Here is a 56,428-nt window from a genome sequence, read left to right as displayed (position 1 = left end):
AAACGGTTCGGCCGGGCTTTCGCGCATGCCCAGCAAAAACAGCGGGACACCATCCCCCATGTCTACCGGCAGCATGTAGTTGTTGAACTCGCGCGCCTGGCCGGCCGCATCGCGCAGCTTGTAGCTCACACTGGGGCCCACGTTGCGCAGGTTCTTCTTGTCTTTGGTCTTATTGGCCGCGCCCAGTTGGGCATCCATGGCCGACCGCAAATCTACGCCGCGCACATCCGTACCCGAAGACGCAGGATCACCCGCGAAATTCTCCACGTTGATGACGCGCAGCCCGGTGTATTCCACCGTCATGGCATCTGCGCCAGCGCCCTTGGCAAGTTGCGAGGCGCCACCCACGGTGCCCTCCAGCTCAAAGGGCTGCACCTGGCCAGTCAGGGACACCGCATGCAAGCGCAGACTCGAACCACCATCGTCAAAACTGGATTGGTAAATCTCCACACCCCGGTAGCTCGCAGGATGGTTCACCTCGACGCGCGCGGGGACTGTTTCTCCGGTCTCCTTGTCGTGGATCACGATGTCACTGGCAAACAGTTTGGGCATGCCCGTGGAGTAGTACTCCACGATGAACTTCTTGAGCTCCACCGCAAACGGAAGCTCCTGCAACAAGATGCCATCCGACTGGTTGACGATGGCTGTGCTGGACTGTGTACCTTCTGCTACCAGCAAATTGGCTCGGAATGTAGGGTTGCGTTCGCTGAGCCGATGCTCGGGTGCAACATCGGCAATCATGCCGCCACCCGTATACGGTGTCTTGCCCCCCAGCAGCATTTGGGCGCGAACAATCAAATCCCCATCCAGCAAGCCACCCAGACAAATCAACACAATGGCACTGTGGGCGGCGATATAGCCGACCTTGTTCACCACGCCCGCTTTGGCCGCCAGCATCCAACCTGGGCCACTGGGTGTGTCGCGCCGTTGCAGCTTTACGCGCCAGCCGCCGCTGACCAGCAGCTGCCCCATTCGCTGGGCCGCCGACTCAGCCGCTTCCTGCAATGTGGCCTGAGCACGGTGTCCAAACGCCTTGAGGCTCTGCTCGCGGATGTTTTCCTTGTAGGACTTCAGGTCGCTGATGATCTTGGGCGTATTGCGCATCACGCACAACGACGTGCTCAGCACCAAAAATCCCAGAATCAGCAAAAACCACCACGCGCTGTAGACGTTGTAGAGGCTCACCGCACCAAAAACTTCGGTCCAAAAAGGACCGAACTGGTTCACATAGTTGTTCAAGGGCTCGTGCTGCTTGAGCACGGTACCAATGATGGCGGCAATGCAAATCAGGGCAAACAGAGAAATGGCAAACCGCATGGACGAAAGTAACTCCACCGTGGCACGCCAGGTGCGCGAGCCAGATTGCAATTCAAAACCTTCGGTGGAGACAGTCATAGAGTCGGGAGCAATAACTCAAAAAAAAAGGCAGGCCATCGGTGGATGGTCCCGCCCAGTTAGGGTGAATTCACGCGCTTTGGTTCCGCAGAACCGGTGAACTCTTCCCCGGATTAGCGCAAGCCGGCCACGTAGTCGGCAACGGCCTTGATTTCGCGGTCATTCATCTTGGCCGCCACTTGGGTCATTTGCAGGCTGTTCTTACGCACGCCGTCACGGAACGCCGTCAGTTGGGCTACCGCGTAATCCGCATGCTGACCGCTCAGGCGGGGATATTGGGAAGGAATGCCAGCGCCGTTGGGGCTATGGCAGCCCGCACAGGCAGGCACCTGGCGGTCAGCAATGCCACCGCGGTAAATGCGTTCACCCAGGGACACCAGTTCCTTGTCTTTGGCAAAGCCCTGCTTGGCCTTCTTGGAGGTCACCCAGTAGGCGATGTTTTTCATGTCATCGTCGCTCAGCGCGGAGGCAAAGCCCTTCATGACCGCGTTGTTGCGCTTGTCGGACTTGAACTCTTGCAATTGCTTGATCAGGTACTCAGGGTGTTGTTGCGCCAGCTTGGGGTAAGCGGGCGTCCCAGAGTTGCCATCGGCACCGTGGCAAGCCGCGCATACCGCGCCAAAGCTTGCCTCGCCCTTTGCCAAGTCGGGTTTCACCACTTTGGCGACCTCGTGCTTGGCTTCTTCCGCGAAGGAAGAAACGGAAATGACGGCAACGGCGGCCGCGAAAAACATTTGGGCAATCAACTTCATAGGGATGTTGTGTCTGGTGAGCAAAACAGCGCCATTCTACAGTGCGGCGCTCGTTTCAAATTGAGCTAGCAATCGTGTCTTTAGCTCTGCGCTGTTGTTATCGGCTTCGATGCCAGCGATTGCTGCCCACCGCATTCCGTCTTCTCCCAGTTCAATTGCCATATGCGCCGCGATCGTGGGACTCAGTTTTCCCCGTTTGCGTGCTTGCGCAATTGCACTTGGGTCAAGGTGCATTTCTTCGCACCACCGTGCTGCGCGTTTGAAGGCAAGTGCTCTGTTGAGAAGTTCCATGGTGTTTGACATGACAGCTCCGTAGTGACGTGTTGTCAGTTTATGACGACTCATCAAAATATTTCTTGACGACTCATCATGAAATCGGCTTAATGCATTCCGTGACGAGTCGTCACAAATTAGGGAACACCAGTCGCCATGGTCCAAACGAAAACTGCCACTCCGGCCACGGAGTGCACGCACAACTTACGCTCCCCTCGTTCTGCTGAAAGCCTGCCGCTGGAAAGTTTGGCGACTGGCCACGGATGGGCGGAAGTGTCCGAGGGGAGCACCCCTCAGCGATCCGCACGAAAGTCAGGCAATCCGCCGTCGTGCGGAACCTTTCGCTCTCTTTCCACCGTTCTAGCCCAGGTTTCCACAAGCCCGGACTCTTTGATCCCGTCTCGTATCGCTGCCTTGATCACCAGGTATGTGACCCAAAGCCCAATCATCGACGAAAGCGTACCAACTGCTATCGCAAAGATGGTGGAACGCCAAAACCATTCGCTGAGAGTCCAGTCCACGCTTGTTCCTCCTGTTGTTTATCACGCGATGGTATCGGAGGGCCGAGCATGAACCAGGCCCTCCGCACCAAATCCGAGCCTTACACCCACGCCGATCACTGGCAGCGTGGCATTGCTGCGGCCCGCGAAGGCCGTATGGTGGAGCGCAAGCACGTACAGATCCGCAAGGGTCCCCTCCTTTACTGCGGCCAAATACTGGAAGCCTATACAGTGCCAGACGGCCCTGACTGCTGGACCGTTGAGACTTTTGCCCCGGAAAAGTACCGTTTTACCGTTCCGGTTGCACGTGTCTGGGAGTGCGGCGGGTCAGACTGCATCTGCAAGCCTGTTTTGCAGGGAACTGCGGCGGGCTGCGCAGCGGCCCCCGCAGGTGCCTGCAAAACAGGCAAAAAGGGGTGAGAGTGCAAGTAACACCTCACCAAACGGCCAATATTGGCCAAAACGACCAAAAAACCGGGCAACAAAAGGCCGCACGGTGGCAGGAAATGCACGGCAATATGCTGGGCAAATTCCAGGACTATGAGCGCGATGGCCGCCTATTCCGTTCCGGATCTTCTGACCTCAGTTCCGGCAAAACCACCTGGAACTTTGGTGACCTGGACCGGCGCGACCAGCGCGAAGAACCGTTCTTCGTGGACTGGCTGACGATCCGCCAAAGCCATGAGCATGAGCTGCCCGAAGTGAATTGCGGCGTCGTGTTCGGTGTGGACGCCAACGGCGAAGTGGAATGGCAGACCAAACGCGCCAGCAAGATCGAGGGCAGCTATGAAACCTCTGTCCAGGTGCGATGCGATGGCCACACCGTCATGTTCAGCGGCAACGTGTCCAAATTTGGACGCACTGACAACCTCTGGGGTTTCAGCTTTAACCAATGCCTGAACCGCATTAACAAGATCCTGCAGCGGCTCGGCTTGCCGCCATTTTCTGCAGGGCAAAAGTTCTATCGGCAAGTTAGACACGAAGACGGCCATTGCACTCTGCGCCCCGCGTGGACAGGTGCAACGATCAGCCGTATCGACCTGACTGCCAATTACGAAACGGGCTGCCTCAGTGATGCCCGGGCCTACCTTGCGTGGCTTTCAACACAGCAAGGAAACACGCGCCTAAAAGTCGGCGCGTCGTCAGACGGCGAGACCGTCCATTGGGGCGAAGGATCTCGCCGGATCTTTTCCAAGGTTTACATCAAGTCCACCGAGATGAAAAAACGCGGTGGCCCACAGGAACTAATCGACCACTGCGAGCAGGTCGGCCTGGTGCGTTTTGAAGTGACTTGCAAAGCAACGCAGCTCATAGCGATGGGCTGTAACCACCTCGGGGGTTTCGATATGAAACAAATGGAATTGCTCTTTGAAGAGCGTGCCGCAGTGCTGACACGCGCTGAGCACTCGCACGACGACCTGGAACACGTTCCAAACGCATTACGCCGCACCGCACGCGATTACCTCGCGGGTGACGATATGTCTAAACGCCTTAGCGATCGCACATTTCGCCGCCATCGCACGGGACTGCTGAGCTACGGAATAGACATTTCAGTCCGTCGAAACATCGCCATTTTTCAACCGCGCATTCGGGTAATTGAGTTGAAGCCCGCAAGCGTTCCCACCTGGTATCAGCTCGACGAAAGGTTAGTCGCATGAAAGTTCAAATCGTAGGTCACATGATCAAAGAAGGCGTGTCCACCAAGTCGGGCACACCCAAGCCCTACAGCATCGGAGAAATCCACGTCCTGGTGCCTTTTAGCGCCCGTGACACCAGCAGCCAAGGCTATGCCGGTGGCAAGCACAACGTAGAGCCAATGATCATCAAAAAGGTCGCGCATCTGCCGCTGCCCTTTGAAGCTGAATTGCATACGCAGGACGTTATGTTGTACGGCAAGCAGCAGACCGAAATTATCGACATTGTTCCGCTCAATGCGGCCATGGCCATTAAGAACGCGAACGCTTCAGGTGCCCGAGCCGCTGCGCCCGCCACCGTCTAAATGCGAGTGCTCCAGGTCGTAGCAATGGCGGCGCTGCTGTCCTCCTGCGCCTGGACCACTGCCGCCCATGACCGCGAGGAACGCCTCGCCCAGTTTCACCAATTCTGGTCTTGTGCCGGAGTAAAGGACTGTCAATGACAGACGTTCAATTGCTCATGGTTGTGGTAGCCGTCGCCTCCTGTTTTTTTGCCGGAGTGCTGGGCTACCAAAGGGGGTACGCGCAATGAGTGAAGCCGAATTCGCGGCCTACTTTGCGGGCGCTCTCATCACCTGCTATTTCGTCGGCTTTCAGTGGGGAAAGTACGCACGAATCATCAAGGATCTAGGCAACTCAGCCTGATACGTCCCGGCGTTCTCCGGGTTTCAAAAAGGAGTCTTCATCATGAACAAAAACATTCAACGCGGTCTGATCGCTGCTGGCGTTCTGTTTGCATCCGCAGCCTCGCAAGCTGCTGTGGACGCTGCCGTGTCTACAGCCATCAGTTCCGGTGTGACCAGCATCCTGGAAGTTGTGGCCATCGGTGGCGCCGCAATGTTGACCGTTGCCGGTGGCGGCGTGGTCTGGCAAGTCGCTTCCAAGTTCGTGAAGCGCCTTGGCGGCAAGGCCTAACCAGTCGGCTTTCTGATGGGTGGTGCACCGCCCATTGGTAAACCATCTGGATAGCTATGAATCGCCGCTCAATCCTTACCATCCTCGCTTACGGCTATCTGTTCACGATGGTCGTATTGCTCGCGCTATTTCCCGTAGCGTCCCGCGCCCAGGGCACTGCCACGATGACTACGTACGTCGGAACCGTGTACGGCGGTCAGCCTGCCATGGCGCCTCAAGCTACCGCGCAGGCTGCGTGTAACCTTATCGGCGTCTCGTACAACAATGCCAAGGCGGGCACTAACGTTGTCCCCGTCAGCGTCGTCCTGGTTGGTGTGTCTGCTTGCGACGTTACATACAACGGCGGCGTGTTTGCTGGGCGAAACACCATCACTGCCACGGCCAACGGCACGGCCTCCCTCCCATGCCCTGCGTCGGGCGAAACTAAGACGGTAAATTTCACTCTTGGTTTCACGGAAGATCCGCAGTTCAGCAAGTCGGGTTCGGTCAACACCTATGCCGACAAATTCACGTCACTTTTAACCGCAGGCAGCGCGTGTGTCAGCGGTGGCGGTAGTCAGTGTTCTGTCACCCTCACCAATGACCCTTCGAACCTCGGCAGCGCCTGGATCGCCAGCACCCCCAATGCCCAAGGCCTCTACCGTGTCAGCCAAGACTACAAAGTGTCGTACACCGGCGCCAGCTGCACCCCCAGTTCCAGCGAAAAGATGCTCACAGAGAGCACCGATGCCGCCGCCGCATGCAGTGGCACCTATGGAACAGTTAACGGCAAGGGCGTATGTGTGCCGTCCAGTGCAAGCAGCCGCAACGTGTTGCAGTCGCCAGTCGGTACTCCTACGCGCAGGGTAGGCAACCCCACCGCAGGCAGCTCCGGCGCACTGCCGTTAGCGTCTCGAACACCTGCTAGCGGGACGGGTAACAACGACGGCGGGCCCGCCTCATCGCTTGACGGCTCAAACGCACCGATCGGCTCACCGCTCCCGCTCACGCCAAGCAGTGGAACAACGGGCGGCACCAGCACCACGCCCGCAGCAACCAATGACGACGCGAAGACTTGCGGCCTGGCAGGCAGACCCGCCTGCAAGATCGACGAAACCGGCACGCCGACCACCGGTACCAATGACGGCCAGGCAGCGCTCACAGACGGCGCAAAGTCGCTCAACGACACCTTGGACGGCATCAAGAACGGAAACGGCAAAGACACGAGCTGGGGAGTGGTGCCCACGTGGCTACAGAACGTCGAGACCTGCCATCCCGTCGTGCTGATGACGCTGCCGGAGAGGCTCGGCAGCAAGCAAATCACGTTCGACATCTGCCCGTACATGGACAAGATCTACCTGCTGATGAACATGCTGTGGGTAGTGTGGACCTTCGGCGCAGTGATCAGCATGGTGTTCCGCGTCACCTCGGCCGGAGTGTCCTGATGCACACCGACCAACTCACCCAGGTGGAAGGCATGGAGTTTTTGGAGGGTTCCGAAGGAAACCGGAGAAAACGGAGGGCCTGCAACCCACCCACAATGCCAGACGGCCAAAGCATAGGCACGCGGGAAGGGGTCTATACGCGCCAATACGGCCCACGCGATGCCACGCCAATGCCACTACCTACCCCAAGGGGGAAAAACGTCCTGGAGGCCCCTGCGGGGGCAGGCGCACCACAAACACATGTCGCGGGTACATGCGTACCCCGTCCAACCACCCCCCCTCGCGCCATGAAAAACAACCTGTAGGTTCACCATGCCAATACTCGGAGCACTACTCACCAACCTCTTTGCCGGCGTGGTCGCCTGGCTGGCGCAGTACTTCACGCGCAAGGTAGCGTTTGGAGTGGCTGCGGTAGCAGCCATGTCCGCGCTCACCTTGGGCCTGTACACCGCGATGCGCCTCGCGCTCGCTGGCTTGTCCACCAGCAGCGCAGGCATGCCCGAGTTCTGGGTGCTGTGCCTAGGCCTCGGCGTCCCACCAGCCGCACCGTTCTGCGTGTCCACGTACGTCACGATGTGGACTGCCTGCACCGTGTACACCTGGCAGCGGGATCTGCTGCACCTCATCGTGAAAGCCTAAGCCATGGCCGTCTACATCGTCGTCGGCAAGCTCGGGGGTGGGAAGGGCAAATGGGTCATGGGCAAGATGCGCGAGGCACTTCTCGCGGGTCGCAAGGTCGTCACCAACTTCGATCTGTTCATGGAGCACCTGTTGCCCCTGGCCAACCGTCAAACGCCTATCCGTGTCCCAGACAAGCCCACGGCTCAGGATCTGGCCTCGGCTGGCCACGGCAACCCCGACAAGTACAACACCAAGAAAAACGGCGTCCTGGTCCTGGACGAACTCGGCTCCTGGCTCAACGCCCGCAGCTTCCAGGACAAGGACCGTGCCGCGCTGATCGACTGGCTGATTCACTCGCGCAAATACGGTTACGACTGCTACCTGTGCGTCCAGGATCTGGAAATGATCGACAAACAGGTGCGCAAGTCCTTGGCCCAATATGTGGTCAAGTGCATAGCAGCGGAGAACATCAGAATCCCCATGATCGGCAAATTTCTCGGCGAGTCTGGCCGTCTGCCGCGCTTCCACGTCGCCATGATCAGCATGCCCGACATTCCGAACCTCCAGGTGGACCGCGAATTCTTCCGCAATGACTACCTGCAAAACGGTTACGACACCTTCCAGGTATTCCGCGAGTGGCACCGCGATCCCGCCCAACCCACCTTCCACACCGAGCAATTCGGCGGACCATTCAGCTACCTTTCGGCCTGGCACATCAAAGGCCGCTTCGCAGATCCCACAGTGCGCAAAGGTCTGCTCGCTAACGTGTTTAAACCGCGCATCAAGCCACCACTCAAGCCCAAGCTGCCATTGGTGGAAAAAATGGCCAAACTGCCACCAGACAAAGCCTGGCACTACGCCCGCACCCTCACCATGCAAGGAGCCATCTGATGGGCCTATTCATCCTCTGGGTCGTGTTTGCCGTCCTCGTCTTCAAACTCGCTTCGGGCCTTTGGCCGGACTGACGTTCGCCACAACTACCAGGTAGACCCGAGCCGCTAAACCCTGCTTTTTCGGCGATTGGAAAACCACCAGGTGGGTACTCTGCACCCCCTAAAAACAGGGAGGATATTTTGAGAAAAGTAGGGTATGCGCGGGTGTCCACGGACGCCCAGGACACCGGCTTACAACTCGATGCTTTGCGCGCATCTGGTGTCATTGAGATATTTGAGGATTCAGGCTCCGGCGTCGGCCCGCGCCCACAGTTGCAGCGTGCCATTGCTTCGCTGCGAACAGGTGATTTGCTGGTAGTCTGGAAGCTCGACAGAGCCGCTAGAAGCCTGTCGGATCTCCTCCACATTCTGAGCCGTGTAAAAGCTGCTGGAGCCTCGATAAAGTCGCTGACAGAGCCGATTGATACGTCAAACCCAATCGGGGAATTCACCTTTCAGATCCTGGGCGCCGTAGCCCAGCTTGAACGCTCAATGATTCGTGAACGTGTTGTGGCTGGTCAGGCTGCGGCAAAGGCCAGGGGGAAGAGGTGGGGCACGCGTCCGTCGCTCACTCCGGACAGGGAAGAAGAGCTAGTGGCAGCGTTTGCTCAAGGTGGCTATACGCTGCCGTCCATTGCACGTGCGTTTGGCGTACATGAGTGCGTGGCTAAACGCGTGATTTCCCTTAGGTTCCCTCCGTCGTTGTTTAGTCGGCCAGGTAGGCCCAAAACCAGCGTCTAAGTACAATGCGGCTCTGGGTTTACCTTTCAAATCAATGACCAACACCTCAAACCCACCCGGCAATTCGCCCGCTCCATCGGTCGCCGACGCCCCGACCAAGTCCCCCGCCGTCGTGGCCATGGGTTGGTTGCACACAGCGCGCTTTCTGACCACCGCGCCCCAGTTGCACTTCTTGCCTGAACTGGATGTGCCGGAAATTGCCTTCGTGGGCCGCTCCAATGCGGGCAAGTCCACGTGCATCAACACGCTGACCCAGCAAAAACAGCTGGCTTTCGCCTCCAAAAAACCCGGCCGTACGCAGCACATCAACCTGTTTGCACTCGGCAAGCAGGGGGTCACCGACGCGGTGTTGACCGATTTGCCAGGCTATGGCTACGCCGCGGTTCCCAAGCAGGACAAGATTCGCTGGCAACAGGTCATGGCCAATTACTTGGTCAGCCGCAAGAATCTGCAAGCCATCGTTTTGATGTGTGACCCGCGCCACGGCATGACCGAACTTGATGAAATCCTGCTGGACGTGATCCGCCCCCGCGTGCAGGAAGGCCTGAAGTTCCTGGTCATCCTCACCAAGGCCGACAAGCTCACCCGTTCAGAAGCTGCCAAGGTACTGTCCATCACCAAGCTGCAGGCCGGTGGTGGCGAAGTCAAACTATTCTCAGCCCCCAAACGCATCGGCGTGGAAGATGTGGCGCAGCTGCTATGGCAGTGGGCCCACCCCAAAGCCGCTGCGCCTGAAGCCGCAGATCCTGCCTAGTACGGAGCGGTGTCTCCCGCAGGCCGGTCCTTGAAGCGCTTGTGCACCCAGTAGTACTGGGCGGGCATGGCGCGGATGTAGTCTTCCAGGCGCCGGTTCATCAGTGCGGTGTCCGCTTCCAGGTCATCGCCAGGAAAATCCGCCCACGCTGGAAGGATTTCCACGTCATAGCCCTGGGGTGTCAACCGCGTCACCACCGGGACCACCTTGGCCCGCCCCAGCTTCGCAAAGCGAGACAGCGAAGGCACCGTGGCAGCAGGGACGCCGAAGAACGGCACAAACAGGGATTCGCGCGGATCGAAATTCATGTCCGGCAACAGGTACAGCGGCTCCCCCTTGCGCACGGCCGCCACGATGGGCTTGACTCCGGCCAGCCGCGCTACCAGCTCGGGCTCGCCAAAGCGCTGGCGCCCGCCCAGAATCCAGGCGTCCATGGCGGGGTTGAGCTGCGGTGAGTAAATGGTAGCAAAGCGCCGCGGGATCTGCTGGGTCAGCGCGGTCCACGCCGCGTCCAGCCCCATGAAATGCGGTGCAAACAGCACCACGGGCTCCTCTCCCTTCAGGGCATCCAGGGCACCCGTCAGCCGCACGCGCGACTGCACCACAGCAGGCGGGGCATGCCACAGCCAGCCCCGATCCAGCCAGGCCTGGGCAAACACCACGAACACCTGGCGCACTACGCGCTGCCGCTCAGCCTGACTCCACTGCGGGAAACACAGGGCCAGGTTGGTCTGTACCACGCGCCGACGCGAACCCACCAAAAGGTACAAGGCAATACCCAGCACCAATCCCAAGGCGCGCACGACCGACAAAGGCAAACGCCCCTGGGCCACGATGAGTTTCACAATCCAGTTGCGCATCACCACGTGGCCTCAGACCGTCTCACGCGGAGTTTTGTAGCGCGCATAGCCCCAGAGGTACTGGGCTGGTGCGTGGGCAATCAAGTCCTCCATGGCCGCATTCAGTTGGGCCGCAGCCGTATCAGGATCGGAGGCCAGCGCGACAGCGAGCGGCTGCACATGGACCACATAGCCCTGACCCCACGGCAAGCGTTCGCCCCAAGCCAACAGTACCTGGGCTCCTGTCTGGTGAACCAGCCGGGCCGACAGCGTCATGGTGTAGGCCGGTTTGCCAAAGAATGGCACCCACACGCCTTGCGACTGCGGCGGTACCTGGTCTGGGAGCAGGCCTACGCATTGGCCGGCTTTGAGCGCCTTGAGCATCTGCTTGACCCCTGCCAGCGTCGTCGGCGCTGTGTGCATGCCGGGCCGGGCGCGCGAACGTGTCACCACTTCGCGCAACCAGGACTGGCGCGGCGGGCGAAACAGCACGGTAATGGGTTGCTCGCCCTGGCCGAATTGCCGCGCGTAGGCCTGGGCCGTGATTTCAAAACAACCCAGGTGCGGCGTGAGGAATACCACGCCCCGTCCCTGCTGCAACGCGGCTTCCACATGCTCTCGTCCGTGCCAACGCACGGTTACGGGCCGGCCCAACCACAGCCGCGGGAGTTCGGCCGCCAGCTTCCCAGACTCTCCTACCGCCCGGCGCCAATCGGCACTTGCCAACCCCGCTTGGCGGGCATTGGCCAGAAATCGGCCACGGTAGGTCGCCGACCCCAAAAACGCCAGCCAGCCCACAGCCCAGCCCAGCCCGTGCAGCAGCCACAGCGGAAAGACAGACAGCAATTTGAAAACAAGGTCCATGGAGTGGGATAAAATCGCAGGTGTCGCTGAGTTATGGAACTACTTGCAGGGCGACACCCACAGGGCGAACCGCAAAGGAACGCCATTGTGCCTCGCCAATTCCGGCGAATCTGCTAAAGCGTTCGCTGTAAGCTCCAAGGCCCAAGCAACGCGACTTGATGTTTTTTTGGAGACTTAGCTATGGCGAACGATTTTCTCTTTACTTCCGAGTCTGTTTCTGAAGGTCACCCCGACAAAGTCGCCGACCAGATTTCTGACGCAATCCTCGATGCGATTTTCAAGCAGGACCCCAAGTCCCGTGTGGCTGCCGAGACCCTGACCAACACCGGTCTGGTCGTGTTGGCTGGTGAAATCACCACCAATGCACACGTCGATTACATCCAGGTGGCGCGCGACACCATCAAGCGCATCGGCTACGACAACACCGAGTACGGCATCGACTACAAGGGCTGCGCCGTGCTGGTGGCCTATGACAAGCAATCCAACGACATCGCCCAGGGCGTGGACCATGCGTCCGACGACCACCTGAACACCGGTGCCGGTGACCAGGGCCTAATGTTCGGCTACGCCTGCGACGAAACGCCCGAGCTGATGCCCGCGCCCATTTACTACGCCCACCGCTTGATGGAGCGCCAAGCCCAGCTGCGCAAAGACGGCCGCCTGCCCTTCCTGCGCCCCGACGCCAAGAGCCAGGTGACGATGCGCTATGTGGATGGCAAGCCCCACAGCATCGACACCGTGGTGCTGTCCACCCAGCACAGCCCGGACCAATCGGAAACCCAGCACAAGATGAAGGCCTCGTTCACCGAAGCCATCATCGAAGAAATCATCAAACCCGTGCTGCCCAAGGAATGGCTGCAGAACACCAAATACCTGATCAACCCCACGGGTCGTTTTGTGGTGGGCGGCCCCCAGGGTGACTGCGGCTTGACCGGCCGCAAAATCATTGTGGACACCTACGGCGGCGCCTGCCCCCACGGTGGCGGCGCGTTCTCCGGCAAGGACCCGTCCAAGGTAGACCGTTCCGCGGCCTACGCTGCGCGCTATGTGGCCAAGAACGTGGTGGCTGCGGGCCTGGCCAAGCAGTGTCAGGTGCAAGTGGCCTACGCCATCGGCGTGGCCAAGCCCATGAACATCACGGTCTACACCGAAGGCACCGGCGTCATTGCCGACGACAAGCTGTCGGCCATCGTTGCCGAGGTGTTTGACCTGCGTCCCAAGGGCATCATCCAGATGCTGGACTTGCTGCGCCCCATCTACGAGAAAACAGCTGCTTACGGCCACTTTGGCCGTGAAGAACCCGAGTTCACCTGGGAACGCACCGACAAAACTGCCGCCCTGCGCGCAGCCGCCGGCCTGTAAAGCCGGCCCCAGCCAGCGGCGCACTGCTGTGCCGCTGGCACAATGCCAACCCGATGAAACTCCAAACGCAACGATTCATAGACCGCTGGGTTGGCCAACTGCTGTGCGGCGCGGTGTCTGGCTGGGTGAAGCTCACGGGACTCTGGGGTACGCCCGCCCGCATGGGCCAATCGCCAAAACACATTCTGGTGATCCTGCTCTCCGAAATGGGCAGCATTGTGTTGGCCGGTCCCATGTTTGCGGCCCTGAGCCGCCAGTACCCGGGCGCGGCCATCCATATCTTGCAACTCAAGAAGAACCAGGAGGTTTCCAAGCTGCTGTCGCTCACCGAAGTCGAGCACATGCACACGCTGGATGACAGCTCCGGCGGTTCGCTGATCCGCGACATCCTGGCGGTGAGCCTCAAGATGCGCCAAATCGGCCTGGATGCAGTTATTGATTGCGAGCTTTTCTCGCGCGTGAGCGCTCTGCTGTCCTTCAGCACCGGCGCCCCTGTACGCGTAGGCTTTACGCCCCACACGCAGGAAGGCCTGTACCGCGGCAGCTTCATCAACCACAGCATTCCCTACAACCCCTACCAGCACATCAGCAAGCAGTTTTTGTCACTGGTGGATGCGCTGCAGTCGCCTGAAGGCATGCCGCGCAACCGCGTTGGCCCCATCCGCGAGATTCCGCCAGAGCCAGAGCTCTCGGTGGAATTTACCGTCGACGAACTGGCCACCTACCGCAACAAGGTGGAAACCGACCACCCCGTGACCCGAACCCGCCAACTGGTGCTGGTGTATGCCGGGGGGGGTATCCTGCCTGAGCGGGCCTGGCCTGCCAGCCACTATGCGCGTGTGGTGCAGGGCCTGTGCACGGCGGGCTATGCCGTGGGCCTGATTGGCCTCAAAGACGATGCGGCATTGGCTCGGGACCTGCAAAACCAGGTCCACCACGAAGCCTGCATCGACCTCACCGGCTACACCAAGAGCATCCGTGAGCTGCTCATGCTCATGCATGCCAGCGCCCTGCTCATCACCAATGACGGCGGGCCCAGCCATTTCGCCACCGTCACTCCCATCCAGACCATGGTGTTCTTCGGGCCCGAGACCGGCAAGCTCTACGGCCCCCTGGGCAAACGCACCATCATTCTCGAATCCGGCATTGCCTGCTCACCGTGTCTCACGGCCTACAACCACCGGCTCACCTTTTGCGACGGGGACAACCAGTGCCTCAAGCGCATTGCGCCCGATCCCGTGCTGGACCAGGCCCTGGCCTTTTTGCGCAGCGTTGGTGTCCCGATGCGCAGCGCAGGCGCTGCAGCATGAACACACTGCAGCGACTGGTGCTATGGACACTGGGCTGGATGGAGCGCTACCGCTACATCAAGTTCGGCATTGTGGGCGCCAGCGGCACGGTGGTGAACCTGGTGGTGCTGCACCTAGGACATGAGTTCCTTTTTAGCGCACTGGAAGCGGCCTACAACAAACCCTATTTCTCGCTGGCACTGGCTATTGCCGTGGCCACGCTGAACAACTTCACCTGGAACCGGCTGTGGACCTGGTCGGACCGTGTCAAAACGCTAGAAGCCGAAGAAGCCCAGCCCGTGAGCCTGCGCTTGCTGGGCCTGGAGTTTGGCCAGTACATCACGGCGTCGGCCTTCGGCAGTGGCCTGCAGTACGTGCTGACACTGCTGCTGTCAGGCAGCATGGACTACCGCGTGGCCAACATCATTGCCATCGTCGCGGCCAGCGTGAGCAACTTCCTGGCCAACGACCGCTGGACCTTCAAGCGCAACCCAGACTGAGCGCAGTCAGCGGCACCATGCAGGCCCACGCTTTGTCACACCGCGTCCCGACCTGGCCCTGGCTGGCTCTGGTGGTCTTGGCTGCCGCCCTGTATCTCTTCGGCTTGGGCAGCTTTTATGCACCCACCAATGGCGATGAGATGGTCTACATCCACATCGCCCGCATGACGGCCGAGAGCGGCCACTGGCTGCCGCTGCAGTCCGAGCTCATCGGCACCCGCAACACCAAGCCACCGCTGCTGATCTGGCAGGCTATGGTGGCCGGTGGCTGGGGCCAGCACTGGAGCCTGTTTACGCTGCGCATGCCCAGCATCGTCTACACCTTCGCTACCACCGCGCTGTTGGCCTTCTTTGCCCACCGCATGGCGCCTGCGCCGGGCAAGCTGCGCACCGCCTGCATTGCCGCGGCGCTGTACCTGCTGTACTTTTCAACCTTCCGCTACGGCCGCGTGTACCTCACCTCGGCGCCCGAGACCTTCTGGCTGGCGCTGCCCATGTGGTGGCTGCTGTGGCTGCACCTGCGTACAACCCATCCCACCTCCCCCGCCCAACAACTGGGCGCAGTGGCCTACACGCTGATCGGCATCGCCATGGGCCTGGGCGCGGCCTACAAGTCGTTTGCGCTGGTGGCGCCCACGGCCGCTGCCCTGTGGTGTGCCGTGCTGCTGAGCGAACCCCGGAACTGGCGCAGCACGCTGCGCACCACCGCGGGTGTGACCTGGAGCGCGGTGCTGGGCCTGGGCATCTTTGCGCTGTGGTTTGTGCTGGACCCCAACCCGGCCGAGGTGTGGCAGGAATTTGTGGTGGCCGAGAACGCCGGCAAGATGTCCAGCAGCATGGGCTACTGGCAGGCCGCACTCTACGGCGCTTACCCCATGTGGACGCAGCTGCTAGCCTACCCGGCCAACGGCGGCCTGCTGGCGCTGCCGGTGCTGGGCTTCTGCCTGCAGGCCTTGGCGCGCGGCTGGCGCCCGCGACAGTACGCACAACTCAACCCCGCGCTATGGGTGTTGCTGGCCTGGCTGGTAGTTTGGCTGGTGGTGTTCACCATTCCCAACCAACGCTCGGAGCGCTATGTGATTCCGGCCATGCCGGCGCTGGCCATCGCCATGGCGTTGCTCTGGGACCGGTTGCACCGCGTCTGGTTCGCGGCCACGCTGCTCATCACGGTGCCTGCGCTGGTGATGCTGGGTCGCATTGGCTGGGTCATGGGTAGCCTGGGCATGGCAAGCACCACGGAAGTTGCTATGACTTTGCTAGCTGCTACCGCAGGATTGGCGGGGGCTACGGCCGGATTTATCCGTTTTTCCTGGGTGCGCAACGCCACGCTGCTGGCCTGCCTGGCGGTGTACGGATGCTTCACGCTGATGGTGCAACCGATCTCGGGCGACGACGCGGGGTACAGCGCAGCGGTGCAAAGCCAGATGCGCGGCCAGCGACTGGCCGTGCCCAACGGATTCACCGGCCAGTACGAGCGCTTCCACTTTGTGCTGCCCGGCGCACGCATCACGCCCTATGACGCCGAAGGTCGCAACACCGGCGCGCTCTACCCCGAGATGCCGCCCGCCGAACGACTGGACCGTTTGCTCACGGAGTTTGACGCCGTGGTGTGGCTGCAAGACGAACTGGATGAACAACCCAGCTGCCTGCCCCGCTGCAACCTGGTGGCGCAGCGCTGGCATGTCAAAAGCCGCCACAAGGACGGTGAGGTGACGCTGGACAACCTGTGGCAACCCCAGCAATGGTTGTTCCGCCGGGAGTGGCTGCTAACCCCCGCCACCAGCCATTGATCAGTACTGCAGCGTCGCCACGGCACGCAGTTCTTCGGGCGTAGTGCTGGGCAGGCCAAAGAACTCCAGGTACGCCGGGATCTGCTCGAACAGCATGTCCGAGCCCACCTGCACCCGGCAACCACGAGCCTGTGCGGCGGCCAAGAAGGCCGTGGTTTCCGACTTCATGACCACCTCGCCCACAAAGGTGCGGGGCGACAGGTGTGATACGTCCAGCGGCATGGCATCCCCCGCGTTCATGCCCAGCGGCGTGGCATTCACCACCAGGTCAAAACCCACAGGGTCGGTAGAGCCCGTCGTCACGTCTAACGCCGGGTAGTGCTGGCGCAGCCGATCCGCCAAGCCTTCTGCGGCCTCGGGATTTACGTCGAACAAAGCCAGTGCCGACAGCCCCTCCGCCGCCAGCGAGGCTGCAATGGCCGAGCCCACGCCGCCACTCCCCACCACCAGCGCGCGCGCACCTCGGAGCACCAAGCCCTTGCGCAACACGCCGCGCACAAAGCCGGCACCGTCAAACATATCGCCCTGCAGCTGCCCATCTGCCCCCAAGCGCACCGCGTTGCAGGCCCCCGCAATGGCAGCAGTGGGCGACAGCTCGTCCACCAGCCCCGTGGTGGGCACCTTGTGCGGCATGGTGATCAGCGCACCGCGGATGTTGGAGAGCTTGAACAGGCTGCGTAGAAACCCGGCGTAGTCCGGGCCCTTGCAGCTCATGGGCACCACCACCACATTGGCCCCAGCTTTTTCAAACCAGGGGTTGTAGATCATGGGCGCCTTGAACGCATGGGTGGGAAAACCGATGTGCGCAATCAGCTCGGTGTGGCCGGAAATGATCATCGCGGGACCACCTTGCAGGTCCTCGTGACCTTGGCATCGGTGCGCTGGGCTCCCAAGCCGTGGGGCATCACTGTGTGGATAGTCACGTGTTCAATGACCCAGGATGTCACCAAGGAAAGCCTTGGTGCGTTCATGTTTCGGGTTCTGGAAAAAAGTGGCAGGCGGGCCTTCTTCCAGAATCTTGCCTTCGGCCATGAAGATGACGCGGTCTGCAACGGCGCGGGCAAAACCCATTTCATGCGTCACGCAGATCATGGTCATCCCCTCCTCGGCCAGCGACACCATGGTGTCCAGCACTTCCTTCACCATCTCGGGATCGAGCGCCGACGTGGGCTCGTCAAACAGCATCACTTTGGGCTCCATGCACAGGGCGCGGGCAATGGCGACACGCTGCTGCTGCCCGCCCGAGAGTTGCGCCGGGTACTTGTCGGCCTGGTTGAGGATGCGCACGCGGTCCAGCAGGCGGCGTGCCGTGGCCTCGGCCTTGTCACGCGTCTGCTTCAGCGTGTGGATGGGCGAGAGCATGCAGTTCTCCAGCACCGTCAAATGCGGAAACAGGTTGAACTGCTGAAAGACCATGCCCACTTCGGCACGCACCGCGCTGATGGCCTTGGCGTCACTGTTCAGCGCAATGCCACCCACCAGCACCCGGCCCTTGGAATAGGTCTCCAAATGGTTGATGCAGCGAATGAGGGTGGACTTGCCCGACCCCGAAGGGCCGCACAGAACAATCTTTTCACCGGGCATGACCGACAGGTTCACGTCGGTCAGGGCCTGGTATTGGCCGTACCACTTGTCCACGTGCTCCATCACGATCATGGGCGTAGCTTCGTTGGTGATGGTGCTGTTGGCTTGGCTCATGGCACGGGCGCTTTCTGTTCGGCGGTTGGCTTATTTGGCAACGAAGGGCACACCTTCGATGCTGGCAGGGAAGTTCAACATGGAAGAACCCATCCACTTCTGCTGCACCTTGGCCAGTTCGCCGTTGGCCTTGATCTTGTCGATGAAGGCGTTCAGCGCAACGTTCAGGTCCTTGTCTTCCAGACGCGAGCAGGCGCCGTTGAACAGGGGTTTGAATTCCAGTTTGTTTTCGTAGGTGTTCGGCGTGGCTTCGTTCAGGCGCTTCACGTAGAACACGTTGGCACCCACAGCCTGCACCTGGCCTGACAGCAGCGCCTGGATGGTGGCGGCGTCGTTGTCAAAGCGGCGGATGGTGGTGCCCGCTGGCGCATGGGCGGTGACTTCCGTGTCCTGCACGGCTGCGCGCGGCACGCCGATCACCAGCTTGCCCATGTCCGCGTCGGTCTTGACAACGGTGGTCTTGGCGGCCACCAGGTAGATACCGTTGGCCACATAGGGCTTGCTGTACTGCACCGCCTTGGCACGTTCAGGCAGCATGGCCATGGTGGCAAACAGCACATCCACGCGGCCGGAGGTCAGCGCGGGAATGCGGTTGGCCACTTCCAGGCCCACGAACTCCACTTGGACACCCAGCTCTTTGGCAAACAGCTTGCCCATGTCCGCATCGATACCGTCGGCGTTGCCGGTGGTGGCGTCCACAAAGCCCCAAGGTGCATTGGCCGCCTGGATGCCGACTACCAGCTTGCCCTTGGCCTTGATTTCAGCCGGCGTGACGGCCGATGCCGATTGGGTGAACAAGGCCGATGCGGCGATCAGTGTCGCAGCGGCACCCAGCAGCATCCGGCGATGTTTCAGGGAAGTGGGCGTGGTTGTCATATCAAGTGTCTCCAGTGTTGTACGTTCAGGTTGCAGATGCGGTGAGGTTCAGGTGCGTGCCAGGGCCGATCACCGGGCGGCGGTGGCAAGTTTGCGTTCCAGTCGCGAGCCAAAGAGGGACAGCGGCCAGCACATGGCGAAGTACAAGGCGCCCACAATTCCATAGACCACCAGCGGCTGGAAGGTCTGGTTGGATACGATGCTGCCGCTGCGCGCCAGCTCGGCAAACCCGACGATGGCTGCCAGTGACGTGCCCTTGATGAGCTGCACCAGAAAACCCACCGTGGCCGGCAACGAGATGCGAATGGCCTGCGGCAGCACCACCTTCTTCATGCGGGTGAAGTAGCTGATGCCCAGCGCGTTGGCGGCTTCCGTCTGGCCGCGGGGCACGGCTTCAATGGAGCCGCGCCAGATCTCGCCCAGGAAGGCGCTGGCATGCAGCGTAAAGCCAATGGCCACCGACACCCAGGCATCGAGCTTCAGGCCGATCAGCGCCAACCCGTAATAGGTAACGAACAGCTGCATCAGCAGGGGGGTGCCCTGGAACACGGCGATGTAGGCGCCCGTGGCACGTCGCAGCACCGGGATGTCCGAAGTGCGGGCCAGTGCAATCGCCAAACCAGCGATAGCGCCGAGGACCAGACCGATGAGGGACAGTGCAATGGTCCACTGCGAGCCCTTCAGCAGGAACAGGAATTCCGGGATTGTGATGGAGTGCATTTATTTCACCGGATAGCTGAAGAAGCGTTTTCCAAGCTGGCCAAAGCCCATCAGCATCAGCGTGGAAATGGCCAAGTACAGAACCGTGACAGTCCCATAGACTTCGAAGCTCTTGAACGAATCGGACTCAATGCGCTGCGCCACCGAGGTCAGTTCGTAAGCCGAGATGGCCGAGGCAATACTGGTCGTCAGCGTCAACAGGATGAACTGGCTGACCAGCGACGGGTAAATGGTGCGCAGTGCGGGCTTGAGCACGACCAGCCGGAAGATCTGCAGTTTTTGCAGACCCAGCGCCAAGCCGGCTTCGATCTGCCCCTTGTTGATGGCCTGCACACCGCCGCGGATGATCTCGATGGCGTAGGCACCGCCATTCACGCCCAGGGCGATGATGGCTGTCGGCGTAGGGTCCAGCCGAATCCCGGCCAGCGGCAAGGCAAAGAAGACAAAGTAGATCTGCACCAGAAACGGCGTGTTGCGAATGACCTCCACAAAGGTGGCCACGGCCCAGCGCACGACCGCAATGGGCGAGTCCCGCAGGACCACGCCCACAATGCCAATGGCGGTGGCCAGCAGCATGCCGGCCAGTGCCAATCCCATGGTGCCGGCACATCCCCAGAGCAGGTCTGGCAGTCCGGCAATGACCGGACCAAAGTCAAACTTGTATTCCATGACGCCTTCTGTTGTGTTCAGTCGAGCCGCCTTTTTCTGTATGGCTCCCAAATAATGTACTAACTGGTTAGTTTTATATTCACAGGGATAACCCTATGCCAAGAATCGATTCTGGCTACAACTGTTATGCCGGAAGTGAATTACGCGCGCACGAAGCGCACCACCATCTCGGTGATGCTGTCGCGGCGGGCAGCAGACTGGGCGGTTTGCGCCTTGTCCTTGAAGATCAGCCCGAAGGTATGGCGGTTGGAAACATTGAAAAACGCCAGCGCCGAGATGGAGGCGTGGATGTCCACCGGGTCCAGCCCGGGCCGGAAGATTTTTTGCTGCACACCCCGGTCATAGAGCGAACGGATAGCCTGGATGGCCGGCACATTGAGCTTCTGGATAGAGCGGCTTTGCGCCAGGTAGGCCCCCTGCTCGATGTTCTCGTTCATCACCAGGCGGATGAAATCCTCGTTGCTGGCGTGCTGGTCAAAGGTGAATTCGACCAGCCGGCGCAGTGCGGCTTCGGGCTCCAGGTCTTCCAGGTGCAGCGCCCCCTCGATCTCGCGCATGCGGCGGTACGACTCCTCCAGCACGGCCAGGTACAGGCCTTCCTTGCTGCCGTAGTAGTAGTAAATCATGCGCTTGCTCGTGTGCGTAGCCTCGGCAATCGCGTCGATGCGCGCACCACTCAGGCCCTTGGCCGCAAACTCCTGGGTCGCCACCGCCAGAATGCCGGCCATGGTGCGCGCCGGGTCATTGGTCCGCGAGGGCGCCGTGGCCTTCTTCGCCGCCGCAGTGACCTTGGCCTTGGCCGGGCTGCGCGCCTTGGCAGTCCCCGCAGAATGTACTGACTGGTTCATTCCGCGAGTATAGGAGGCTGCCTGCTTACCCCCAGAGCACCGAGCGCATGGAGATCGATGCGGACTGAAACCCGGTGTTGAAGAAGCGCGGCATTTCACTGGCGCGCGCCGCGCCGGCCGCGTACAACAGGGGCAGGTAATGGTCGTACGAAGGATGGGCCTGCTGGGCCACGGTACCCAGCGACTGGAAGTTGGGCAACGCGTCCAGCTGGCCGCGCTTGATCTGGTTTTGCACCACGGTGTCGAATTCTGTGGCCCAGTCATAGGCCTCGTTGGCGGCGGTTCCTTCGCGGGTGGCGCGCAGGTTGTGCACGATGTTGCCGCTGCCCACAATGAGCACGCCCCGCTCGCGCAGCGCCTGCAGCTGCCGGCCCAGCGCGTAGTGCTCGGCCGGCGCGCGGCTGTAGTCCATGCTGAGCTGCATCACGGGAATATCCGCCTTGGGGAACATGGGCTTGAGCACCGACCACGTGCCGTGGTCCAGGCCCCACTGCTGCGCGTCTACGCCCAGGGGCGCGCCGGTCGCAGGCGACTTGAGTGCGCTGGCCAGGCTGCGTGCGACGGCTGGCGCACCGGGCGCAGGGTACTGCGCCTCCTGCAGCTCGCGCGGGAAGCCACCAAAGTCATGGATGGTGCGGGGTTCTGCCATGCCAGTGAGCTGCCAGCCCGGCGTGAGCCAATGGGCCGAGATACACAGGATGAGCTGCGGCCGAACACCTCGCGCCAGCAACTCCTTGCCCATGGCCTGCCAGCTGCGTCGCCAGGCGTTGTCTTCGATCGCGTTCATCGGGCTGCCATGGCCCACAAACAGCACCGGCATGCGCGGCGAAGGCTTGAGCACCTGCAGCAGCGGCTGGCTGGCGGCGCTGGCCAGTGCAGTGGTGAGGAGGCCGGGAAAAGCGGCCAGGGCGGCCAAGGTGTGTCTGCGGTGCATGGGCTTATGGAGCCACGGATGCGCGCGAAGTTCCCCGTGCCAGTACCCCTTTGGCGCCGACTACTACGTCAATAGTCTCTCTATCCCCCGTCAATATTGGGCAAATGGCTACTAATTTAATAGCGCCGCAACACCACGCGCAGCAGGTATCCGTGCAGCCCCAGCCAGAGCCAGGGGTCCAGCACCGCATCCCACACATTGCCTGTGGGCAGGCGCAGCGCCACAAAGGCCACCATGGCGAGCGGTACCACCCAGGCCACGGGCCTGCGGCCTACCTGGGTGCTGGAGAGCACCAGCCCCAGGCTGACCCAGGCCACCAGCGCCACGGCCAGCGGGCTGAAACCCCAAGCATAGAGCGACGCCGGCAGGGGCAGCAACGCAAAGGCATCGAGCAGCAGCGCCCAACCCATCAGCACCCCCGCAAATGCCAGCGGTGCCAGGCCTCGCGTGGGCTGCGGGGGGCGGCGCGTGGCCCAGGGCGGCGGTGCCTTGCGCAGCTGGCGCACCAGCAGGCGTGTGCACAACAGCGCCAGCACCAGGCTGGGCTGCTGGAACGCCAGCCCCAACCAGAACGCCGGCGACCAGGGGTCGGGCAGCCACATGCTGGCGACGATCATTGCGGCCACGGCCAACAGGACAGCCCGGTGCGGGTTCCACAGCTTCACCAGCACACACCCCAGCCAGGCCGCTACCACACCCCAGCCCAAGTGCAGCCACATTTGGGTTGCGCACAGTGCGGGCAGTGCAGGGGCGTCCGTGGCCACCGCCGTGGCCGCCAGATGCAGCACTCCGCTCCAAAGGCTTTCCGGGCTCATGGCTTGCCTCCGGCAGTGGCCGCAAAGCGTTGCCAGCCCAAACGCTGGCGGTCCACGGTGTAGCTGACCCAGAGGTTGCCGTCCGCCCAGGCCAGTGCGGGGTAAGAAAACTCGTCCTCGACCCCACCTTTCTCCAGCGTTTGCAGCAGGCTCCAGTGGACGCCATCGGCGCTGTGGCTCAGGTCCAGCTGTGCCCTTGAGCCCACTGACGAATTGTGGGCCAGCAGCAATTGTCCCGGCGCCAACGCCAGGCCACCGACCGCAGCATCGGGGTTGTCCAAGGCCAAGTCGGGCAGGTCGCGCCAGTGCCTGCCGCCATCGTCGGTTTGCGCGGCCAGCACCTTGCCTTGCGCACGCTCATCCCGCAGCAGCGCCAGCCACTGCGTGGGCGACTGGGCCAGCAGCGTGGGCTGCAGCGCATAGGGCCGCGGCGAAATACGCACCAGCCCCTTGAAGTTGCCATCTGCATCAAAACGCAGCGCGGCCGGGTATTTGATGCCCAGCTCGAAATGCACGGGCAGCACCATGCCGCCGTCGGCCAGCGGCAGTGGCGCGTTGCGCACCAGGTAGCTGGTGTTCCACAGCCACGACAGCGGTAGCACGCCCACGGGCTCAAAACTCAAGTCCGACAGAGTCTGCGGCGCGCTGCTCTGGCGCAGGTGGAGTACGCGGCTGGCGGCCCAGCCGCCCCAGCCCGTGGCCACCACAAACAGGTGAATGCGGCCCTGGCCATCGCGCCAAGCCACGGGGTTGCCCAGCCGGCGCAGGCCAAATCCGATGTCGTCGCCCACACGGTGGCGGTTCACCACAAAACGCGGAGGCGACCAGGCCTGGGTGGCACGGTCAAACTGCGAGGCCGCAATCTGCACCAGTGGCCCGCTTTCACGCTCGCCAGAGAACCAGAACACGGTCAGTGCGAACGGACTCTCGGGCGGCATAACCAGCAGGCTGCTGGCGTGGGCCGCCGCGGTACCCGGCGGCATGGGGATGGTGCCTTGTGCCACACGGTGCAACTGGGCCGCGCGTGGCCCCGCTCCCGCCGCCACGGGCGACACAGCCTGCGCAGGCATGGGCAACGCAGGCCGCTGCACCAGCTCGGCCGCCAGCACCGCCGCCGCAATGGCCAAGGCACCCAGGCCGCGAAAGAAACGCGAGGAAAGCAACATGCGCCGATCTTAGTGGCAGGGATGTGGACATTCCGCAGGCCGCCGGCAAAAAGCACCGACGGCAGAGACAATAGGAGCACTACCGTCGTCTCTTTCCATTTTGGGGTTCCGCATGTCCACCATCCTCTCGCTCGCACCACTGGGTTTCCCCTGGCAAACGATTGATCCTTTTTTGTTTTGCGTACACCACAACGACGCCTACCCTGCGGGCGACGCCCGCATGGCACCCCAGGCCTCATTGGCCGGACGCAATATTGGCCAGGACTTTGCCGGCAAGGACGGCTGGAGCATGTACCACGGCGACACGGTGCCCGGCTTCCCCTCACATCCACACCGCGGTTTTGAGACCGTGACCATCGTACGCCGCGGGCTCATCGACCATTCCGACTCGCTGGGTGCCACCGCGCGCTTTGGCGGTGGCGATGTGCAGTGGCTGACCGCGGGCAAAGGCATCGTGCACTGCGAGATGTTCCCTCTGGTGCACGCCGACCAGCCCAACCCCACCGAGTTGTTCCAGATCTGGCTAAACCTGCCCGCCAAAAGCAAGATGGTGGAGCCGCACTTCACCATGTTCTGGCACGAGAGCATTCCGCGCACCACCGCCACCGATGCCAATGGCCGCACGACCGAGGTGGTGTGTATTGCTGGCGCTTTAGGCGACCAGCGCGGCCTGCCACCCCCGCCCGACTCCTGGGCCAGCGAGTCCGACAGCGACTTGGCCATCTACACCATCAAGCTCAGCCCCGGCGCCACCTGGACCCTGCCGGGCGCCACCAACGCAGCCACACGTCGCCAGCTGTACTTCTTCCAGGGCGGCGCGCTGACCGTGGCCGGTCAGGCTGTGCCCGTCAAGTCCGTGCTGGAAGTGCGCGCCACCGATGACTGCACCTTGGTGAATGGCGATGTGGAGAGCGAGCTGCTGGTGCTGCAAGGCCGCCCGATTGGCGAGCCCGTGGCACAGTACGGCCCGTTTGTGATGAACACCCAGCAAGAGATTCACCAGGCTTTTGCTGACTACCGCCGCACCGAGTTTGGCGGCTGGCCCTGGGGCGCAAGCGACCCCGTGCACCCGCGCGACAAGGGCCGCTTTGCCAAGCACGCGGACGGCAAAGTGGAAGAACGTTGAGGGGCGCTAGCCCTTCGTCGCGTTCACCCCAAACGCCTCCACCAGCCCCGCCATCGCCGCACCGGCCTGTGTGCCCAGGCCGTGCAGCCCCTGCTTCACGGTTACTTGGTTAACCTCAGATTGGTTCTGGCTGACCTTCCATTTGCCTGTCAGCGCATCGATGGGAATCTCGATGCCCACCACCGCGCCCAGCAGCGTGTCGGTGTAGTCGGTCGGCGCATCGTCCACACGCCAGGGGTGGGACATGCCGGTCTCCTGCTGACCGGTCAGCTCCACCATTTGCGCACGTAGCCAGGCCGCGTCGTCATGGATCTGCAGCGTGCCACGGGCGTGCACCACGGCATAGTTCCACGTGGGCACCACCTTGCCGTGCTCGGCCTTGCTGGCGTACCAGCCGGGGCTGATGTAGTGCTGCGGGCCCTGGAAGATGGCCAGCACGGGTATGGAGAGATCGGTGTCGCGCCAGAGGCGGTTGGCGCGTGCCACGTGGCCTACCAGCGTGGGGCGCACCACACCCTGGGTGCGCAGGTAGAGAGGAATGTGGTTGGCCTCCAGCCCCTGCGTAGTCCAGGTCACCAGCGTGGTCAGCGGGTGGCTGCGCAGCAGCGCGTGCAACACCTCGGGGCGGGTTTCTTCAAATGGGCTGTTGTTGTACATGGGCCTCGCCTATTGCATGGTCAGGTTCAGTTCGGCCTGTGGCTTGGCATCGGCCACGGGGCCACCGGTCTTGATGGCACCCAGGAACAGGCGCTCGGCCGGCACTTTCTGGGTGGCCAGGTAGTCCTTCACGGCCACGCCGCGCTGCAGCGCCAGTTCGCGGATGGTGTCGTCGGTGACGGTGATGTTGGCCAGCAGCAGCGCTTCCATGTCAGGCACTTCGATGTCCTTGGTCAGGCCCACCAGGTTGCGCGGCTTGGTGATGTCGGCCCGGCGGTACACGGCGCGCAGCAGCACCGGCATCTCTTCTGGCGTGTAGCCGGCCACGTTGGCAGCGTCTTCGCCCTGGCCACTGGCACGGCGGCGTTTCTCGGCCAGCAGCAAGCCCTTGAGTTTTTCGCGCTTCACGGCCTCGCGCTCGGCCTCCAGCTGGGCCTGGCCCACCACGGTGAGCTTAAGCGCGGGGCGCTCCACCAGCGCCTTGGCCACCTTGTCCAGGCCAGTGCGTGCGGCATCGTTGAGCACGCCGCTGCCCGGTGCAAACGCCACGGTGCTGAGCTCTGAACTACTGCCACCGCCAAACGCGTTGGCCAGCAAGCTGAAGGGCGAGGTGATGGCTTTCACCACCAGGTTGGTGATGACCTTCCAGATCACCGGGCCGATGCGGAACTGAGGGTCATTGATCGAGCCGCTGATGGGCAGGTCCAGGTCAATCACACCGTTGCGGTCAGCCAGCAAGGCCACCGCCAACTTCACGGGCAGGCTGTTGGGCGCGCCCTCCACCTTGTCGCCAAAGCTCAGTTGGTTCAGCACCAGCTTGTTGCTGGCGGTGAGCTGGCCATTGGGCTGCACGGCGTAATGCACGTCCACGCTGAGCTTGCCGCGTTCGATGCCATAGCCCGCGTATTTCACGGCGTAGGGCGAGAGCGGTGGCAGCTCCAGGTCACGCACCTTGCCGGCAATATCCAGCGCCAACGGCTTCGCCAGAGGGTTGAGCTTGCCGGTGATCTCCAGCGAAGCGGTACCCTCGGCGCGGCCGCGCAGCTCCAGGTCGGCCAGCTGCACAGCGCCATTGCTAGGCTGGCTGGAGAACTGGCTGAGCTTGCCGGTCAGGTCACTCAAGTCGGCCGTGTAGTTGGGCTGGATGAATCGGTCCGAGAACAGCACCTTGCCGTTCACCAGGCTGATGGGGCCCACGGTGATGAGGGCATCAGGCGTGGCGCTGGCCGCCACTGCTGCAGATGCCACCGGTGCGGGCGCAGTGCTGGCGGCGGCATCAGCCTGCGCAGGTGTCTTCATCAGATCCTGCAGGTTCAGCCGCCCTGCGGGGCTGACGATGAGGCGCGCATAAAAGTCGGACAGCGCGGCCTCACGCACGGCCACGCGGGTGGCCGTGCCAGGCGCCATCGCCAGGTCAATGCCGGGCACGTTCAGCGCCTTCCAGCTCAGCAGCTCCTCGGCAATGCCGCCGCTGGGGCCCTGCACAGTGTTGGCACGGAAGTCCTCCAGCTGAGCGTCACCTTTCAGCGTCACCTCGGGGCCCTTGGGCGTACTGGCGAAGCGGAGCTGGCCCTTGAAGCTGGCGTCGGCGCGCAGCACGTCCAGGTTGATCTGGTCGGCAAAGTACGGCACCAGCGCGTGGGCGGGCAGTTCCAGCAGCTCCACACTGCCCTGCACCTGCACCGGGTCCCACGCTGCGGTACCCTGGTAGCGCAGGCTGCCGGCATCAGCCTGTCCAGACTTCACCTGAGCGCTCAGCGTCACCGGTACGGGCTTTTTGCCATCCAGCTGCGCGTCCTTTACCAGTAGGTTCAGGGCCGACACCTCCAATCGCACGGGGCGCGCGTGGGTACGGTCAGACACCACGGCACTGGCGTCCTGCACATGCAGTTCGCCCAGCGCCACCTTCCATGGGGCGCCCGCGGCAGCTGGTTTTTCTGGCGCTGCTGCAGGTGCGGGTGCGGCCGTGGGCTTGAGCCAGCTCTGGAACATCCATTGCCCATCGGCCTCGCGGCGCACGCCAGTGCTGGCGCGTTGCAGCAGCAGCTTGCCGATGCGCGCACTGCGCGCCGTGGGGTCGGCCTGCACATCGGTGAGCTCCAGCAACTTGAACTGCGGCAGGTCCGACGACGAGGGACCATTGCCGCCCCGGCCTGTGCCATCAGCCGCGGCGGACTTGGCGCCCACCAGTGCCGCGTCGCGCACAGCCAGGCGCTGCGCCGTGGCCTTGACCTGGTCACCCTGCCAGCTGGCGCCCAACTGGGCGTCCAGCAAGCCACGCAGCGTGGGCACCAGAAACTGGGCCGTGTAGGGCGTGGCCAGCGCCAGCGGCAGGTCGTTCACGGTGGCCTCGGCGGTGCCCTGCCGCAGCGTGCCGCCCAGCTTGAGGCCCAGGCGGGCCGGCGTGCCCTTGGCAGACACGGTGGCCGAGGCTTCGGCGGTGGCGGGCTTGTCCATGGGCCATTGCAGGCCCTGGGCGGTCAGTGCTACGTCGGCCAGCGCCAGCTTGGCCGCAGGCTGGGTCTGTTGGTCCAGCCAATCCACCGTTCCGCCGGCCAACTCCAGGCGGTCCAACTGCAGAGCCCAAGGGGCCGGTGCAAGCGCTGCCGAGGAGGTTGCGGCTGGCACTTGAGCGTCTTTTTGGCTTGCAGCCCCCGTGGAATCTGCAGTTACAGCTACTTTTTTAGGAGCATTTTGGACCGGCTTGCCGGAAACAAAGTCCAGATTCAGGTGACCGTTGTGCGTGCGGGCCACCTGCAAGTGCGGGTTGGTGATGGTCAGGGCCGAGAGCTTGACCGAGCGCTCCAGCGGCCGCACATCGGCCAGCTCGGTGCGCACGGTGTCTACCGCCAGCAGCGGTGCGCCCGCCGTATCAGCCACTGCCAGGCGGCTCAGGGTCACAGTGCCCGAGAGGCTAACCGCGGTTGCCGGGGTTTGCACAAAACCGACCTTGAGTTCGGCATCCACCACCGCGCCCTGCAGCTGAACCGGCAGGCCGGCCGGCAGGTAGCCCAGGTAGGGTTTCAGGTCCAACTGGCTGATCTTGATCTGCGCCTCGCCCTTGCGGGTCTGGGCAAACGGCGTGCCCTGGGCGGCCGTGTCAAACGCGCTGCCGTTGAGCACAAAGGCCAGGCGCGGCGACACCAGCACGTCGCGCTGCGAATCGAAGTTGCTCAGAAACGGAACGCTGAGCTGCAGGTCGCGCAGCGTGTGCTGGCGTACGGGGCCCTTGAGGCTCTGGTCCGCGTAGTCCACGCTGCCACCGGTCAGCGTCACGTTGTAGACCGCGAAGCGGGGCAAGGGGCCGGGTGGTGTGTCCGACGGCGCGCTCAGGCGCTGCACGATGTCATCCACATCGTAGTGGCCATTGCCCAGGTGGGTGAGCTGCAACGTGGGGCCCTCCACCGTCACCGCGTCCACCACGGGTGCCAAGCGCAGCAGCGACTGCAGCTCGGCATCCACATAGATGCGGGCCACGCTGAACTGCGGGCCGCTGCCGTCCGCCTTGGCCACCGCCAGATCGCGCAGCGTGAGTTCCAGCGACCAGGGTGCAAAGTCCACCGCACCCACCGTCACCGTGCGGCCCAGCAGCGCCGTCAGGCGGCTTTGTGCTTGGCTTTTGAGCAATGGGGGCACCGCCAGCCACGCCAGGCACCAGAACGACACCAGCCCAGCAACGGACCATGCGAGCCGGCGCAACCAAGTGAAGGTACGGGGAGAAAAAGAGGTCATGGCACAACGGTTCCTAAAGGCTTAGACGCGGCACCACCGTGCCCAGCCAGGATGGTAACGGGCCGCCACGACAACCACAGCCATTGACCTGCATCAAGTGCGTTGGCCGTCTACCGTGGGAAGCTTGCACAGCCCACACCGGAGAACCGCCATGCCCCAGACCAGCCTGCAAACCATCAAAGACGAACACGCGGCCTTGCGTGCCATGCTGCAATCCCTGCTGATGATGCTGGACCGCGGACCGGGTGACGAACCCGAGTGTTTTTTCGATGTGCTGCGCGCCATGCTGTTCTACATTGACGAGTTCCCCGAGAAGCTGCACCACCCCAAGGAATCCAACCTGCTGTTCCCCCGCGTCGCGCGGTTGGCCCCGCAAACCATGGAGGTGATCGTGCAGCTGGAAAAGGACCACGCCCACAGCGAAGCCAACGTGCGGGAGCTGCAGCACCTGCTGCTGGCCTGGGAACTGGTGGGGGACAGCCGCCACACGGCCTTTGACACTGCGGTACGCCGCTACGTGGCCGACTACCTGGCCCACATGAAGCTGGAGGAAACCGCCATCCTGCCAGTGGCCCAAACCGTGCTGGCCGAGGCGGATTGGGCCGCGTTGGACGCCGCCTTTGCCATCAACTGCGATCCATTGACCGGCAAGCAGCCGCGCGACCCGGTCTACGACCGCCTGTTCACCCGCATCGTCATGCGCGCCCCCGCCCCCATTGGCGTGGGCGACGCCTGAGCACCGCGCGGCACTAGCGCACCAGCTTGAGCGCCAGCACCTGCTGCGCCACGCAGCGCCCCTGCACCTTGCCCCCCTCAATGCCGCTGCGGAAGTGGATGCCCGCGTACATGCGCGAGATGGCCGCTTCGTCGGCTGCCACGCGGAAGCTGGCAAAGGTGCGCGGCCCCCAACCGCGGTCGTTGTGGGTGTTGTCGGTGAAGGGCTTGTTGGCGCCAAAGGCGGCCTCCAGGATGCCGGCCGCCGCACTCGACTGCACCGAGTGGCCCGAGGGGTATTCGGGAAACGGTGGCGTGTGCATCAGCGTAGGGACCCAGTTGCTGTCGATCACCAGCTGCACATAGGTCACCGGCCGCAACAGGCTCACGGTGTACTTGGTCTTCCAACCCGCAATGAAGGCATCGGCCATGGCCAGATTCAGGCGCACCATGGTTTGGGCCGCCTGGGCCAGGTCCGCCTTTTGCTGCTTGAGCAAGTCGTTGGCAATGTAGACCCAGTGCCCGGCCGGCGTGGGGGTTTTCAGGGGGTCATCCGCCCAGTACAGCGACACTTGGCGCTGCTCTTGCGTGGCCTTGTTGCTGACCTGGTAGACCTCGTTGGCTTCCTTGTAGAAGGCTGAACTTGGGCTCTCAGAATACGGCGGGGGCAGTGGTGCGGCGCAGGCCGTGCTGGCCTTCAGCACAAAGGGGCGTACATCACCCCACCAGGGCAACAGCGCCGGTGCAAACGCCGGGGGCGTGGGCACCCACTGCCCTTCCCCACTGGGCGGCACGTAGTTTTGCTGGCTGCGCCGCAACGGGCCCCAGGCCTCGTGTCCGCCGTCGGTGCGAGCCCAGGTCATGATGGCCATGGCCATGAGCTTGCCAAAGGTTTCCGAGCGGTTGGTGATCTCGGGTGTCACGGTGTTGGGGTCAAAGTCCTGGCTGTACCTGAGCGGCAAGCTGCGCTCCAGCAGGTCAATGCGCGCCTTGTTCTCGGCACTGGCCGTGGGAAACATCATGCGCGTCATCGTCGCCAACGAAGCATTCGCCACGGTGGGCCAGTGCAGCACCTCATCGGGCTGGGCCCAGGGCAGTGACTGCAGCTCATTCAGCTGGCCTGCGAGGCTCTGGTACTGCGGCATGCCGGGCACCACCGACTCGTACAAGGCCAGGCCCATATAGGCAAATGCCCGGGAGGCGACTGGTGGACTGAAACCCGGGGTCTGCTGGGTCAGCAGCAAAGCCAGGCTGAACCATTCAGTGGCCACGCTGGCGCTGTAGGCGCTGGCGGGGCGTGGGGCGGGCGCGGCTTGTTGTGCGTGCAGGGGCAGGCAAGCACATGCCCACACCAGGCACAGGGAGAGCAATCGGGTTTTCATGGGGCTTTCCAGTTCACGAGACCTTGGGGGCTGAGGGTGTAGAAGGCGTCGGCCTTGGCGGGCATCCAGTCGCTCCAGCCACCGTGCGGCCATTGCACGCGCAGTTGCACGGCGCTGGCAGCACCCAGGCCAAAGTGCATCCAGCCCAGGTGGCCGCTGGCGTGGCCACCGCCCACGGTGAGTTCCTGGCGAATCACGCGGGCCGCATCGCCGTCACCCAGCTTCACCTCCACCCAGGCGCCCACCGCATCGCGGTTGCCGTCGGGTTGCTGCAGGCGCAACTGCAGCCAGTGACTGGCCTCGGCAGGCGCGCCGCTGCTGGTTTGGCGCCACACCTGCGCCTTGTCCCAGCGGTTGACCACCAGCACATCCAGCAGGCCGTCGCCATTCAGGTCCACCACCATGCCGCCGCGCCCACGCTTGAAGCTGGCCAGCCCCGCCTGGCTGCCTGCTTCCACAAAGTTGCCATCGGCCTTTTGCAGCAGCAGGTTGTTGGGGTCCAGGGTCGCAAAGTCGGGCATGGTGGACACATTGCCCTTCACGACAAACAGGTCGGTCAGGCCGTCGTTGTTCAGGTCGGCAAACTGTGCATGCCAGGCGGTGCTGGGGTGCACATCACCGCCCACATAGGGCCGGTGCGCGGTGACACCGCGTTTGAAGGCGATGTCGGTGTAGCGTGGCTGGGCCGCGCCAGCCTCCAGCGTCTGCAGCTTGTTGTCGGACATGCTGGTCAAAAACACGTCGGGGTAGCCATCGCCGTTGATGTCGTGGCTGGCAATGCCCATGCCCCAGATCTGCAGCGGTTTCCAGCCCTGGGCGGCGGTGTAGAGCGCGGGGGCCCCGCCAGCGGGCAACTGCCAGAGCTGCTCTTCGCCCCCCTTGTAGTACTCGCGGTCATTGCTCACACGCAGCGCGGCCGTGCCTGAGCGGTTCCAGTCCGAGAACAACATGGACAGCGCGCAGTGGCCCGGTACCAGCGGTGTGGCGGCCTGGTAGCCGCCGCCCTCTTTGGGCCGCAGCAGCAGACCGGGCGTGCAGCTGCCCCACGGAAACTCTGGCTTGCTGCGATCGGTGTAGGTGCCAAAGGCCAGCGTGGGCCAGCGCTGGCCTTGCTCCCAGGTGGCAGAGAATGCGGTGTGCCAGCCATTGCCGGTGTGGATAGACCAGGCGTCATTGGCTTTCTCGAACTTGCACTGGCCCAGGCCTTTAAAGACCTGCACCTCGCCCACGCGCAGCACCACCAGGTCGGTCTGGCCATCGCCGTCAATGTCCAGCGGGTAGGCGCCAATCGCATTGGTCAGCTCCAGGCCGGAGCGCTCTTCCTGCAGCTTCAGTGCACCGCCGCGCGTGCTGCGGTTGCGGTAGAACTTGGCCTTGTTGACCCCCGCCGTGACATACACCTCGGGCAGACCGTCGCCATCGCAATCGAAGGTGGCAACACCGCCGCCCACCATGTACTCGCCCTCCCCTTCAAAGCGGCTTTGCAGGCCGGCGGTGTCGGTCTCTTCCGCGAAACGGGGGATGGGTGGCAGGGGTGCCGGCTCCACGGCATACACCTGCAGCATGAGGTACAGCCCAAGCAGCAACAGGCCCGGTTGGGCACGCGAACGAAGTGGCAGGAATTTCACATAAGGCCTTGTGCAAAAGAAACGTCAGATAGCGAATTTAATAAATTCGACCAAAAAACTAAGTCGGGTTTACACCAATGTCTTTGAAGACCCACACCGGGACAATGATCACCAACCCCGCAGCGGCCAGGCCCGTGCGGCACATAAAAGTTGGAGACACGGACATGAAGTTGAGGACCCAGATCATTGCGTTTGGCCTGGTGGGCACCTGCTTGACAGTGGTGGTGGGCGGCATGGGCCTGCTGTCGGCACGGCGCATGGACACCACGGTGCAAAGCACTGCGGTGGCCTCCAGCGCCATGGAAGCCAAGGAGGCCTTGAGTCGCATGCACATTGCGATCCGCAGCGACGGCCAACTCGCCCTGTTCGGTGCACAACAAAAGAGCCCGGAACGCATCACCGAAGCGGAAAAGAACCTCAAGGACCACATCGACCAACTCAACCAGGCCCTCACCAAACTCAAAGGCCTGGCAGTGGACGAGACCACGCAAAAAGCATTGGCGACCCTGGAGCCCCTGTTGGCCCAGTACATCGAGATGGCCAACCTGACGGTCGACTCCACGAAGATCGACATTGGCATGGCGGAGAACAAGCTGGGTGGGCTGCAGAACACCTATGGCGAAATTGACCAGCCACTGACCGACCTGGCCAAACTCATCGAAGCGCAGGCCCAGGCGGTGGCACAGGACGCACAACAGCGCGTGAAACAGACCACCCTGGCGATTGGACTGGCGGTGGCCGTGGCAGCGCTCACCATGACGCTGGCCGCCCTGCTGCTGGCGCAGCACATGACACGGCCCATGGCCCACGCGGTGAGCGTGGCTGCCCAACTGGCAGACGGCAACCTGACCACCACCATCACGCCCAGCGGCAACCACGAGACCGTGCAGATGCTGGAGTCCATGCAGAGGATGCTGGGCAGTTTTCAGACCATCGTGCGCAATGTGAAACACAACGCGCAAGCCGTGGAAGACGCCAGCACCGAAATCGCCCAGGGCAACAACGACCTCTCCGAGCGCACCGAGCAACAGGCCAATGCGCTGCAGGAAACCACCTCGTCGGTAGAGACGTTGAACGAAGCAGTGCGGCACAACGCCGACTCGGCCCAGCAAGCCAACCAGATGGCCATGAGTGCCGCCAGTGTGGCCCACCAGGGCGGAACGGTGGTCGGCCAGGTGGTGGAGACCATGCGCGGCATCAATGAGTCGTCACGCAAGATTGCGGACATCATCAGCGTCATCGACGGTATTGCCTTCCAGACCAACATCCTGGCCCTCAACGCCGCAGTGGAAGCCGCCCGCGCAGGCGAACAGGGTCGCGGATTTGCAGTCGTGGCCAGCGAAGTGCGCAGCTTGGCCAGCCGCAGTGCCGAGGCAGCCAAGCAAATCAAACACCTGATTTCCACCAGTGTGGAGCGTGTGGAACAAGGCACGCGCCAGGTGGACCAGGCCGGAGCCACCATGGCCGAAGTGGTGCAAGCCATTGGCCGCGTCACCGGCATCATGCAGGAGATGAGCAGCGCCAGCAGCGCACAGTCGTCGGTCGTGGCGCAGGTGCGCGACGCCATTTCCCAGTTAGACCGCGTGACCCAGCAAAACGCCGCACTGGTGGAAGAGATCGCCGCATCGGCCGTGGGCCTGCGCAACCAGGCGGGTGAGATGGTGCTGGCCACCACAGCGTTCCGCCTGGATGACATCGCCACCCCGCCACGGTCCGGTGAGTTGGCCCTGCTGGATTCTCCTGATTCCGTTGTCCACGTTTTGTCGTGACAATTTTGTTTTATGAATGAACTATTTAAGACGTCTTGCACACGTCAAAAGGAATACACCGTGCGTATCAACCGTAGAGTGATGGTGAGTGGCCTGCTGGCCGCAATGGCCGACCTGCCCACAGCCCATGCGCAGCAACAGAAGACCGACGTGGGGCTGTCCATGCCCACCCTGGCCCTGCAGCGCTGGGTGGTCGATGGATTGGCGCTGGTGCGCTCGCTCGACAAGCTGGGGTATTCCTCGGAATTGCAGTTTGCCAACAACGAGGTGCCGACCCAGATTGCGCAGATCGACGGCATGCTGCAAAAGGGCGCCAAGCTGCTGATCGTCGCCCCCATCGACGGCAGCACCTTGGGGCCTATCCTGAAGAAGGCGGCGGAACAGAAAGTCAAGGTCATCTCCTACGACCGCCTGATCCGCAACACCCCCCATATTGACTACTACGCCACCTTTGACAATTTCCAGGTGGGCGTGCAGCAGGGCACGGAGATCGTGAAGCGCCTCAAGCTGGAGGAGGCCAAGGGCCCCTTCCACATCGAGCTGTTCGGCGGTTCACCGGACGACAACAACGCCTTTTTCTTCTACGACGGCGCCCTGTCAGTGCTCAAGCCCTATCTGGACAAGGGGCAGCTGGTCATCGGGTCGGGGCAGACAGGCATGGACACCGTGTCTACCAAGGCCTGGAACGGCGCCACGGCGCGCCTGCGCTTCGAGAAGATCCTGGACAAGTTCTATTCCAAGCAAAGGCTTTACGCGGTGCTGTCGCCCAATGACGGCATTGCCATCGAGCTGTTGGCCGCGCTCAAGAAGGCAGGTTACGGCGCGGGTGGAATCCCCCTGCCCATCGTGAGCGGGCAGGATGCAGACTTGCAATCGGTGCGCTCCATCATTCGCCAGGAGCAGGCCTTCACCATCTTCAAGGACACGCGCGAGCTGGCACAGGTCACGGCCACCATGGCCCAAGCCATCCTGACCAACAAGAAGCCGCAAATCAATGACGAGAAGACCTACAACAACGGCGAAAAAGTGATCCAGTCCTACCTGCTCAAACCTATGGTGGTGGACATCAACAACTGGCGCGAGGCCCTGGTGACATCGGGCTATTACAAGGACTACCTGTTCCGCTAGGTCAGCACGGTGCGGGATCGGCACCGTCACGACTATATTGTTCGATCAACAAACTATGTCGGGTTTTCACTAATAGAATTCGCCCCATTCCTGCAGACAATTAGTTTGTCGCTCTAACTAACAAAGTCCCCAAAAGGCCAGGTAGCAGCGATGACTCTCACGAGCCTCACACAACCCCAAGGCCTCACATTGGCCACTATCCGGAGACAAGAATGAAACTGAAGACAACCCTGACAGCCTTTGCCCTGAGCATGGCAGCCGCTGGCGCATTCGCCCAAGTCGTGGGCGTGAGCTGGTCCAACTTCCAGGAAGAACGCTGGAAGACCGACGAAGCCGCCATCAAGGCCCAGTTGGCCAAAACAGGGGCCAGCTACATCAGCGCCGACGCGGGCGGCTCTCCTGAAAAACAACTGGCTGACATCGACAGCCTGATCGCCAAGGGTGCCAAGGCCCTCATCGTGCTGGCCATGGACAAGGACGCCATCCTGCCCGCCGTGAACAAAGCTGCCCAGCAAAAGATTCCCGTGGTGGCCTATGACCGTCTGATCGAAGCCCCGGGCGTCTTCTACATCACCTTCGACAACGTGGAAGTGGGCCGCATGCAAGCCCGTGCCATTCTGGCCGCCAAGCCAAAGGGCAACTACGTGATGATCAAGGGCTCTCCCACCGACCCCAACGCCGACTTCCTGCGTGGTGGCCAGCAAGAGATCATTGACGCCGCTGTGAAGAAGGGCGACATCAAGATCGTGGGCGAGGAATACACCGACGGCTGGAAGCCCGAAGTGGCGCAGAAGAACATGGAACAGATCATCACCAAGACCGGCGGCAAGATTGACGCCGTGGTGGCTTCCAACGACGGTACGGCCGGTGGTGTGGTCGCTGCGCTTACCGCCAAGGGCATCAAGGGTATCCCCGTGTCCGGCCAGGATGGTGACCACGCTGCGCTGAACCGCGTGGCCCTGGGCAGCCAAACCGTGTCGGTATGGAAAGACGCCCGTGACCTGGGCCGTGATGCTGCTGCTGCTGCCGTGGCACTGGCTAATGGCAAGAAAGTGGCTGGCGCTACCACCTGGAGCGGCGGTGCCAAGAAGGTTCCTCTGGAAGCCCAATTCCTGAAGCCTATCCCTGTAACCGCTGCCAACCTGGACCTGGTGGTCAAGGCTGGTTGGATCAAGAAGGAAGACCTGTGCAAGGGTGTGGATGCTGCCAAGGGACCTGCAGCTTGCAAGTAATTCACACTTCGGTCTGAGTCAGTTGTAGCCCTTGAACCGCGGGCTGGGGTCGGCCCGCGGTTTTTTTATGTCCTGCGGAGAACGCATGTGAATCCCGTTTTGAATTCGCTCAAACAGGCGGCCATTGACTGGCGCCTGGTGATGATGGGCACGGTACTGGCAGCCATTGCCATCGTGTTCAACATCCTGTCCGGCGGACTGTTTCTGTCCCCCGAAAACCTCTACAACATCGCCCAGCAAACTGCCGTGGTCGGCATTGTGGCGACCGTGGTGGTGCTCATCATCGTGGCTCGCCATATCGACCTTTCAGTGGGCTCCGTCATGGGTTTTGTGGGTGTGCTGATTGCCACCCTGATGTACACGGGGGGCTGGCACTGGGTATCGGCCTCGCTGGTCGGTCTGGCTGTGGCCATCGCCGTGTCGCTGTACCAAGGTGCGCTGACCGCCAAGCTGGGCGTGCCCTCCTTCGTCGTTACGCTGGGCGGCCTGATGTCCTTCCGCGGCGCGGCTTTCCTGGTTGCCGATGGCAAAACACAGCCCGTCAACGACGCCTTTTTCCAACGCCTGGGTGGCGGTTTTGACGGCGCCATAGGCGTGAGCGCAAGTTGGCTGCTGGCCGGTGTGATCGTGCTGGCCTTGATGGCACAGATGTGGGCCAAACGCCGCGCCAAGGCTTCCTACGACGTACCCAACAACCCGCTGTGGCTGGACGCAGCCATCGTGCTGGTGCCCGTGGTCATCGTGCTGGCCTTTGTGGCCTCTATGAATGCCTACCAGCTGCCCAGCAAGGACGTTCCGCAAGGCGTTCCAATTCCCGTACTCATCTGGGGCGCTGTGGCCCTCGTGCTGTCCTTCATCGTGCACCGCACACGCTTTGGCCGCTATGTGTTTGCCATGGGCGGCAACCCAGAGGCTGCCGCTCTGGTGGGTATTCCCGTGCGCCGCGTGACGCTGATGCTGTTTGCGCTGATGGGCGTACTGATTACCATCGCCGCCATGGTGTCTATTGCCCGCCTGAACGCCGGCACCAACTCGCTGGGTACCAGCATGGAGTTGTACGTGATTGCCGCTGCCGTGATCGGCGGCACCGCACTGGCCGGTGGCAGCGGTTCGATCCTCGGCTCCGTCCTGGGGGCTCTCATCATGCAAAGCATCGACAGCGGCATGCTGCTGCTCGACGTGTCCATTGGGGTGCGCTACGTGATCATCGGCCAGGTGCTGATTGCTGCGGTGGTGTTTGATGTGATTTACCGCCGCCTGACAGGAGACACCGTATGAGCGCCGTGAATGCAAAGCCCGCGCTGGTCGAGATGCGCAACATCGGCAAGTCCTTTGGCGGTGTGCACGCCGTGGACGACGTGAGCGTCAACCTGTACCCCGGCGAGGTGGTGGCCCTGCTGGGCCACAACGGTGCGGGCAAGTCCACGCTCATGAAGATGCTGGCCGGGGCCTACCCCATCGACAGCGGGGAGGTGCTCATCAATGGCGAGAAAGCAAACATCCGCACACCTGTGGATGCCCAACGCTGCGGCATCGAATCGATTTACCAGACGCTGGCGCTGGCCGACAACCTGGACGCTGTGGCCAACCTGTTTCTCGGGCGCGAACTGCTGACCCGCTGGAACACGCTGGATGACCACCGCATGGACGCCGACGCCCGCAAGGTATTCCATCGCCTCAACAAGAACTTCAAAAACGTGCGTACACCGGTGCGTCGCCTCTCGGGTGGGCAACGTCAGGTAGTGGCGATTTCGCGCGCTATCTACTTCAACGCCAAGATCCTCATCATGGACGAGCCGACCGCCGCATTGGGCCCGGAAGAGACCGCGATGGTAGGCAACCTGGTGCGCCAGCTCAAAGCCGAAGGCGTGGGGATTTTCCTCATCACCCATGACATGCCCGACGTTTTTGGCCTCAGCGACAGGCTGGCGGTGATGAAAAACGGCAAATTGGTGGGAAGTTATCGCACCAGTGACGTGAATGAGGACGAAGTTCTTGGCATGATCATCGCTGGCAAACAACCAGAAGGCAAAGCGCAGACTCACAACCTGTAAGCCCTGCGCCCCTCCCCACCATGAAAACCACCGGCGACCAACAACTTGTCAAACGCATCAACCGCAGCGTCCTGCTGCGGCTATTGCGCAGCCAGAGCGGGCTCTCCCGCGCCCAACTGGCCAACGAGAGTGGACTGACCAAGTCCACGGTCAGCCTGCTGGTGCGGGAACTCATTGACGAAGGCTGGCTGACCGAGAACGACGTGACCACGGCCCAGGGCCTGGGCCGCCCGTCCACCCCGCTGCAGATCGACGGCCGCACCCGCGGCATGATCGGCGTGGAAGTGGCGGTGGAGGCCCTGCGTGTGGTGGGTGTCTCGCTCACCGGCCAGGTGCTCTGCGCGTTAGAGGAGCCGCTTACCGGCACCCAGGTAGAAGACGTATGCCGGCAGGCGGCGCGTCTGGTGGCGCGCACGCGCACGCAACTGAAGCGGCGCGGCGTGCAGCTCTCGGGTGTGGGCGTGGGCCTGCCCGGTGCATTTGACGAAGCCACCGGCATGCTGCGCTTTGCACCCAACCTGGGCTGGCGCAATGTGGACTTCGTGCCCCTGATCACCCAGGCTCTGGCCCAGGCTGGCGTACCCCCGGTGCCCGTGCATGTGCAGAACGAAGCTGACACTGCGGCACTCAGCGAATACGAGTTTTCCGAAGGCGACGCCAAGGACTCCCTCATTTTTGTGACCTGCGGCGTCGGTGTGGGTGCGGGCATTGTGCTCAATGACCGCCTGTTCACCGGCATCCAGGGCATGGCCGGCGAAATCGGCCACAGCATTCTGCAAATCGACGGGCCGCTGTGTTCCTGCGGCCGCAAGGGCTGTGCCGAGACTTTTTTTGGCGCCCGCACACTGGGCAAACTGAAGCAACCCACCCAAGGCGGCCACTACCTGGGGGTGGTACTGCAAAACCTGTGGACCACCTTCAACCCCAGCTTGCTGGTGGTGGGCGGCCCCTCGTGCGAGCAGTATCCCGGCATTGTGGAAGTGGCGAAGGCCACGCTGCAAACCTATGCCGACAGCGCCGGCATGGCAGCGCCCACCGTGCGCACCGCGCGCTTTGGCCTGCTGGCCTCCGCCGTGGGAGCTGCGGCGCTGGTGTTGCACCACGACCTGCGCCCCATGCACACCCGCGCGCCCGTGCCGACGCCCCCAACCGGCGACGCAACTGAAACGACCTCCGTTACCACCACTGAAACTGCATAACCATGTTTATCGGCATTGACATTGGCACCTCCGAAGTGAAGGTGCTGCTTCTGGCCACCGACCACACCGTGGTCGGCTCGGCCGGCACGGCCCTCACCGTGCAGCGCCCGCACCCGGGCCACAGCGAACAGAACCCGCACGACTGGTGGGCTGCCACCCAGTCAGCCCTGGCCCAGCTGCGTACGGCCTACCCCAAGGAATATGCGGCTGCTCAGGCCATTGGCCTGTCAGGCCAGATGCACGGCGCCGTGCTGCTGGACGCGCAGGACCAGGTGCTGCGCCCCGCCATTTTGTGGAACGACACGCGCTGCGCCATCGAGTGCAACGAGATGATGGCCGAGCTGCCCACGCTGACCGACCTGGCCGGCAGCTTGGCTATGCCAGGATTTACCGCACCCAAGCTACGCTGGGTGGCCAAGCATGAGCCCACCATCTTCCAGCAAGTGGCCAAGGTGCTGCTGCCCAAGGACTATGTGCGCCTGAAGCTGACCGGCGAGTACGTGAGCGACATGTCGGACGCCAGCGGCACACTGTGGCTGGATGTGCAAAGACGCACCTGGTCGGACGCATTGCTGGGCCTGACCGGCCTGACGCAGGCCCACATGCCGCGCCTGGTGGAGGGCAGCGAACCCGGCGGCTACCTGAAAGCCGATGTGGCCCAGGCCCTGGGCCTGCCCGCAGGCATCGTGGTGGCCGGTGGCGCCGGAGACAACGCGGCCAGCGCCGTGGGCATGGGCGCGGTGGATGCGGGCCAAGGCTTTTTGTCGCTAGGCACCAGCGGCGTGCTGTTTGTTGTCACGCCCAGCTACCAGCCCAACGCTGCCAGTGCCACACATGCGTTTTGCCACGCCGTCCCTGGTCGCTGGCACCAAATGAGCGTAATGCTCTCGGCCGCAAGTTCACTCCAATGGGTGACCGACCTGCTGGGTGCGCCCAATGCTGGCGTGGTCGCTGGCAAAGCTGCTGAGTTGTCGCTAGCCGACCGCGCAGCCGCTCCCCTGTTTTTGCCCTACCTGGGTGGCGAACGCACGCCGCACAACGACGCCCATGTGCGCGGCAGCTTTCACCAACTGAGCTTTGACACTGACGCCGCCCGCTTGGGCTACGCCGTGATCGAAGGCGTGACCTTTGGCCTCAAGGACGGCCTGGCCGCGCTGAATGCCGCTGGCAGCAGCGTGAAACGCTTGTCCCTGGTAGGCGGCGGCGCACGCAGTGCCTTCTGGGCGCAACAACTGGCCAGTGCGTTGGATGCCGAAGTCGTCACCCATGGCAGCTCCGCCGTGGGCGGCGCCCTGGGTGCCGCACGCCTGGGTTGGCTGGCCACCGGTGCTGCGCAAGCCCCCGTGTGTCTGAGCCCTGAGGTGGAAGCCAGCTACCACCCCAACGCCGCAGAACAAGACCTGCTGGCTGCGCGCTACGCGCACTTCCGCAGCCTGTACCGCCCCACTTGAAATACCAGGTCCCACGGGACCACGACCCTCTATTTAATTCGATCACACAACTAAACAAGGACGCCTCCATGAGCACTTATTTCTCCAACGTCTCCCCCATCGCCTATGAAGGCCCCAACTCCAGCAACCCGCTGTCGTTCAAGTGGTATGACAAAGACCGCATCGTGCTGGGCAAGCGCATGGAAGAACAACTGCGCTTTGCGGTTTGCTACTGGCACAGCTTCTGCTGGAATGGCCTGGACCCGTTTGGTGGCGACACCTTCCAGCGCCCCTGGCAGCACATGGCTGACCCCATGGCAGCGGCCAAGGCCAAGGCCGATGTAGCGTTCGAATTTTTCAGCAAGCTGGGCGCGCCCTACTACTGCTTCCACGACCGCGACATCGCCCCCGAAGGCGCCACCCCACGCGAGAGCGTGAACAACTTTCGCGAGATGGTCGAGGTGCTGGGCAACAAGCAAGCCCAAACCGGCATGAAACTGCTGTGGGGCACGGCCAACCTGTTCAGCCATCGCCGCTTCATGTCGGGCGCGGCCACCAACCCCAATCCCGAAATTTTTGCCCTGGGTGCGCTGCAAGTGAAAGAAGCCATGGACGCCACCCTGAAACTGGGCGGCGCCAACTACGTGCTGTGGGGCGGCCGCGAGGGCTATGAGACCTTGCTGAACACCCGCATCGGCCACGAACTGGACCAGATGGGTCGCTTCCTCAACATGGTGGTGGAGTACAAGCACAAGATTGGCTTCAAGGGCACCATCTTGCTCGAACCCAAGCCTCGCGAACCCTCCAAGCACCAGTACGACTTTGACAGCGCCACGGTGTACGGTTTCCTGTGCCGCTACGGCCTGGAAAAAGAGATCAAGGTCAACATCGAAGCCAACCACGCCACGCTAGCCGGCCACAGTTTCGAGCACGAAATCGCCACCGCGGTGGACCTGGGTATCTTTGGCTCCATCGACATGAACCGCGGCGACATGCAATGCGCTTGGGACACCGACCAGTTCCCCAACAGCATCCCCGAGACAGCGCTGGCCATGTACACCATCATGCAAGGTGGCGGCTTCGTCAACGGCGGCGTGAACTTTGATGCCAAGGTGCGCCGCCAGTCCATCGACCCCGAAGACATGTTCTACGGCCACATTGGCGGCATGGACGTGACCGCCCGCGCACTGCTGATCGCAGAAAAGATGATCACCGAAGGCAAGCTGTCCAAGCTGGTGGACGACCGCTATGCAGGCTGGAAAACCCCGTTTGGCCAAAGCGTGCTGGACGGCAAGATGAGCCTGGACGCCGTAGCTGCTCACGTGGTGGGCCACAACACCGACACGATGCCCGTGTCGGGACGGCAGGAGCATTTGGAGAACCTGCTGAATAGCTATATCTGATCAGCGCCAGACGCAATAAAGACCCCAGGGGCTCGCGCCCACTGGGGTTTTTTATTAAATAAGCCTACAGCCCCCGTGAAATATTAATAGTTAGCTATTAAATACATAGCAACACCAACCGCAAAACCAGATTCTCGCCCTGGACCATCTCACGGTGTGCGTTCAACATGAATACTGTCTGAGTTCAGTCTTTTGAAGAAATAAAAAGCGCCGGGCTCCCAGTGAGGGACAACCCGGCGCTTTGGTTTTTCGGCTTCTGAATTACGCGTCCAGACGCACACCTGTCGTAGTGCCAAACCAGTTGACGTTGGCGGCGCTAACTTCCAGGCCTACCTGGTCCCCGGCTTTCCACTGGCTCTTGGGGGCGGTACGCACGGTCACATCGCCAGCGGCCGTCTTCACCACCACATAGGTGTCGGCACCTGTGGGTTCCACCACCATGACCTCGCCGCGCCAGGAGGCGTCGGACACCAGGTGCACGTGCTCGGGGCGTACGCCCAGTGTGGCATCACCCACAGCGGGAGTGGCCAGTTGCAAAGCGCTTCCGTTGAAGACAAAGCGGCCTTGCGCACCAGGCACTTCCACATGGCCCTTGATCAGGTTCATGGTGGGGGAGCCGATGAAGCTGGCCACATAGGTGTTGGCCGGGCGGCTATAGATATCGTCGGGCGTGCCGATTTGCTGCAGGATGCCGTCCTTCATGACCGCGATGCGGCTGCCCAGCGTCATGGCTTCGATCTGGTCGTGCGTCACGTACACGCTGGTAATACCGCTCACTTGGTGCAGGCGCTTGATTTCGGCGCGCATTTCAACGCGCAGCTTGGCGTCCAGGTTGGAGAGCGGTTCGTCAAACAAGAAGAGTTGGGGGTCGCGTGCCAGGGCGCGGCCCATGGCCACACGCTGACGCTGACCGCCTGACAGCTGCGCGGGGCGGCGGTCCAGCAAGTGTTCGATTTGCAGCATGGCGGCCACTTCGGCGATGCGCTTCTTGCGCTCTTCGAGTGGTACCTTGCGCATTTCCAGCGCGAAGCCGATGTTGTCGGCCACGCTCATGGTGGGGTACAGCGCGTAGCTCTGGAACACCATGGCAATGTCGCGCTGTGCGGGGGCCACGCCCACCACGTTCTTGCCGGCAATGCGCAGTTCACCTTCGGAGGGTTCTTCCAGGCCCGCAATGATGTTGAGTAGCGTGGACTTGCCGCAACCCGAAGGGCCAACCAAGATCAGGAACTCGCCGGGAGCAACGTCAATTTCGATTTTCTTGAGAACTTCGACGGCTTTTTCACCTTTGCCGAAAACTTTGCGGATGCCTGCGATTTGGAGAGAAGCTGCCATTTTTTATCCTTTCACCGCGCCGGCGGTGAGACCTTTCACAAAATATTGACCTGCGAGTACGTAGACCAGCATGGTGGGGAGACCGGCAATCACGGCCGCAGCCATGTCGACGTTGTAGCTCTTGACGCTGCTTGAGGTGTTGGCCATGTTGTTCAGGCCAACGGTGATGGGTTTGCTGTCCGCGCCGCTGAAGGCCACACCGAACAGGAAGTCGTTCCAGATGTTGGTGAACTGCCAGATCAGCGTCACCATCAGGATGGGCGTGGACATGGGCACCACGATGCGGAAAAAGATGCGCCAGAAGCCGGCACCGTCAATGCGCGCGGCGTTGACCAGCTCACGCGGGATGGCCGTGTAGTAGTTGCGGAAAAACAGTGTGGTACCAGCCAAACCTGCAATGCAATGCACCAGGATCAGGCCACCCAGGGAGCTGGACAAGCCCAGGAAACCCAGCACCTGGCTCATGGGCAAGAGCACAACCTGGAAGGGCATGAATACACCAAACAGCATGAAGCCGAACAGCACCTCGCTGCCCTTGAACTTCCACATCGACAGCACGTAGCCATTGATGGCGCCCCAGGCAGTGGAGATCAGCACGGCGGGAACGGCCATGATGATGGAGTTCACAAAGTACGGCTGCAGGCCGCGGCAGTCCACACCGGTACAGGCGGTGGACCAGGCCAGTTTCCAGGACTCGAAGTTCAGGCTGTTGGGCAGGCTCAACAGGTTGCCGGAGCGGATTTGCTCGGCGTCCTTGAACGAGGTGGCCAGCATCACGTAGAGCGGCGCGAGGAAGAAGAAAGCGGCGATCAGCAGAACGCCGTAGATCAGGATGCGGGGGAGATTTTTGGACAACATAAATTTGCGATCGTGAATTAGCGGTCGTGGGGTTTGGAGCGCAATTCGCTGTAGAGGTAGGGCACCACAATGGCGGCCACGGTGGCCAACATCATGGTGGCGCTGGCTGCGCCCAGGCCGATCTGGCCGCGGGTGAAGCTCATGGTGTACATGAAGGTGGCGGGCACATCAGACGCGAAGCCAGGGCCGCCAGAGGTCAGTGCCATCACCAGGTCAAAACTCTTGATGGACAGGTGCGACAGCACCAGCACAGTGGAGAACACCACGGGGCGCAGGATGGGCAAAATGATGCGCCAATAAATGCGGGGCAGCGAGGCCCCATCGATCTGGGCGGCCTTGATGATGCTGTCATCAATGCCGCGCAGGCCGGCCAGCGACAAGGCCATGGCAAAGCCGGCGGACTGCCAGATACCGGCGATCACCACGCAGTAGATGGCGGTTTCAGATTGCACCAGCCAGTCAAAGTGAAAGCTGCTCCAGCCTAGGTCGTGCATGAGCTTTTCCAGGCCCAGGCTGGGATTCAAGATCCATTTCCAGGCGGTGCCCGTCACGATGAACGACAGCGCCATGGGGTACAGATACACCGTGCGCAGCACGCCTTCAAAGCGGATTTTCTGGTCCAGAAAAATCGCCAGGCCCATACCCAGCACCATGGAGCCACCCACGTACAGCACACTGAATATGCCCAGATTCTTCAGCGCAATGAGCCAGCGGTCCATCTCCCACAGGCGCGCGTATTGCTCAAGCCCCACAAATTCTTCGTAATTGGGCAGCATGCGTGAGCCGGTGACCGACAGTACGCCGTTCCAGATCATGAAGCCGTAGATGAACGCAAAGCCGAGCACGAAGCCCGGTGCGATCACCAGCTTGGGGAGTACATTTTCAAAAGTTTTCATACGTTCTATTTCTGCTTGGGAGAGTTCAGCGCTACCAGTTTGCCCACGGTGTCATTGACCGTGGCTTTGTCGTTGTTCCAGAAATCCGTCACCACCGTGCGCATAGCCGCTTGGTTGGCAGACGAAAGCGCCATACCGTGTGCCACCGAGGGAACCAGGGTTCCGGCATTCGAGGTGGCTACAAAGTCTTTGCTCGAAGTCTTGGCGCATTCGTCAAATTTGTCCATGGACATGCCCAACCGCACGGGGATAGAGCCCTTGCGCAGGTTGAATTTCTCCTGGAATTTCTCGCCCATGAGCAGGTAGGCCAGATACCCCTGGGCCTTTTGTGCTTCCCAGCTCTTGAGCTGGAACATGGCAAAGGAGTCCACGTTGAAGGTGTAGGCCTTGTCAGTGCCGGGGGCTGCAGAGCAAGTGAAGTCCTTGCCTGGGACTTGGCCTGCGGCCAGGAACTCGCCCTTGGCCCAGTCGCCCATGAATTGGAAGCCCGCCTTGCCGTTGATGACCAGTTCGGTAGTCACATTCCAGTCGCGGCCCGGCGATTTGTCGTCGGTGTAGCTCTTGATGCGGCGGAACACTTCGAGAGACTTGCGCATCTCATCGCTGGCCAAGGCTGCACGGTCCAGTTTGACCAGTGCTTTGTCGTAGAAGGCTGCGCCGCCCACGCCCAGCACCACGGACTCGAACACCGTGAAGTCCTGCCAATCCTGCCCACCATGGGCCACGGGGATAAAGCCGGCCGCCTTGATCTTGTCGGCAGCGGCAAAGAATTCGTCATAGGTTTTGGGCAGAGACGCCACGCCGGCTTTTTTCAGCACGGCTGAGTTGGCCCACAACCAGTTCACCCGGTGCACGTTCACCGGCACGGCCACGTAGCGGCCTTTGTACTTCATCTGGTCTGCCACCACCTTGGGCAGCACCTCGTCCCACTTCTCAAAGGAGGCCATGGCGTCCAGGTTGGTCAGCACATTGAGCTCGGCCCACTCCTGAATGGCGGGGCCCTTGATGTTGGCCGCCGCGGGGGCATTGCCCGCCAGCACGCGCTGCTTGAGCACAGCCATGGCGTTTTGTCCGCCACCACCGGTCACCGTGAAGTCCTTCCAGGTATGGCCACGGTCAGCCATCATGCCTTTGAGTTCGGCCACCGATTTGGCCTCGCCGCCAGACGTCCAGTAGTGGAGCACCTCCACCTCGCCAGCCCACAGGCTCGCACCAGCACACATGGCCAACCCGGCCATCAGGCAACGCAAAGAGGAATGGATAGACATGATGAGGAACCTTCAGGAACCGGAATTTAAAACAGCCCCACCCCCGGCCGGGGATGGGGCTCTTTGAGACCGCTGACGCTTGCGCGTCAGTAAGACTTACTTGGTCTGAGCAGCCTTGGCGATGTTGGCAATGCCGTCAGCCACCGAGATCTTGTCGTCGTTCCAGAACTGGGACACGGCATCCTTGATCGCGCCTTCAGCAGCTGGCTTGATGGCCATGCCGTGGGCAACGGAAGGAACCAGACCACCGGTCTTGGCGGTGTCGACGAAGTCCTTGGCAGAAGCCTTGGCGCAATCGTCAAACTTGTCCATCTTCATGCCCAAACGCACAGGGATGGATCCCTTGTTCAAGTTGAAAACTTCCTGGAACTCGGTGCCCATGATGGAAGCAGCCAGGTCAGCCTGGGCCTTTTGGGCGCCAGCGTCCTTCAGCTTGAACATGGCAAACGAGTCCACGTTGAAGGTGTAAGCCTTGTCGGTGCCAGGAGCAGCAGCGCAGATGTAGTCCTTGCCGGGAACCTTGCCAGCAGCAGTGAATTCGCCCTTGGCCCAATCACCCATGAACTGGAATGCTGCGTCGCCCTTGATAACCATGGCAGTTGCCAGGTTCCAGTCGCGGCCGGGAGCGGCTGCGTCGGTGTAGCTCTTGACCTTGCGGAAGGTTTCCAGAGACTTCTTCATGGTGTCGCTGGTCAGCGCCTTCTGATCCAGGTGCACCAGAGCGTCCGTGTAGAACTTGGCACCGCCCACACCCAACACCACCGATTCAAAGGTGGTGAAGTCTTGCCAGTTTTGGCCACCGTGTGCCACGGGGATCAGGCCAGCCTTCTTGACAGCGTCAGCAGCCTTGAAAAATTCGTCCCAAGTCTTGGGAGTGGACTTCACGCCGGCTTTGTCCAGCACAGCCTTGTTGGCCCACATCCAGTTCACGCGGTGCACGTTCACGGGAGCAGCGACGTAGTTGCCCTTGTACTTCATCACGTCGGCAACAACCTTGGGCAGCAGAGCGTCCCAGTTTTCGGCTTTGGCAGTTGCGTCCAGGTTGGCCAACACGCCTTCGGTTGCCCATTCCTGAATGCCAGGGCCCTTGATCTGGGCAGCTGCGGGGGGATTGCCGCTCACAACACGGCTCTTCAGCACGGTGGCTGCGTTGTCGCCGCCGCCGCCAGCCACTGCAAAGTCTTTCCAGACGTGGCCCTTGGCTTGCATGATCTTCTTCAGTTCAGCAACCGACTTGGCTTCGCCGCCGGATGTCCAGTAGTGCAGGACTTCCACTTCACCAGCCACAGCGGCCGAACCAGCAACCACGAGTGCCACTGCGGTGGCGAGTTTAGAAAGCTTCAACATCTTGTCTCCAAAAAAGTTTTGTCTTCGCAGCCCGTTGTCTTAGAGAGGGCCAGAAGCAACGTTGCATTCGAACCAGCACCATGCCAGTTCGAATTAATTAATTTTTAATTAATTCTTAACGTTCAACTACTAGGAGTTTCCCTAGGGCGCCTCAAATCAAGGCGCTAGATGTAGTCGCTCAACTGCCGCTTAGCCCACCACCAGAGCCAGGGCCGCGTAGTCCCCCACCTTCTCGCCCAAACCGGCGGGCACGATTTCGACGTTGTTGGTCAGGGCGGGCAGCTTGCCCTTGAGGTAGTTTTGCAGCTTGGGCAGCAGGTAGTCGCGGTTATGCCAGAACACACTGCCGCCCACGCTGATGCGCTGCAGGTCCAGCGTGGCAACCATGTTGAACAGGGTCCGCCCCATCACCTCGCACAAACCGTCCACAATGGCCACAGCCCTCGCATCGCCTGCGCGAGCAGCTACAAAAAGCGTAGCAGCATCGGTGAAACCGTCATGACCGAAACGGCGCGGGATGGCGTTACCCGCCACCAGCCCCTCCACGTCTCCCACAAGTCCACAGCCGCACAGGGCGTCGTCATTGCTGATGACAAAGGTGTGGCCAGCATGGCCGGCATTGCCGTTCTTGCCGCGCAGGATGTGTCCGTCCACACACAGGCCCATGCCGATGCCGGTGCTCCAGGTCACGTAGGCACAGTGATCCAGCCCCTGCAGCGCGCCCCAGCGGCGTTCGGCCTCCAAGGCACCAACACCGTCGTTCTCCACGCGCACATTGGGAAAAGCGGCGTTTAGCGGCGCCTCCAGCAGGGCCGTATTCCAGTCATTGGGCAGGCCCCGTGCCTTGCCGGCCAGCCCACCGCAAATGTTGGGGCCTGCCAGCTCGACCATGCCTTGGTTGATCACGAAGGGGCCGCAAGTAGCCACACCCACGGCAGAAATGTCTGCTACGGGAACACCGGCCAGCGCACAGCTCTCGCCAATCATGCGGATGATTTGCACCGCCAGCGCGTCGTTATTGCCTTCTTTGCAGGTCGGCTCGGACACCTTGCCCCTCACACCGTTGGTGTCGGCCACATTGACGGCAACCTTGGTGCCCCCAATATCCACGCAGGCCACTGGGGCCGCGCCCGCAGGCAGTTTCACAAAGAGTTCTGAAGTGCTTGTTTGCATGGCTGTCTCGCTCAAAAAAATCAGGGGTGACCAAGGCCGAAGGCGGGTCGTCGTGCGGCCGCCGATCACAGTGTTAACCATTCATTACAGCGGGCGGCTGATACTACCTTGCAAGCCCCCTCACCTGTTACAGACCCGTTACCGAAGGCCGCCCCTTCCTCACAGGCGGTGCGTTTTATCGCCCCGGGAAAAGCCCAGTAGCGGTAGATCCACACCGCGGCCCAGGGCGATGACCTTGAAAAACTCGCCCATCTCGTGCTCCACGATCAGCTTCTGCGCCGCCACGCGGTCTGGCAGGGCCGCTTCCTGCATGGACTCGACCAAACCACAGTTGATCAGAAAATGGGCCTGGCTGGTATAGCCCAACACGTCCAGACCTGCATCCTGTGCGGCCACCGCTATACCGGTGAAGTTCACATGCGCGGTGATGTCTTTGAGGCCCACCTCCAACAGCGGCTCGCTGTCGGCCTGATGCGCCCTGTGGCACATCACGGTGCCCATGTGGCGCTGCACATGGTAGTACTCACTCTCAGGAAAACCATAGTCCAGTAACAACGCGACCCCAAGCTCCAGACGGTCCGCCAGGGTCCGAACAAAGGCTTCGCCTTGTGGGTGTATCTCAGTCAGGTAATCATGTTCGCCGTCGATCTCCACCGGTGGTCGCAATGCGGTGGGGCGGTCGCTCCATTGCAAACTCCCCTGCTCCACGACCACGCCGCGCTCATGCCAGGTGCCGCCTTTGCGCACCAGCAGTTGTACCGGCATGGCGTCCAGCACCTCATTGCCCACCACCACGCCGCGCATGGAAGGTGGCAACTCGGTGGCCCACACCACCTTGTCTCCATAGGCCGCCAGAGCGACGCGTTGCCGCTCCTTGAGCGAATCGGACAAATCCACAATGGTGTAACGCTGCGCCTTGTCACCCAGTGCGCCCAGCAGTTGCAGCGCCAGCGCGCCGGTGCCAGCGCCAAACTCCCACACCTCGTCAGTACCCGTGGCCTCCAGCACCTGCGCTACCTGGCGAGCCAGCGCCTGGCCAAACAGAGGCGTCATTTCAGGTGCGGTCACAAAGTCGCTGCCCGCCCCGGTTACGCCCTCGGTGCCTCGCAGGCCCTGCGGCATCTGGCCAAATTTGGACAACCCGTTTGCGTAGTAGCCCAGCCCCGGCGTATAGAGGGCCTGGCCCATAAACGCGTCAAAACCCTGCCAACCGCCGGCTTTTTCAATGGCATCCGCGATAATTCGGGTCAGGCTGGCCGGAATGCTTTCGGCAGTGAACATGAACAACGGTCTCGTGTTTGGTAAAGCCAAGGATTATCTTGCCCCCGCATCCCACCCCGCTCAAGGACTATTTGGTGCTTAAACGCGTACTCATCACTGGCGGCGCCCATCGCCTGGGCGCGCTGCTCTGCGCCCAGTTTGCCCAGGCCGGCTGGGAAGTGTGGTGCCACTACCAACGCAGCGCCGAGGCCGCAGAGGCCTTGTGCGCCAATCTGCGCACCCAGGGCCACGAGGCGCACGCGATCCATGCGGACCTCGCCCAAGAAGACAGCCGCCGCGCGATGGTGGAGCAGATCGCTGCAAAGTCCGGCCCGCTGCACTGCCTGGTGAACAATGCGTCCAGCTTTGAGCCCGACAGCGGCCAGGCCATGGATGTGGACGGTGCGCGTCAACAAATCGAAGTGAATCTGCTGGCACCCCTGTCGCTGTCCAGCCTGATGGCCCAAACCGCGAGCGACGAGCCCTCCGGCGCGCGCAGCATCATCCATGTGCTGGACCAAAAGGTATTCAACCTGAACCCGGACTATTTTTCGTACACCGTCACCAAGCTGGCGCTGGAGCGCGCCGTGGCCTTGCAAGCGCAGGCGTTGGCGCCTGCCATCCGCGTGTGCGGCGTGGCGCCGGGACTGATGTTCTTGAGCGGCCCGCAAACCGAGGACAACTTTGACCAGGCCTCCCGCGTCAACCTGTTGCGCACACCGCTGGATCCCAAACAGGTGGCTAGCACCTGCGTGTTCCTGGCGCAGAACCCTGCCATCAATGGCGTGACCATTGCGGTGGACAACGGCCAGCATCTGGTGCCGCTGGCCCGCGACGTGATGTTCGTAGTGCAGGACGGCAAAGGACAGTCCGCATGAGCACGGGTATTTTCGACACCCTGGCCTTGGAGTGCCGCCGCCTGTTTCTGCGCGACCACGTGGCGCCGGTGCAGATTGGCGCGCATGATTTTGAAAAAGGCGTGACCCAACGCCTGGTGTTCAACGTGGAATTGTTTGTGCCTTTTGCCAGCAGCACGCCCAAGGCGGACAAGCTGGATGAAGTAGTGGACTACGACTTTGTGCGCGAAGTCATTGCCGCACGCGTGGGCCAAGGACACATAGAGCTGCAGGAAACCTTGTGCGATGAACTGACAACCCAGTTGCTCGCCCACCCGCAGGTGCGCGCCGTGCGCCTCTCTACCCAAAAACCGGACGTATACCCCGACTGTGCGGGCGTGGGCGTCGAAGTATTCCGCATGAAAGGCATGAACGCATGAAGGCCAGTACCGGTCACCAAACCCTGACCCTCACGGGCCTGCGCTTTGACGCCAACCTGGGCATTCTGGAATCGGAAAAAACCGCACCTCAGCCCATCCAAGTAGACGCCGAACTGAGCCTGGGTACCCAACCCTTGCTGCCGCATGACGATGACATCAACCATGTGCTGGACTACCGCAAGGTGCGCCAAATCATCATTGCCGAGTGCACGGCTGAGCACGTGAACCTGCTGGAAACGCTGATTGGCAAACTGGCAAACCGCCTGATGCAGCTACCAGGTGTACTGGGCGTGCGCGTAAAAATAGCCAAACTGGAAATTTTTGAAGATTGTGAAGTGGCCATCCGCATGGAAACTGGCCAGTGGTGAGCGCAAACGGCGCAATGGAGAACGATATGAGTGCAGTGTGGGTTGAAGACGAAACCATGGACAAGGCAGAAGCTGCCGAGACAGGGAGCCGCCAAAAAGAACTGAAGATCGAGCGCGAAACGCACAAACTCGAGAAACGCCTGTGCCGCCAGGTGGGCCAGGCCATCATGGACTTCAACATGATCGAGGAAGGCGACCGCGTGATGGTCTGCATGTCCGGCGGCAAGGACAGCTACGGCATGCTCGACATCCTGCTGAAGATGCAGCAGCGTGCGCCCATCGACTTCAAGATCGTGGCCGTCAACCTGGACCAAAAACAGCCTGGATTTCCCGACCATATCCTGCCTGAATACCTGGCCAAGCTGGGCGTGGAGTTCCACATCGAGACGCAGGACACCTACTCCATCGTCAAGAAAAACATCCCCGAAGGCAAGACCATGTGCAGCCTGTGCAGTCGCCTGCGCCGCGGCATTTTGTACAACGTGGCACGCAAGCTCGGCTGCAACAAACTGGCACTGGGTCACCACCGCGATGACATGTTGCAGACCTTCTTCCTGAACATGTTCTTCGGCGGCAAGCTCAAGGGCATGCCGCCCAAGCTGGCCAGCGACAACGGTGAATTCATCGTTATCCGCCCGCTGGCCTACGTAGCCGAAAAAGACCTGATCCGTTGGGCAGCACACCGACAGTTCCCCATCATTCCCTGCACCCTCTGCGGTAGCCAAACTAATCTGCAGCGCGTGCAGATCGGCAACATGCTGCGCGACTGGGAAAAGCAGTACCCCGGCCGCGCGGAGACCATGTTCACCGCCCTGCAGAACGTGGTGCCCTCGCATTTGATGGACCACACCAAATACGACTTCAAGAACATCCAGACCACCGGCGTCGCTGACGAGGATGGCGACAAGGCATTTGATGCCGAGGAATTTCCGGCGCCTGCCTTACCTGGGCTGTCGGGGTTGCCTGGTTTGCAAGTGCTCAGTATGTAGAAGGAACACACATGCGACTGCGCATCGCGCTCTTCCGTTTTGCACTCGTCTGCATGGCCTTGCTGCTGGCCGGCTGCGCCACCTCGCGCATGATCGACAGCGATGTGCAGAGCTTTGTCGGTACTGCGCCTGCAGTTACCGGCGCCAGCTTCCGGTTCGAGCGTCTGCCATCGCAGGCGGCCAGCAGCGTGCAGGACCGCATCGAAGCGATGACCGCCGAGGCGATGGAGCGTGTGGGGCTGCACCGCAGCGACACCGCCCCACGTTACGTGGTGCAGGTAAGCGTGGGCTCTGAAGGCATGCCCAACCCCTATGCGCGTCCGCCGCGCTACGGTCTCGTACTGGGTACCAATGGCCTGTGGTACGAGCGCCCCGTGCTGGACCTAGACCCGCCCTGGATACGCCACCGCGTGCACCTGTTGCTGCGCGACAGCGCCAGTGGCCAGGCTGCCTACGAGACATCCGCCGTGTTTGAAGGCCCTTGGGGCGACACCTTGAACCTGCTGCCCCCCATGCTGGAAGCCGCACTCCAAAACTACCCACAAGCCGGCACTTACAAAGTGGTGGTGGAACTTCCCGCACCGGGCAAAGGTGCACGCTGATGGCAGCCACCCGCATCATTGCCGTGCGCCACGGCGAAACCGCCTGGAATGTGGACACCCGCATCCAGGGTCAGCTGGATATTGGCCTCAATGACCGCGGCCTGTGGCAGGCAGAGCGGGTGGGCTTAGCTCTGGCCGACGAGGCCATCGATCGTGTGTACAGCAGTGACCTGTCCCGCGCACACGCCACGGCCCAGGCAATCGCCAGCCGCGCGGCCCATCCGCAAGCCCGCGAGGTGCATTTGCATCCAGGCCTGCGCGAACGTGGCTTTGGGCGCTTTGAAGGCCAGACCTGGGCTGCCATTGCGGAACAATGGCCCGAAGAATCCCGCCGCTGGAAACAGCGCGATCCGCACTTTGCCCCACCCGGCGGAGAGACGCCGTTGCAGTTGCTGGATCGGGTGTCGCGCACGGTGAATGAGATCGCCGCCCGGCACATGGGCGAGCACATTGTGCTGGTCGCCCACGGGGGGGTGATGGACATGCTGTACCGCCTGGCCACCCGCCAGGAATTGCATGCCCCCCGCACCTGGGAGCTGGGCAATACGGCCATCAACCGCCTGCTGTGGACCCCCGACGCCCTGACGCTGGTCGGCTGGGCCGATACCCGGCATCTGGACGAGAACGCACTGGACGAATCCAGCACCTGAAGGACTAAGGAGGGAGTACAGGCATGGGCCATTACTTGATGCACGCGGCTTCGGTCCCCTGGCAGGATCAGTTGCTCTACGCGGCCTTGATCGTGGCGGCCATCGCCCTGCTGTTTGTCGTGTTCTGGTGGCGCAGACGCGCCGCACGGCCTGCGCACGGAGACTTCGCGGCACTCGTCAAGCAGGCCGATGTAGCGCAAGCATTGGCGGCACAGGACGCCAGCCCGCTGGACGACGCGGCACAGGCCTGGCAAGACACCCACCAAACCGTGAAAAAGCTGCAATCCGGCGTAGAGCGCGCCTTGGCGCTGGTCTTTGCTTTGCTCTCCGGCCTGCTCTTTTTCATCAGCACCATGGCAGTACTGAGCTTTGCCTGGGACTTCCCCAACATCGCCTGGGGCACGTTGCTGTTCTTTGCCGTGCTGGCAGGCGTCAGCGGCTGGTTCACACGGGCACAGTGGCGCGATTTCCGCGCTAAATAGTCAGCCCGCTACGCGGCGCCCCTCTCGAAAACCCGCATTGACAATAACCGATCCATAGGGGGCCTTTCTGCAATATCAAGTCCTTATTATTGCCAATTT

Annotated in this window: 56 protein-coding genes (1 of these 56 cut by a window edge); 30 read left to right on the top strand and 26 right to left on the bottom strand. The window is 62.0% G+C overall.

Going from position 1 to position 56,428, the window contains the following annotated elements; genetic code table 11:
- From AC07OE_RS00280 to AC07OE_RS00265, 4 genes are all read right to left on the bottom strand, one after another.
- On the bottom strand, positions 1 to 1,395 hold the 5' portion of the coding sequence (locus AC07OE_RS00280; protein ID WP_495068564.1) for a cytochrome c biogenesis protein ResB. Its footprint begins 744 nt before the window's first position; the window shows 1,395 of its 2,139 coding nt (coding positions 1-1,395); its start codon is at positions 1,393 to 1,395; its stop codon lies off the left edge, out of view.
- 113 nt (positions 1,396 to 1,508) lie between these two features.
- Complete coding sequence (locus AC07OE_RS00275) at positions 1,509 to 2,147, bottom strand: c-type cytochrome (protein WP_495068563.1); 639 nt, start codon at positions 2,145 to 2,147, stop codon at positions 1,509 to 1,511.
- 36 nt (positions 2,148 to 2,183) lie between these two features.
- Positions 2,184 to 2,450, bottom strand: coding sequence for a hypothetical protein (locus tag AC07OE_RS00270; RefSeq protein ID WP_495068562.1), 267 nt, complete (start codon positions 2,448 to 2,450; stop codon positions 2,184 to 2,186).
- 263 nt (positions 2,451 to 2,713) lie between these two features.
- Positions 2,714 to 2,941, bottom strand: a complete 228-nt coding sequence (locus AC07OE_RS00265; RefSeq protein WP_495068561.1) for a hypothetical protein — start codon at positions 2,939 to 2,941, stop codon at positions 2,714 to 2,716.
- Between the two features lie 48 nt (positions 2,942 to 2,989).
- Between AC07OE_RS00265 and AC07OE_RS00260 the strand changes: the two genes are divergently transcribed.
- From AC07OE_RS00260 to yihA, 9 genes are all read left to right on the top strand, one after another.
- Positions 2,990 to 3,340 carry a hypothetical protein gene (locus AC07OE_RS00260; RefSeq protein ID WP_495068560.1) on the top strand — a complete coding sequence of 117 codons (351 nt, stop codon included), beginning with the start codon at positions 2,990 to 2,992 and terminating at the stop codon, positions 3,338 to 3,340.
- A 2-nt stretch (positions 3,341 to 3,342) separates the two neighbouring features.
- Positions 3,343 to 4,578 (top strand): phage/plasmid replication domain-containing protein, encoded by a 1,236-nt coding sequence (locus AC07OE_RS00255; RefSeq protein ID WP_495068559.1) that lies wholly within the window; start codon positions 3,343 to 3,345, stop codon positions 4,576 to 4,578.
- Complete coding sequence (locus tag AC07OE_RS00250) at positions 4,575 to 4,919, top strand: CTX-RstB family phage integration protein (RefSeq protein ID WP_495068558.1); 345 nt, start codon at positions 4,575 to 4,577, stop codon at positions 4,917 to 4,919. The genes AC07OE_RS00255 and AC07OE_RS00250 overlap by 4 nt, the downstream gene beginning before the upstream one ends.
- 382 nt (positions 4,920 to 5,301) lie before the next feature.
- Positions 5,302 to 5,529 (top strand): hypothetical protein, encoded by a 228-nt coding sequence (locus tag AC07OE_RS00245; protein ID WP_495068557.1) that lies wholly within the window; start codon positions 5,302 to 5,304, stop codon positions 5,527 to 5,529.
- A gap of 56 nt (positions 5,530 to 5,585) precedes the next feature.
- On the top strand, positions 5,586 to 6,953 hold the full coding sequence (locus AC07OE_RS00240) for a hypothetical protein (RefSeq protein ID WP_495068556.1): 1,368 nt from the start codon (positions 5,586 to 5,588) through the stop codon (positions 6,951 to 6,953).
- A 312-nt stretch (positions 6,954 to 7,265) separates the two neighbouring features.
- Entirely contained in the window at positions 7,266 to 7,592 is a 327-nt protein-coding gene (locus tag AC07OE_RS00235; protein WP_495068555.1) for a DUF5455 family protein, read from the top strand.
- A 3-nt stretch (positions 7,593 to 7,595) separates the two neighbouring features.
- Entirely contained in the window at positions 7,596 to 8,465 is an 870-nt protein-coding gene (locus AC07OE_RS00230) for a zonular occludens toxin domain-containing protein (RefSeq protein ID WP_495068554.1), read from the top strand.
- Between the two features lie 206 nt (positions 8,466 to 8,671).
- Entirely contained in the window at positions 8,672 to 9,247 is a 576-nt protein-coding gene (locus AC07OE_RS00225) for a recombinase family protein (protein ID WP_495068553.1), read from the top strand.
- Positions 9,248 to 9,281: 34 nt separating this feature from the next.
- On the top strand, positions 9,282 to 10,001 hold the full coding sequence (gene yihA / locus AC07OE_RS00220) for a ribosome biogenesis GTP-binding protein YihA/YsxC (RefSeq protein WP_495068552.1): 720 nt from the start codon (positions 9,282 to 9,284) through the stop codon (positions 9,999 to 10,001).
- On the opposite strand, the gene AC07OE_RS00215 is transcribed toward yihA, so the two are convergent.
- On the bottom strand, positions 9,998 to 10,861 hold the full coding sequence (locus AC07OE_RS00215) for a lysophospholipid acyltransferase family protein (RefSeq protein WP_495068551.1): 864 nt from the start codon (positions 10,859 to 10,861) through the stop codon (positions 9,998 to 10,000). The genes yihA and AC07OE_RS00215 overlap by 4 nt on opposite strands.
- 12 nt (positions 10,862 to 10,873) lie before the next feature.
- Complete coding sequence (locus AC07OE_RS00210) at positions 10,874 to 11,704, bottom strand: lysophospholipid acyltransferase family protein (RefSeq protein WP_495068550.1); 831 nt, start codon at positions 11,702 to 11,704, stop codon at positions 10,874 to 10,876.
- Between the two features lie 180 nt (positions 11,705 to 11,884).
- Here AC07OE_RS00210 and metK point away from each other — a divergent pair, with 180 nt between their 5' ends.
- Genes metK through AC07OE_RS00190 form a run of 4 tightly spaced genes read left to right on the top strand, consistent with a single transcriptional unit; the run spans position 11,885 to position 16,645 of the window.
- Positions 11,885 to 13,066 (top strand): methionine adenosyltransferase, encoded by a 1,182-nt coding sequence (gene metK / locus AC07OE_RS00205; RefSeq protein WP_310339978.1) that lies wholly within the window; start codon positions 11,885 to 11,887, stop codon positions 13,064 to 13,066.
- A 53-nt stretch (positions 13,067 to 13,119) separates the two neighbouring features.
- Entirely contained in the window at positions 13,120 to 14,376 is a 1,257-nt protein-coding gene (locus AC07OE_RS00200; RefSeq protein WP_495068549.1) for a glycosyltransferase family 9 protein, read from the top strand.
- Positions 14,373 to 14,855: a GtrA family protein gene (locus AC07OE_RS00195; protein ID WP_495068548.1), complete on the top strand. Its 483-nt coding sequence runs from the start codon at positions 14,373 to 14,375 to the stop codon at positions 14,853 to 14,855. Before AC07OE_RS00200 ends, AC07OE_RS00195 begins: the two co-directional genes overlap by 4 nt.
- A 32-nt stretch (positions 14,856 to 14,887) precedes the next feature.
- Positions 14,888 to 16,645 (top strand): ArnT family glycosyltransferase, encoded by a 1,758-nt coding sequence (locus tag AC07OE_RS00190; RefSeq protein ID WP_495068547.1) that lies wholly within the window; start codon positions 14,888 to 14,890, stop codon positions 16,643 to 16,645.
- Here the strand turns inward: AC07OE_RS00190 and AC07OE_RS00185 are convergent, their stop codons facing one another.
- The 9 genes from AC07OE_RS00185 to AC07OE_RS00145 all read right to left on the bottom strand — a co-directional run bounded on the left by AC07OE_RS00185 (position 16,646) and on the right by AC07OE_RS00145 (position 24,371).
- A complete protein-coding gene (locus AC07OE_RS00185; RefSeq protein WP_495069119.1) occupies positions 16,646 to 17,479 on the bottom strand; it encodes a shikimate dehydrogenase family protein in 834 nt (277 codons plus the stop codon). It lies immediately after the preceding gene.
- A gap of 93 nt (positions 17,480 to 17,572) precedes the next feature.
- Positions 17,573 to 18,322: an amino acid ABC transporter ATP-binding protein gene (locus tag AC07OE_RS00180; protein WP_495069118.1), complete on the bottom strand. Its 750-nt coding sequence runs from the start codon at positions 18,320 to 18,322 to the stop codon at positions 17,573 to 17,575.
- A 51-nt stretch (positions 18,323 to 18,373) separates the two neighbouring features.
- On the bottom strand, positions 18,374 to 19,219 hold the full coding sequence (locus AC07OE_RS00175) for a transporter substrate-binding domain-containing protein (RefSeq protein ID WP_495068546.1): 846 nt from the start codon (positions 19,217 to 19,219) through the stop codon (positions 18,374 to 18,376).
- A gap of 69 nt (positions 19,220 to 19,288) precedes the next feature.
- Positions 19,289 to 19,939 carry an amino acid ABC transporter permease gene (locus AC07OE_RS00170; protein WP_495068545.1) on the bottom strand — a complete coding sequence of 217 codons (651 nt, stop codon included), beginning with the start codon at positions 19,937 to 19,939 and terminating at the stop codon, positions 19,289 to 19,291.
- Complete coding sequence (locus tag AC07OE_RS00165; protein ID WP_495068544.1) at positions 19,940 to 20,608, bottom strand: amino acid ABC transporter permease; 669 nt, start codon at positions 20,606 to 20,608, stop codon at positions 19,940 to 19,942.
- A 140-nt stretch (positions 20,609 to 20,748) separates the two neighbouring features.
- On the bottom strand, positions 20,749 to 21,456 hold the full coding sequence (locus AC07OE_RS00160) for a TetR/AcrR family transcriptional regulator (protein WP_495068543.1): 708 nt from the start codon (positions 21,454 to 21,456) through the stop codon (positions 20,749 to 20,751).
- A 25-nt stretch (positions 21,457 to 21,481) separates the two neighbouring features.
- Positions 21,482 to 22,390 carry a 4,5-DOPA-extradiol-dioxygenase gene (gene ygiD / locus AC07OE_RS00155; RefSeq protein WP_495068542.1) on the bottom strand — a complete coding sequence of 303 codons (909 nt, stop codon included), beginning with the start codon at positions 22,388 to 22,390 and terminating at the stop codon, positions 21,482 to 21,484.
- A gap of 116 nt (positions 22,391 to 22,506) precedes the next feature.
- A complete protein-coding gene (locus AC07OE_RS00150; protein ID WP_495068541.1) occupies positions 22,507 to 23,205 on the bottom strand; it encodes a hypothetical protein in 699 nt (232 codons plus the stop codon).
- Complete coding sequence (locus AC07OE_RS00145) at positions 23,202 to 24,371, bottom strand: exo-alpha-sialidase (protein WP_495068540.1); 1,170 nt, start codon at positions 24,369 to 24,371, stop codon at positions 23,202 to 23,204. The genes AC07OE_RS00150 and AC07OE_RS00145 overlap by 4 nt, the downstream gene beginning before the upstream one ends.
- A 112-nt stretch (positions 24,372 to 24,483) precedes the next feature.
- Between AC07OE_RS00145 and AC07OE_RS00140 the strand changes: the two genes are divergently transcribed.
- Positions 24,484 to 25,497: a pirin family protein gene (locus tag AC07OE_RS00140; RefSeq protein WP_495068539.1), complete on the top strand. Its 1,014-nt coding sequence runs from the start codon at positions 24,484 to 24,486 to the stop codon at positions 25,495 to 25,497.
- Positions 25,498 to 25,503: 6 nt separating this feature from the next.
- On the opposite strand, the gene AC07OE_RS00135 is transcribed toward AC07OE_RS00140, so the two are convergent.
- Entirely contained in the window at positions 25,504 to 26,154 is a 651-nt protein-coding gene (locus AC07OE_RS00135; RefSeq protein WP_495068538.1) for an FMN-binding negative transcriptional regulator, read from the bottom strand.
- Between the two features lie 9 nt (positions 26,155 to 26,163).
- The gene (locus tag AC07OE_RS00130; RefSeq protein WP_495068537.1) at positions 26,164 to 29,886 is read right to left on the bottom strand and encodes a DUF748 domain-containing protein; all 3,723 of its coding nucleotides are present in this window, start codon (positions 29,884 to 29,886) and stop codon (positions 26,164 to 26,166) included.
- 151 nt (positions 29,887 to 30,037) lie between these two features.
- Here AC07OE_RS00130 and AC07OE_RS00125 point away from each other — a divergent pair, with 151 nt between their 5' ends.
- Entirely contained in the window at positions 30,038 to 30,622 is a 585-nt protein-coding gene (locus AC07OE_RS00125; RefSeq protein WP_495068536.1) for a hemerythrin domain-containing protein, read from the top strand.
- Between the two features lie 13 nt (positions 30,623 to 30,635).
- Here AC07OE_RS00125 and AC07OE_RS00120 read toward each other — a convergent pair whose 3' ends face one another.
- Together AC07OE_RS00120 and AC07OE_RS00115 are read right to left on the bottom strand one after the other, a co-directional pair.
- The gene (locus AC07OE_RS00120; protein WP_495068535.1) at positions 30,636 to 31,982 is read right to left on the bottom strand and encodes a vanadium-dependent haloperoxidase; all 1,347 of its coding nucleotides are present in this window, start codon (positions 31,980 to 31,982) and stop codon (positions 30,636 to 30,638) included.
- A complete protein-coding gene (locus AC07OE_RS00115) occupies positions 31,979 to 33,610 on the bottom strand; it encodes a CRTAC1 family protein (protein WP_495068534.1) in 1,632 nt (543 codons plus the stop codon). The genes AC07OE_RS00120 and AC07OE_RS00115 overlap by 4 nt, the downstream gene beginning before the upstream one ends.
- Before the next feature lie 164 nt (positions 33,611 to 33,774).
- On the opposite strand from AC07OE_RS00115, the gene AC07OE_RS00110 reads away from it, so the two are divergent.
- The 8 genes from AC07OE_RS00110 (at position 33,775) to xylA (ending at position 43,825) form a co-directional block, all read left to right on the top strand.
- On the top strand, positions 33,775 to 35,379 hold the full coding sequence (locus tag AC07OE_RS00110; RefSeq protein WP_495068533.1) for a methyl-accepting chemotaxis protein: 1,605 nt from the start codon (positions 33,775 to 33,777) through the stop codon (positions 35,377 to 35,379).
- A gap of 81 nt (positions 35,380 to 35,460) precedes the next feature.
- On the top strand, positions 35,461 to 36,507 hold the full coding sequence (gene chvE, locus AC07OE_RS00105; RefSeq protein ID WP_495069117.1) for a multiple monosaccharide ABC transporter substrate-binding protein: 1,047 nt from the start codon (positions 35,461 to 35,463) through the stop codon (positions 36,505 to 36,507).
- A 212-nt stretch (positions 36,508 to 36,719) separates the two neighbouring features.
- Positions 36,720 to 37,739, top strand: a complete 1,020-nt coding sequence (gene xylF, locus AC07OE_RS00100) for a D-xylose ABC transporter substrate-binding protein (protein ID WP_495068532.1) — start codon at positions 36,720 to 36,722, stop codon at positions 37,737 to 37,739.
- Between the two features lie 141 nt (positions 37,740 to 37,880).
- Entirely contained in the window at positions 37,881 to 39,017 is a 1,137-nt protein-coding gene (locus AC07OE_RS00095) for a sugar ABC transporter permease (RefSeq protein ID WP_495069116.1), read from the top strand.
- Positions 39,014 to 39,793, top strand: a complete 780-nt coding sequence (locus AC07OE_RS00090) for an ATP-binding cassette domain-containing protein (RefSeq protein WP_495068531.1) — start codon at positions 39,014 to 39,016, stop codon at positions 39,791 to 39,793. The genes AC07OE_RS00095 and AC07OE_RS00090 overlap by 4 nt, the downstream gene beginning before the upstream one ends.
- Positions 39,794 to 39,813: 20 nt before the next feature.
- Positions 39,814 to 40,992 (top strand): ROK family transcriptional regulator, encoded by a 1,179-nt coding sequence (locus AC07OE_RS00085; protein ID WP_495068530.1) that lies wholly within the window; start codon positions 39,814 to 39,816, stop codon positions 40,990 to 40,992.
- A 2-nt stretch (positions 40,993 to 40,994) separates the two neighbouring features.
- Positions 40,995 to 42,443, top strand: a complete 1,449-nt coding sequence (gene xylB / locus AC07OE_RS00080; protein WP_495068529.1) for a xylulokinase — start codon at positions 40,995 to 40,997, stop codon at positions 42,441 to 42,443.
- A 68-nt stretch (positions 42,444 to 42,511) separates the two neighbouring features.
- Complete coding sequence (gene xylA, locus AC07OE_RS00075; protein ID WP_495068528.1) at positions 42,512 to 43,825, top strand: xylose isomerase; 1,314 nt, start codon at positions 42,512 to 42,514, stop codon at positions 43,823 to 43,825.
- Positions 43,826 to 44,086: 261 nt separating this feature from the next.
- Here the strand turns inward: xylA and AC07OE_RS00070 are convergent, their stop codons facing one another.
- From AC07OE_RS00070 to AC07OE_RS00040, 7 genes are all read right to left on the bottom strand, one after another.
- Positions 44,087 to 45,160, bottom strand: a complete 1,074-nt coding sequence (locus AC07OE_RS00070) for an ABC transporter ATP-binding protein (RefSeq protein ID WP_495068527.1) — start codon at positions 45,158 to 45,160, stop codon at positions 44,087 to 44,089.
- A 3-nt stretch (positions 45,161 to 45,163) separates the two neighbouring features.
- Entirely contained in the window at positions 45,164 to 46,018 is an 855-nt protein-coding gene (locus AC07OE_RS00065) for a carbohydrate ABC transporter permease (protein WP_495068526.1), read from the bottom strand.
- Positions 46,019 to 46,035: 17 nt separating this feature from the next.
- On the bottom strand, positions 46,036 to 46,914 hold the full coding sequence (locus tag AC07OE_RS00060; RefSeq protein ID WP_495068525.1) for a carbohydrate ABC transporter permease: 879 nt from the start codon (positions 46,912 to 46,914) through the stop codon (positions 46,036 to 46,038).
- Between the two features lie 5 nt (positions 46,915 to 46,919).
- Positions 46,920 to 48,182 (bottom strand): ABC transporter substrate-binding protein, encoded by a 1,263-nt coding sequence (locus AC07OE_RS00055; protein WP_495068524.1) that lies wholly within the window; start codon positions 48,180 to 48,182, stop codon positions 46,920 to 46,922.
- Between the two features lie 96 nt (positions 48,183 to 48,278).
- Complete coding sequence (locus tag AC07OE_RS00050; protein ID WP_495068523.1) at positions 48,279 to 49,529, bottom strand: ABC transporter substrate-binding protein; 1,251 nt, start codon at positions 49,527 to 49,529, stop codon at positions 48,279 to 48,281.
- Between the two features lie 189 nt (positions 49,530 to 49,718).
- Positions 49,719 to 50,702 (bottom strand): ROK family protein, encoded by a 984-nt coding sequence (locus AC07OE_RS00045; protein ID WP_495068522.1) that lies wholly within the window; start codon positions 50,700 to 50,702, stop codon positions 49,719 to 49,721.
- A 159-nt stretch (positions 50,703 to 50,861) separates the two neighbouring features.
- Positions 50,862 to 51,983: a class I SAM-dependent methyltransferase gene (locus tag AC07OE_RS00040; RefSeq protein WP_495068521.1), complete on the bottom strand. Its 1,122-nt coding sequence runs from the start codon at positions 51,981 to 51,983 to the stop codon at positions 50,862 to 50,864.
- A 38-nt stretch (positions 51,984 to 52,021) separates the two neighbouring features.
- On the opposite strand from AC07OE_RS00040, the gene AC07OE_RS00035 reads away from it, so the two are divergent.
- From AC07OE_RS00035 to AC07OE_RS00005, 7 genes are read left to right on the top strand one after another with little or no spacing between them, the layout of a single operon-like run.
- A complete protein-coding gene (locus AC07OE_RS00035) occupies positions 52,022 to 52,840 on the top strand; it encodes an SDR family NAD(P)-dependent oxidoreductase (RefSeq protein WP_495068520.1) in 819 nt (272 codons plus the stop codon).
- Entirely contained in the window at positions 52,837 to 53,238 is a 402-nt protein-coding gene (locus AC07OE_RS00030) for a dihydroneopterin aldolase (protein ID WP_495068519.1), read from the top strand. The genes AC07OE_RS00035 and AC07OE_RS00030 overlap by 4 nt, the downstream gene beginning before the upstream one ends.
- Positions 53,235 to 53,606, top strand: coding sequence for a dihydroneopterin aldolase (locus AC07OE_RS00025; RefSeq protein ID WP_495068518.1), 372 nt, complete (start codon positions 53,235 to 53,237; stop codon positions 53,604 to 53,606). Before AC07OE_RS00030 ends, AC07OE_RS00025 begins: the two co-directional genes overlap by 4 nt.
- Positions 53,607 to 53,632: 26 nt before the next feature.
- On the top strand, positions 53,633 to 54,595 hold the full coding sequence (ttcA, locus tag AC07OE_RS00020) for a tRNA 2-thiocytidine(32) synthetase TtcA (protein WP_495068517.1): 963 nt from the start codon (positions 53,633 to 53,635) through the stop codon (positions 54,593 to 54,595).
- 11 nt (positions 54,596 to 54,606) lie between these two features.
- Positions 54,607 to 55,197, top strand: a complete 591-nt coding sequence (locus AC07OE_RS00015; RefSeq protein WP_495068516.1) for a DUF4136 domain-containing protein — start codon at positions 54,607 to 54,609, stop codon at positions 55,195 to 55,197.
- Positions 55,197 to 55,847: a histidine phosphatase family protein gene (locus tag AC07OE_RS00010; RefSeq protein WP_495068515.1), complete on the top strand. Its 651-nt coding sequence runs from the start codon at positions 55,197 to 55,199 to the stop codon at positions 55,845 to 55,847. The genes AC07OE_RS00015 and AC07OE_RS00010 overlap by 1 nt, the downstream gene beginning before the upstream one ends.
- 23 nt (positions 55,848 to 55,870) lie before the next feature.
- Positions 55,871 to 56,329, top strand: a complete 459-nt coding sequence (locus AC07OE_RS00005) for a hypothetical protein (protein WP_495068514.1) — start codon at positions 55,871 to 55,873, stop codon at positions 56,327 to 56,329.
- Positions 56,330 to 56,428 lie beyond the last annotated feature (99 nt).

It is taken from the genome of Rhodoferax sp. GW821-FHT09E07 (assembly GCF_059416145.1).
Note: the sequence above shows the minus strand (reverse complement) of the source record. Positions and strands in the feature narration are given on the sequence as shown.

Excerpts from the sequence above, each read along its gene's own strand:
- AC07OE_RS00275 (WP_495068563.1), bottom strand. The coding sequence starts at position 2,147 with ATGAAGTTGATTGCCCAAATGTTTTTCGCGGCCGCCGTTGCCGTCATT.
- AC07OE_RS00270 (WP_495068562.1), bottom strand. The coding sequence starts at position 2,450 with ATGTCAAACACCATGGAACTTCTCAACAGAGCACTTGCCTTCAAACGC.
- AC07OE_RS00260 (WP_495068560.1), top strand. The coding sequence starts at position 2,990 with ATGAACCAGGCCCTCCGCACCAAATCCGAGCCTTACACCCACGCCGAT.
- AC07OE_RS00250 (WP_495068558.1), top strand. The coding sequence starts at position 4,575 with ATGAAAGTTCAAATCGTAGGTCACATGATCAAAGAAGGCGTGTCCACC.
- AC07OE_RS00245 (WP_495068557.1), top strand. The coding sequence starts at position 5,302 with ATGAACAAAAACATTCAACGCGGTCTGATCGCTGCTGGCGTTCTGTTT.
- AC07OE_RS00240 (WP_495068556.1), top strand. The coding sequence starts at position 5,586 with ATGAATCGCCGCTCAATCCTTACCATCCTCGCTTACGGCTATCTGTTC.
- AC07OE_RS00235 (WP_495068555.1), top strand. The coding sequence starts at position 7,266 with ATGCCAATACTCGGAGCACTACTCACCAACCTCTTTGCCGGCGTGGTC.
- AC07OE_RS00230 (WP_495068554.1), top strand. The coding sequence starts at position 7,596 with ATGGCCGTCTACATCGTCGTCGGCAAGCTCGGGGGTGGGAAGGGCAAA.
- yihA (WP_495068552.1), top strand. The coding sequence starts at position 9,282 with ATGACCAACACCTCAAACCCACCCGGCAATTCGCCCGCTCCATCGGTC.
- AC07OE_RS00215 (WP_495068551.1), bottom strand. The coding sequence starts at position 10,861 with ATGCGCAACTGGATTGTGAAACTCATCGTGGCCCAGGGGCGTTTGCCT.
- AC07OE_RS00210 (WP_495068550.1), bottom strand. The coding sequence starts at position 11,704 with ATGGACCTTGTTTTCAAATTGCTGTCTGTCTTTCCGCTGTGGCTGCTG.
- metK (WP_310339978.1), top strand. The coding sequence starts at position 11,885 with ATGGCGAACGATTTTCTCTTTACTTCCGAGTCTGTTTCTGAAGGTCAC.
- AC07OE_RS00200 (WP_495068549.1), top strand. The coding sequence starts at position 13,120 with ATGAAACTCCAAACGCAACGATTCATAGACCGCTGGGTTGGCCAACTG.
- AC07OE_RS00195 (WP_495068548.1), top strand. The coding sequence starts at position 14,373 with ATGAACACACTGCAGCGACTGGTGCTATGGACACTGGGCTGGATGGAG.
- AC07OE_RS00175 (WP_495068546.1), bottom strand. The coding sequence starts at position 19,219 with ATGACAACCACGCCCACTTCCCTGAAACATCGCCGGATGCTGCTGGGT.
- AC07OE_RS00170 (WP_495068545.1), bottom strand. The coding sequence starts at position 19,939 with ATGCACTCCATCACAATCCCGGAATTCCTGTTCCTGCTGAAGGGCTCG.
- AC07OE_RS00165 (WP_495068544.1), bottom strand. The coding sequence starts at position 20,608 with ATGGAATACAAGTTTGACTTTGGTCCGGTCATTGCCGGACTGCCAGAC.
- AC07OE_RS00160 (WP_495068543.1), bottom strand. The coding sequence starts at position 21,456 with ATGAACCAGTCAGTACATTCTGCGGGGACTGCCAAGGCGCGCAGCCCG.
- ygiD (WP_495068542.1), bottom strand. The coding sequence starts at position 22,390 with ATGCACCGCAGACACACCTTGGCCGCCCTGGCCGCTTTTCCCGGCCTC.
- AC07OE_RS00150 (WP_495068541.1), bottom strand. The coding sequence starts at position 23,205 with ATGAGCCCGGAAAGCCTTTGGAGCGGAGTGCTGCATCTGGCGGCCACG.
- AC07OE_RS00145 (WP_495068540.1), bottom strand. The coding sequence starts at position 24,371 with ATGTTGCTTTCCTCGCGTTTCTTTCGCGGCCTGGGTGCCTTGGCCATT.
- AC07OE_RS00140 (WP_495068539.1), top strand. The coding sequence starts at position 24,484 with ATGTCCACCATCCTCTCGCTCGCACCACTGGGTTTCCCCTGGCAAACG.
- AC07OE_RS00135 (WP_495068538.1), bottom strand. The coding sequence starts at position 26,154 with ATGTACAACAACAGCCCATTTGAAGAAACCCGCCCCGAGGTGTTGCAC.
- AC07OE_RS00130 (WP_495068537.1), bottom strand. The coding sequence starts at position 29,886 with ATGACCTCTTTTTCTCCCCGTACCTTCACTTGGTTGCGCCGGCTCGCA.
- AC07OE_RS00125 (WP_495068536.1), top strand. The coding sequence starts at position 30,038 with ATGCCCCAGACCAGCCTGCAAACCATCAAAGACGAACACGCGGCCTTG.
- AC07OE_RS00120 (WP_495068535.1), bottom strand. The coding sequence starts at position 31,982 with ATGAAAACCCGATTGCTCTCCCTGTGCCTGGTGTGGGCATGTGCTTGC.
- AC07OE_RS00110 (WP_495068533.1), top strand. The coding sequence starts at position 33,775 with ATGAAGTTGAGGACCCAGATCATTGCGTTTGGCCTGGTGGGCACCTGC.
- chvE (WP_495069117.1), top strand. The coding sequence starts at position 35,461 with ATGGTGAGTGGCCTGCTGGCCGCAATGGCCGACCTGCCCACAGCCCAT.
- xylF (WP_495068532.1), top strand. The coding sequence starts at position 36,720 with ATGAAACTGAAGACAACCCTGACAGCCTTTGCCCTGAGCATGGCAGCC.
- AC07OE_RS00095 (WP_495069116.1), top strand. The coding sequence starts at position 37,881 with ATGATGGGCACGGTACTGGCAGCCATTGCCATCGTGTTCAACATCCTG.
- AC07OE_RS00090 (WP_495068531.1), top strand. The coding sequence starts at position 39,014 with ATGAGCGCCGTGAATGCAAAGCCCGCGCTGGTCGAGATGCGCAACATC.
- AC07OE_RS00085 (WP_495068530.1), top strand. The coding sequence starts at position 39,814 with ATGAAAACCACCGGCGACCAACAACTTGTCAAACGCATCAACCGCAGC.
- xylB (WP_495068529.1), top strand. The coding sequence starts at position 40,995 with ATGTTTATCGGCATTGACATTGGCACCTCCGAAGTGAAGGTGCTGCTT.
- xylA (WP_495068528.1), top strand. The coding sequence starts at position 42,512 with ATGAGCACTTATTTCTCCAACGTCTCCCCCATCGCCTATGAAGGCCCC.
- AC07OE_RS00070 (WP_495068527.1), bottom strand. The coding sequence starts at position 45,160 with ATGGCAGCTTCTCTCCAAATCGCAGGCATCCGCAAAGTTTTCGGCAAA.
- AC07OE_RS00065 (WP_495068526.1), bottom strand. The coding sequence starts at position 46,018 with ATGTTGTCCAAAAATCTCCCCCGCATCCTGATCTACGGCGTTCTGCTG.
- AC07OE_RS00060 (WP_495068525.1), bottom strand. The coding sequence starts at position 46,914 with ATGAAAACTTTTGAAAATGTACTCCCCAAGCTGGTGATCGCACCGGGC.
- AC07OE_RS00055 (WP_495068524.1), bottom strand. The coding sequence starts at position 48,182 with ATGTCTATCCATTCCTCTTTGCGTTGCCTGATGGCCGGGTTGGCCATG.
- AC07OE_RS00050 (WP_495068523.1), bottom strand. The coding sequence starts at position 49,529 with ATGTTGAAGCTTTCTAAACTCGCCACCGCAGTGGCACTCGTGGTTGCT.
- AC07OE_RS00045 (WP_495068522.1), bottom strand. The coding sequence starts at position 50,702 with ATGCAAACAAGCACTTCAGAACTCTTTGTGAAACTGCCTGCGGGCGCG.
- AC07OE_RS00040 (WP_495068521.1), bottom strand. The coding sequence starts at position 51,983 with ATGTTCACTGCCGAAAGCATTCCGGCCAGCCTGACCCGAATTATCGCG.
- AC07OE_RS00030 (WP_495068519.1), top strand. The coding sequence starts at position 52,837 with ATGAGCACGGGTATTTTCGACACCCTGGCCTTGGAGTGCCGCCGCCTG.
- AC07OE_RS00025 (WP_495068518.1), top strand. The coding sequence starts at position 53,235 with ATGAAGGCCAGTACCGGTCACCAAACCCTGACCCTCACGGGCCTGCGC.
- ttcA (WP_495068517.1), top strand. The coding sequence starts at position 53,633 with ATGAGTGCAGTGTGGGTTGAAGACGAAACCATGGACAAGGCAGAAGCT.
- AC07OE_RS00015 (WP_495068516.1), top strand. The coding sequence starts at position 54,607 with ATGCGACTGCGCATCGCGCTCTTCCGTTTTGCACTCGTCTGCATGGCC.
- AC07OE_RS00010 (WP_495068515.1), top strand. The coding sequence starts at position 55,197 with ATGGCAGCCACCCGCATCATTGCCGTGCGCCACGGCGAAACCGCCTGG.
- AC07OE_RS00005 (WP_495068514.1), top strand. The coding sequence starts at position 55,871 with ATGGGCCATTACTTGATGCACGCGGCTTCGGTCCCCTGGCAGGATCAG.